General features: G+C 35.8%; 45 protein-coding genes, 2 tRNA genes and 2 pseudogenes. 26 read left to right on the top strand and 23 right to left on the bottom strand.

The annotated features are described in order from the left end of the window. The 8 genes and pseudogenes from ACFIQE_RS01940 to ACFIQE_RS01905 form a co-directional block, all read right to left on the bottom strand. Positions 1-95: pseudogene (locus ACFIQE_RS01940) on the bottom strand (MBL fold metallo-hydrolase); the annotation flags it as partial. Between the two features lie 10 nt (positions 96-105). Further along, positions 106-879, bottom strand: a complete 774-nt coding sequence (locus ACFIQE_RS01935) for a TatD family hydrolase (protein WP_375618142.1) — start codon at positions 877-879, stop codon at positions 106-108. Then, the gene (metG, locus tag ACFIQE_RS01930; RefSeq protein ID WP_375621257.1) at positions 869-2428 is read right to left on the bottom strand and encodes a methionine--tRNA ligase; all 1560 of its coding nucleotides are present in this window, start codon (positions 2426-2428) and stop codon (positions 869-871) included. The genes ACFIQE_RS01935 and metG overlap by 11 nt, the downstream gene beginning before the upstream one ends. A 76-nt stretch (positions 2429-2504) precedes the next feature. After that, a complete protein-coding gene (locus tag ACFIQE_RS01925; protein WP_375702847.1) occupies positions 2505-3548 on the bottom strand; it encodes a DNA polymerase III subunit delta' in 1044 nt (347 codons plus the stop codon). Further along, positions 3545-4189, bottom strand: coding sequence for a dTMP kinase (tmk, locus tag ACFIQE_RS01920; RefSeq protein WP_375621259.1), 645 nt, complete (start codon positions 4187-4189; stop codon positions 3545-3547). The genes ACFIQE_RS01925 and tmk overlap by 4 nt, the downstream gene beginning before the upstream one ends. Before the next feature lie 28 nt (positions 4190-4217). Continuing rightward, positions 4218-5381: a D-alanyl-D-alanine carboxypeptidase family protein gene (locus ACFIQE_RS01915; RefSeq protein WP_375640796.1), complete on the bottom strand. Its 1164-nt coding sequence runs from the start codon at positions 5379-5381 to the stop codon at positions 4218-4220. A 1089-nt stretch (positions 5382-6470) separates the two neighbouring features. Next, positions 6471-7370 (bottom strand): septal ring lytic transglycosylase RlpA family protein, encoded by a 900-nt coding sequence (locus tag ACFIQE_RS01910; protein WP_375621261.1) that lies wholly within the window; start codon positions 7368-7370, stop codon positions 6471-6473. Positions 7371-7909: 539 nt separating this feature from the next. Continuing rightward, a tRNA-Lys gene (locus tag ACFIQE_RS01905) sits at positions 7910-7985 on the bottom strand. Positions 7986-9195: 1210 nt separating this feature from the next. Between ACFIQE_RS01905 and lexA the strand changes: the two genes are divergently transcribed. Next, on the top strand, positions 9196-9900 hold the full coding sequence (gene lexA, locus ACFIQE_RS01900; RefSeq protein ID WP_375621262.1) for a transcriptional repressor LexA: 705 nt from the start codon (positions 9196-9198) through the stop codon (positions 9898-9900). A gap of 459 nt (positions 9901-10359) precedes the next feature. Then, positions 10360-11673: a 30S ribosomal protein S12 methylthiotransferase RimO gene (gene rimO, locus ACFIQE_RS01895; RefSeq protein WP_375621263.1), complete on the top strand. Its 1314-nt coding sequence runs from the start codon at positions 10360-10362 to the stop codon at positions 11671-11673. 532 nt (positions 11674-12205) lie between these two features. On the opposite strand, the gene ttcA is transcribed toward rimO, so the two are convergent. From ttcA to ACFIQE_RS01875, 4 genes and pseudogenes are all read right to left on the bottom strand, one after another. Next, complete coding sequence (gene ttcA / locus ACFIQE_RS01890) at positions 12206-13081, bottom strand: tRNA 2-thiocytidine(32) synthetase TtcA (RefSeq protein WP_375634106.1); 876 nt, start codon at positions 13079-13081, stop codon at positions 12206-12208. 267 nt (positions 13082-13348) lie between these two features. Next, on the bottom strand, positions 13349-13966 hold the full coding sequence (gene rpsD, locus ACFIQE_RS01885; RefSeq protein ID WP_273722651.1) for a 30S ribosomal protein S4: 618 nt from the start codon (positions 13964-13966) through the stop codon (positions 13349-13351). Between the two features lie 170 nt (positions 13967-14136). Beyond that, positions 14137-14964: a glutamate racemase gene (murI, locus tag ACFIQE_RS01880; protein WP_375707222.1), complete on the bottom strand. Its 828-nt coding sequence runs from the start codon at positions 14962-14964 to the stop codon at positions 14137-14139. Then, a pseudogene (locus ACFIQE_RS01875) lies at positions 14957-15794 on the bottom strand (RNA methyltransferase). The gene murI and the pseudogene ACFIQE_RS01875 overlap by 8 nt, the downstream one beginning before the upstream one ends. A gap of 302 nt (positions 15795-16096) precedes the next feature. Here ACFIQE_RS01875 and sfsA point away from each other — a divergent pair. Genes sfsA through radC form a run of 3 tightly spaced genes read left to right on the top strand, consistent with a single transcriptional unit; the run spans position 16097 to position 18448 of the window. Then, positions 16097-16813 carry a DNA/RNA nuclease SfsA gene (sfsA, locus tag ACFIQE_RS01870; RefSeq protein ID WP_375611922.1) on the top strand — a complete coding sequence of 239 codons (717 nt, stop codon included), beginning with the start codon at positions 16097-16099 and terminating at the stop codon, positions 16811-16813. After that, a complete protein-coding gene (gene map / locus ACFIQE_RS01865; RefSeq protein WP_375707221.1) occupies positions 16806-17636 on the top strand; it encodes a type I methionyl aminopeptidase in 831 nt (276 codons plus the stop codon). Before sfsA ends, map begins: the two co-directional genes overlap by 8 nt. A gap of 17 nt (positions 17637-17653) precedes the next feature. After that, positions 17654-18448: a DNA repair protein RadC gene (radC, locus tag ACFIQE_RS01860; RefSeq protein WP_375621267.1), complete on the top strand. Its 795-nt coding sequence runs from the start codon at positions 17654-17656 to the stop codon at positions 18446-18448. Positions 18449-18492: 44 nt separating this feature from the next. On the opposite strand, the gene ACFIQE_RS01855 is transcribed toward radC, so the two are convergent. The 4 genes from ACFIQE_RS01855 to ACFIQE_RS01840 form a co-directional block, all read right to left on the bottom strand. Continuing rightward, complete coding sequence (locus ACFIQE_RS01855) at positions 18493-18705, bottom strand: DUF3126 family protein (protein WP_375621268.1); 213 nt, start codon at positions 18703-18705, stop codon at positions 18493-18495. A gap of 618 nt (positions 18706-19323) precedes the next feature. After that, positions 19324-20097 carry an alpha/beta fold hydrolase gene (locus ACFIQE_RS01850; RefSeq protein ID WP_375611926.1) on the bottom strand — a complete coding sequence of 258 codons (774 nt, stop codon included), beginning with the start codon at positions 20095-20097 and terminating at the stop codon, positions 19324-19326. Next, on the bottom strand, positions 20094-20606 hold the full coding sequence (locus ACFIQE_RS01845; RefSeq protein WP_375621269.1) for a DUF192 domain-containing protein: 513 nt from the start codon (positions 20604-20606) through the stop codon (positions 20094-20096). The genes ACFIQE_RS01850 and ACFIQE_RS01845 overlap by 4 nt, the downstream gene beginning before the upstream one ends. A gap of 250 nt (positions 20607-20856) precedes the next feature. After that, positions 20857-21432, bottom strand: coding sequence for a cold-shock protein (locus ACFIQE_RS01840; RefSeq protein ID WP_273791031.1), 576 nt, complete (start codon positions 21430-21432; stop codon positions 20857-20859). 324 nt (positions 21433-21756) lie between these two features. Between ACFIQE_RS01840 and ACFIQE_RS01835 the strand changes: the two genes are divergently transcribed. From ACFIQE_RS01835 to ACFIQE_RS01815, 5 genes are all read left to right on the top strand, one after another. Continuing rightward, entirely contained in the window at positions 21757-22890 is a 1134-nt protein-coding gene (locus ACFIQE_RS01835; RefSeq protein ID WP_375621270.1) for an ABC transporter substrate-binding protein, read from the top strand. A gap of 114 nt (positions 22891-23004) precedes the next feature. Continuing rightward, a complete protein-coding gene (locus tag ACFIQE_RS01830; RefSeq protein ID WP_375621271.1) occupies positions 23005-24081 on the top strand; it encodes a branched-chain amino acid ABC transporter permease in 1077 nt (358 codons plus the stop codon). Next, positions 24081-25139, top strand: coding sequence for a branched-chain amino acid ABC transporter permease (locus tag ACFIQE_RS01825; protein ID WP_375621272.1), 1059 nt, complete (start codon positions 24081-24083; stop codon positions 25137-25139). Before ACFIQE_RS01830 ends, ACFIQE_RS01825 begins: the two co-directional genes overlap by 1 nt. Further along, positions 25136-25918, top strand: coding sequence for an ABC transporter ATP-binding protein (locus tag ACFIQE_RS01820; protein ID WP_375621273.1), 783 nt, complete (start codon positions 25136-25138; stop codon positions 25916-25918). Before ACFIQE_RS01825 ends, ACFIQE_RS01820 begins: the two co-directional genes overlap by 4 nt. Beyond that, the gene (locus tag ACFIQE_RS01815) at positions 25905-26615 is read left to right on the top strand and encodes an ABC transporter ATP-binding protein (RefSeq protein WP_273791026.1); all 711 of its coding nucleotides are present in this window, start codon (positions 25905-25907) and stop codon (positions 26613-26615) included. The genes ACFIQE_RS01820 and ACFIQE_RS01815 overlap by 14 nt, the downstream gene beginning before the upstream one ends. Before the next feature lie 94 nt (positions 26616-26709). On the opposite strand, the gene gatA is transcribed toward ACFIQE_RS01815, so the two are convergent. Together gatA and gatC are read right to left on the bottom strand one after the other, a co-directional pair. Next, on the bottom strand, positions 26710-28194 hold the full coding sequence (gatA, locus tag ACFIQE_RS01810) for an Asp-tRNA(Asn)/Glu-tRNA(Gln) amidotransferase subunit GatA (protein ID WP_375621274.1): 1485 nt from the start codon (positions 28192-28194) through the stop codon (positions 26710-26712). Between the two features lie 31 nt (positions 28195-28225). Continuing rightward, positions 28226-28513 (bottom strand): Asp-tRNA(Asn)/Glu-tRNA(Gln) amidotransferase subunit GatC, encoded by a 288-nt coding sequence (gene gatC, locus ACFIQE_RS01805; protein ID WP_375621275.1) that lies wholly within the window; start codon positions 28511-28513, stop codon positions 28226-28228. 148 nt (positions 28514-28661) lie between these two features. Between gatC and ruvX the strand changes: the two genes are divergently transcribed. After that, the gene (ruvX, locus tag ACFIQE_RS01800; protein ID WP_375673837.1) at positions 28662-29141 is read left to right on the top strand and encodes a Holliday junction resolvase RuvX; all 480 of its coding nucleotides are present in this window, start codon (positions 28662-28664) and stop codon (positions 29139-29141) included. Here the strand turns inward: ruvX and ACFIQE_RS01795 are convergent. Next, entirely contained in the window at positions 29126-30745 is a 1620-nt protein-coding gene (locus tag ACFIQE_RS01795) for an acyl-CoA dehydrogenase family protein (RefSeq protein ID WP_375621277.1), read from the bottom strand. The two genes, ruvX and ACFIQE_RS01795, sit on opposite strands and share 16 nt — an antisense overlap. 125 nt (positions 30746-30870) lie before the next feature. Between ACFIQE_RS01795 and ACFIQE_RS01790 the strand changes: the two genes are divergently transcribed. The 4 genes from ACFIQE_RS01790 to dprA are packed head-to-tail and all read left to right on the top strand — an operon-like array spanning position 30871 to position 34967. Next, positions 30871-31836 (top strand): aspartate carbamoyltransferase catalytic subunit, encoded by a 966-nt coding sequence (locus ACFIQE_RS01790; protein WP_375707220.1) that lies wholly within the window; start codon positions 30871-30873, stop codon positions 31834-31836. Next, entirely contained in the window at positions 31833-33134 is a 1302-nt protein-coding gene (locus ACFIQE_RS01785) for a dihydroorotase (RefSeq protein ID WP_375629874.1), read from the top strand. Before ACFIQE_RS01790 ends, ACFIQE_RS01785 begins: the two co-directional genes overlap by 4 nt. A gap of 11 nt (positions 33135-33145) precedes the next feature. Further along, positions 33146-33778, top strand: coding sequence for a glycerol-3-phosphate 1-O-acyltransferase PlsY (plsY, locus tag ACFIQE_RS01780; protein WP_375707219.1), 633 nt, complete (start codon positions 33146-33148; stop codon positions 33776-33778). Continuing rightward, positions 33735-34967 carry a DNA-processing protein DprA gene (dprA, locus tag ACFIQE_RS01775; RefSeq protein ID WP_375707218.1) on the top strand — a complete coding sequence of 411 codons (1233 nt, stop codon included), beginning with the start codon at positions 33735-33737 and terminating at the stop codon, positions 34965-34967. Before plsY ends, dprA begins: the two co-directional genes overlap by 44 nt. Here the strand turns inward: dprA and ACFIQE_RS01770 are convergent. Then, positions 34897-35103, bottom strand: coding sequence for a hypothetical protein (locus ACFIQE_RS01770; protein WP_005773510.1), 207 nt, complete (start codon positions 35101-35103; stop codon positions 34897-34899). The two genes, dprA and ACFIQE_RS01770, sit on opposite strands and share 71 nt — an antisense overlap. A gap of 264 nt (positions 35104-35367) precedes the next feature. On the opposite strand from ACFIQE_RS01770, the gene topA reads away from it, so the two are divergent. The 7 genes from topA to ACFIQE_RS01735 all read left to right on the top strand — a co-directional run bounded on the left by topA (position 35368) and on the right by ACFIQE_RS01735 (position 43984). Further along, positions 35368-37941 carry a type I DNA topoisomerase gene (topA, locus tag ACFIQE_RS01765; RefSeq protein ID WP_375707217.1) on the top strand — a complete coding sequence of 858 codons (2574 nt, stop codon included), beginning with the start codon at positions 35368-35370 and terminating at the stop codon, positions 37939-37941. 3 nt (positions 37942-37944) lie between these two features. Beyond that, on the top strand, positions 37945-40215 hold the full coding sequence (gene rnr, locus ACFIQE_RS01760; protein ID WP_375707216.1) for a ribonuclease R: 2271 nt from the start codon (positions 37945-37947) through the stop codon (positions 40213-40215). A gap of 312 nt (positions 40216-40527) precedes the next feature. Then, positions 40528-41664, top strand: coding sequence for an MFS transporter (locus tag ACFIQE_RS01755; RefSeq protein ID WP_375706755.1), 1137 nt, complete (start codon positions 40528-40530; stop codon positions 41662-41664). 102 nt (positions 41665-41766) lie between these two features. Further along, the gene (rpmG, locus tag ACFIQE_RS01750) at positions 41767-41934 is read left to right on the top strand and encodes a 50S ribosomal protein L33 (RefSeq protein ID WP_004864083.1); all 168 of its coding nucleotides are present in this window, start codon (positions 41767-41769) and stop codon (positions 41932-41934) included. A 315-nt stretch (positions 41935-42249) separates the two neighbouring features. Beyond that, positions 42250-42813 carry a thermonuclease family protein gene (locus ACFIQE_RS01745; RefSeq protein WP_375707215.1) on the top strand — a complete coding sequence of 188 codons (564 nt, stop codon included), beginning with the start codon at positions 42250-42252 and terminating at the stop codon, positions 42811-42813. Between the two features lie 28 nt (positions 42814-42841). Next, the gene (locus tag ACFIQE_RS01740) at positions 42842-43471 is read left to right on the top strand and encodes a uracil-DNA glycosylase family protein (protein WP_375640809.1); all 630 of its coding nucleotides are present in this window, start codon (positions 42842-42844) and stop codon (positions 43469-43471) included. A gap of 21 nt (positions 43472-43492) precedes the next feature. Then, complete coding sequence (locus tag ACFIQE_RS01735; RefSeq protein WP_375608344.1) at positions 43493-43984, top strand: Lrp/AsnC family transcriptional regulator; 492 nt, start codon at positions 43493-43495, stop codon at positions 43982-43984. A 27-nt stretch (positions 43985-44011) separates the two neighbouring features. On the opposite strand, the gene cobT is transcribed toward ACFIQE_RS01735, so the two are convergent. The 3 genes from cobT to glpD all read right to left on the bottom strand — a co-directional run bounded on the left by cobT (position 44012) and on the right by glpD (position 48624). Further along, positions 44012-45019 carry a nicotinate-nucleotide--dimethylbenzimidazole phosphoribosyltransferase gene (gene cobT, locus ACFIQE_RS01730; protein ID WP_375621284.1) on the bottom strand — a complete coding sequence of 336 codons (1008 nt, stop codon included), beginning with the start codon at positions 45017-45019 and terminating at the stop codon, positions 44012-44014. Positions 45020-45411: 392 nt separating this feature from the next. After that, complete coding sequence (dusA, locus tag ACFIQE_RS01725; protein ID WP_375629884.1) at positions 45412-46392, bottom strand: tRNA dihydrouridine(20/20a) synthase DusA; 981 nt, start codon at positions 46390-46392, stop codon at positions 45412-45414. Between the two features lie 702 nt (positions 46393-47094). Then, positions 47095-48624: a glycerol-3-phosphate dehydrogenase gene (gene glpD, locus ACFIQE_RS01720; protein ID WP_375707214.1), complete on the bottom strand. Its 1530-nt coding sequence runs from the start codon at positions 48622-48624 to the stop codon at positions 47095-47097. Positions 48625-48969: 345 nt separating this feature from the next. Here glpD and ACFIQE_RS01715 point away from each other — a divergent pair, with 345 nt between their 5' ends. The 4 genes from ACFIQE_RS01715 (at position 48970) to ACFIQE_RS01700 (ending at position 52225) form a co-directional block, all read left to right on the top strand. Further along, the gene (locus tag ACFIQE_RS01715) at positions 48970-49842 is read left to right on the top strand and encodes a DsbA family protein (RefSeq protein WP_375621287.1); all 873 of its coding nucleotides are present in this window, start codon (positions 48970-48972) and stop codon (positions 49840-49842) included. Between the two features lie 241 nt (positions 49843-50083). After that, entirely contained in the window at positions 50084-50581 is a 498-nt protein-coding gene (gene accB / locus ACFIQE_RS01710) for an acetyl-CoA carboxylase biotin carboxyl carrier protein (RefSeq protein WP_273787930.1), read from the top strand. A 14-nt stretch (positions 50582-50595) separates the two neighbouring features. Beyond that, on the top strand, positions 50596-51954 hold the full coding sequence (gene accC / locus ACFIQE_RS01705) for an acetyl-CoA carboxylase biotin carboxylase subunit (protein ID WP_375613402.1): 1359 nt from the start codon (positions 50596-50598) through the stop codon (positions 51952-51954). 195 nt (positions 51955-52149) lie between these two features. Beyond that, positions 52150-52225: transfer RNA gene (locus ACFIQE_RS01700), tRNA-Thr, on the top strand. Positions 52226-52295 lie beyond the last annotated feature (70 nt).

Raw genomic sequence — 52295 nt, 5'->3', positions numbered from 1 at the left:
TTATTCGGATCACATGTTCCCCAATCACCATTAGGTCTTGGCACTCCTGGAGAAGGACCACAACCTAATATTGTAAATCGGTATTGATCACACATATCTTTTGCCTTATTTCATTTTGCTAAATAAACGAAAAGCATTACGCGTTGTTATTTGAGCTATTTCTTCAATGCTTAAGCCAATTGTTTCAGCCAAAACAGCTGCTGTATAACATACAAAAGATGGTTCATTTGTTTTTCCCCGATGGGGACTAGGTGCTAAGAATGGAGCATCTGTTTCCACTAACAAATGCTCATGGGGCACAATTTTTGCTATTTCACGGATTTCAAGTGCGTTTTTAAAAGTAAGAATACCTGAAAAAGAAATATAACCACCAAGTTCAATTCCAGCACGAGCAAGTTGCATTCCAGACGAATAACAATGAAGGATAAAGGGAAAAGCTCCTTCTTTTATCTGTTCACGTAATATTTTCTCCATATCGATATCGGCATTGCGTGAATGTATAACAAGAGGAATCTGTGTTTCTCGAGAAGCAATGATATGTTCTTGAAAAACTTTCTTTTGCTCTTCTGGTGTAGAGTAATCATAATGATAATCAAGGCCCCCTTCCCCAAACGCAACAATTTTAGGGTGATTCGAGAGCTGTATAAGCTCTTCCGCTGTAATATTTTGTTCTTCATGCGCGTGATTGGGGTGTGTTCCAACGGAACAAAAGACTTGATCATAGCTTTGCGCAATGGCTAACAGTTTATCTAACTTATGAACATGGGTTGAAATTGTTATCATACGTTTAACGTCAGCATCTAAAGCCCGTTGGATAACATTATCCAAATCTTGTGAAAAGTCTTCAAAATCAAGATGACAATGTGTATCAATCAACATGATGAGTGTCTTCTTTCTTCAAGATATAACGAGGAAAAATTGGTTCTGGTGGTGGAAGATCAAGCCCTTCTTGAATTTTTGAATGACTTATATGATACAATAACCGATCATCTTCAGCAACTGCAAGGCTATCAAGAAGTTTCGTTGCTGATTGGGGTATGAAAGGCAAAAGCATAATTCCTATTCTCCGCAAGATTTCTACAGTTATATAAAGAACTGTAGAAAATCGTTCTCGATCGTTTTTACGTAAACTCCAAGGTTGTTCGTTGGCAAAATAGCGATTGGCATCTGCTACAATTGAAAAAATAGCTGAAAGTGCTAAATGCATACTATAAGAAGACATAGCTTGGTGTACAGTTTCAAGTACTTGAAGAGATTGTTCTAAAAGCTGTTTATCTTGAGCTAAAAATGAAGCTGGTTTCGGGACTTGTGCATTACAATTTTTGGCAATCATAGACAAACAGCGCTGTGCTAAATTACCAAGATCGTTAGCAAGATCAGCATTAATACGGTTCACAAGGCTTTCATGACTATAACTACCATCTTGTCCGAATGGCACTTCACGGAGAAGGAAATAACGGACCTGATCAAGACCATAATGATCAACCATTTCAAAAGGATCAACGACATTTCCAATAGATTTTGACATTTTTGCACCACGATTAAGTAAAAAACCATGTGCAAAAATATTTTTAGGCAATTCAATTCCAGCAGACATTAAAAATGCCGGCCAATAGACTGCATGAAAACGAATAATATCCTTACCAATAATATGCGTATTTGCAGGCCAAAAATCACGTTTTTTTGAATTTTCATTGAAAAAACCTATTGCTGATAGATAATTTGTAAGCGCATCAACCCAGACATACATCACGTGCTTTGGATTCTCAGGAACAGCAATTCCCCAGTTAAAACTTGCGCGTGAAATAGAGATATCTTTTAAACCTGATTTGATAAAACTTATAATTTCATTACGCCGCTCAAATGGAGCAATAAAATCAGGATGTTTTTCATAATATTCAAGAAGAGCCTTTTCATAATGAGAAAGTCTAAAAAAATAACTTTCTTCTTCATTCCATTCAACTGGAGAGCCTAATTCTTTCTCACGACGGATGTTGTCTGCTCCAATTTCCGTATCTTTTTCTTCATAATAGGCTTCTTGGCGAACCGAATACCACCCCGTATAACGACCGAGATAAATATCGCCATTTGCTTCCATCTTTTTCCAAATTTCTTGACAAGCTTGATAATGGCGTTCTTCTGTCGTACGGATAAAATCATCGTTAGAACAATTTAATACTGCAAGCATTTTTTGAAACACCGCACTATTACGATCTGCAAGTTGCTGAGGTGTCATGCCTAATGCAGCTGCGGTTTGTTGCATCTTGAGACCATGCTCATCTGTACCAGAAAGAAAAAATACATTTTTTCCGTTTAACCGTTGAAAGCGGGCTAAAACATCGCTTGCAATGGCACTATAAGCATGTCCAATATGTGGAGCACCATTAGGATAAAAAATGGGAGTTGTTATGTAATATGTGTCACGCATGTCATACTCGTTGTAAAACGCTATAAATAGAAGATATAATGACATAACGCTTGTTCATCGCATTGTCACGGAAAAACTAATTCTCATGAATGATCTTATGAACTTTAAAAAGTAAGTTAATAACAAACTGCTTTTTATCGAGATTAAACAGTTGTATTTCCTCTATTTCTTGATGAATCTCCTGCCATTTTTCCGCATATTTTTTTGAGAGAAATAAGTCTCCCTTTTCAACGAGCATGATAGCTTTTTTTTGAATTTTATTAAGAATTTCATCACAAAATTGTTGAAATTGGAATGTAGAAGAAGCAGATGAAAATGTTTGTGCAAGAGTATGTACAATTGTTGCGTTACAAACAGGTTTCTCTAGGAGAGCATCAATTGTTTTAATAATTTCAAGACCGCCATGGCAAATAAGTAAAGCGGCTTTTCGAGGGCTTCCTTTAGATTTTTTAATAATCATTTCAATTGTTTTTTCATCAGGTAAATCCTGATCGGCGAAAATATGTATAATAACTTTTTTCATTTCATCGTTATTCAACGGACGAAAAGAAATTTTTTGACACCGTGAATGGATTGTTGGAAGCAATTTTCCTGAAGAATGTGCGATAATAACAAATAACGTTTTTGTAGGTGGTTCTTCAAGTATTTTGAGAATTGCATTTGCTGCATTTCTATTCATATCATCTGCAGAATCAATAATAACAATACGCCATCCATTATCTTGCGATGTTCGACTTAAAAAATGCATAATATCACGGATATCATCAACGAGTATTCCTGTTTTAAACTTTTGCGTTTTCACATCAAATCGACGTGAAATATACAAAAGACTAGGGTGACTTCCTTGTGTAATTTGGCGCCATGGGGTAGAATAAGGATCGGGTTTGAAGAAAGAACTCTGTTGAAAACTTAAAATGTTCCAAGCAAGATGAAAGGCTAATGTAGCCTTTCCAATCCCGTATTCTCCTTCAAATAATAATGCATGATGCAAACGCTCTTCTTTAAGCATTTGTGTCAAAAAATGACGCACATCCTCATGACCAAAGATAACATTGTTCTGGGATGGTGATAAAATTGTATCAATATCATCATATTGGCGTAAGGTATTTAAATTACTCATGAAAGCTGATCCAACAATACCTGATGACAAATATTTTTTATTTGATGAGCAATAGCTTCCACTGAGCCAGTGGCATCAATGACTCGAAATCTATGGGGTTCTTGTTTGGCCAATTGAAGAAAAGCCTTACGTCTTTGTTCTTGAATTTCCAACTGATCTTTTTCAAAATAATCAATTTCTTCTGTTTTTTTTCTTCGTAAATTTGCACGCTTCATACCACACATTGCTGGCATATCTAATAAAAATGTTAAATGAGGCAAAATACCATTGAGCGCAATACACTCTAAAACAGAAAGAAGAGAAGAACTGACTCTATTATTGAGTCCTTGATAAACGCGTGTAGAATCAATAAAGCGGTCACATAAAACGATTTTACCTTTTTGCAAAGAAGGTGCAATAACTTCATGAAAATGGTCGACGCGTGCAGCTGTAAACAAAACAGCTTCAATCAACGGTCCATACTGTCGCGCCTGCCCCGACAACAAAATATGCCGGATTGCTTCTGCTCCTGGCGTTCCTCCTGGTTCTCGTGTTGTAACAACATCATAACCTTGGTGAGAGAGAGACTCAGCAAGTAAAGAAATCTGCACCGTTTTTCCTACCCCCTCCCCTCCTTCGAATGTAATAAAATAACCTGACACGTATGACCTTAACCTTATTAGCGCGTAACTACAAATATTTCCGTAACCATCCAATTGTTATTTCATAGAATGCATTTTTTACTTTTGCAAAGAAACTTCCTTCCTGAATATTCATTCCGGCAAAAACTGGTTTTTCCAGAAGAACCTTTTTATCTTCTAAAATTTGAATAACACCAACTGATTGCCCAGAAACGATGGGGGCTTTCAATGGACCATGATATTTAATTTTTGCTTTAACATTAACTTCTTTTTCATTGGAAAGCATAAAACTTATCGGTTTTTTGACAATAAGTGGGACAAAACTTTTCTTTCCACCATAAACAGAAGCAAGACCAACCGTTTCTTCTTTTGTGAAAATTGTTTTGAGATCAAATGCCGTCATCCCCCATTGAAGAATGCGTTCTATTTCTTTTGTATATTTTTTACCATCTTGCAAACCATTGATTGCTAAAAAAAGACGTCGATGATTTTTAGAAATGGTGGCAACCATTGAAAAACCTTCTTTTTCACTGTAGCCAAAACCAAATCCTTCTACACCAATTTCCTTAGAAATAAGAGGGTTTTTATTACGTTGAAAAATATTATTCCATGTAAAATGAGGCTCACAATAAAGTGCATAATAATCCGGATATTTCTGAACAATATGACGTGCTAATATAATCATATCACGCACAGTTACAAATTGTCCCTCTTCCGGTAGCCCTGTAGCATTAACAAAATGACTCTGAGATAATCCGATTATTTTTGCGCGCTGATTCATCAGTTTTACAAAATGATCTTCATGTCCTGATATTCCTTCAGCAAGAATAATAGCAGCATCATTTCCATTCACAATAATTAAACCACGTAAAAGATCAGAAACACTGATTTCTGTCTTTATCTTTGCAAACATAGTGGTTGTACCGGAAGGTGCTCCACCTTTGCGCCAAGCATTTTCACTGACCTTGAATTTCTGCGTACTTTTTAATAATCCTTTTTTTAATTGATGAAATACAACTTCTGCTGTCATCAATTTTACTAATGAAGCAGGAAAAAAAGGAATATCACTTTGTTTTTCATAAAGTATTGTCTCTGTATCATCATCGAGTAATAACAGTTGTGATGCGGGAGTTTGAAAATCTTGTGCTCTCCCCCACATATCAAATGCCAATACTCCCCATAATATCAATAAGATCCTTAATGCTGTATACATAGCTGCTCCTCCCATCCCAAAGATCAACATAAAGAATCTTATATAGGAAAAAACTTTTTGATTTCTGAAAATTGAGGAATTATTTACAACTCATAAAAAGATTTTATTTTCATTTAGCTTTAGAATATATAATATGACACGTTTTTTATCTTCCATGTAGGTTCAATTTAACATTTTAAATGTATGAGAGACAAAAGATTTTTTCCTATTTTTATTGATAGTATTTTGATTTGTTATGATAAATTATCATTTTAAAATTGAAGCTAACTCAAAATACTGTAAGATTCTCTCATCTCCTCTTCTCATATTGAATTCATTAAAAATCGCTTACTTACGGGTCATAAGTAGGGTTCGTATATGGATAAAAATTATTAAAAAAGAGAGTAAAAATACTTCTTATAAACCTCTCAAGTGTTAAGAATTATCGCACAAAACATTGGGGATTTGCAAAGTGTATGATGGTGTCGATTTATATCTTCATAAGAGTAAAGATGCTGATGTCTAAAGGCGTTAACAGTTATACCATTCACAGGCGCTGTCGCAAAATAGGCTTGTAGCGTGTTAAAGTATGTCTCTTTTAAATAAGTCCATGAATTGGCAATGTAAGTGTATTTTGTTTGAGACGCTCTGTTTTTCGTGAGGGAACTTACTCCATTAAAGAACATGATAAACAAAAGCATGAGATAATGCATAATCTTTTCATAAGATATTACCGTAGATACTTTAGAAAGATGCAAAGCCGAATCAAAATAAAATATTTTTTTACTTGTTAAGCTTTTTATTCCTCTCAAATCGATTGTACAAGTTGTTTTAGAGATTACACAAACAGACTGACACAATAATTTACCTTCGTCTAGCAAAAGCTATTACAGCAAGAAAAGTACGCGCTTTATTAAGCAAGCAATATCATAAAACGACGAATAGACCAGCAATGGAGTGAAAAGGCCGTACTGAATTTATAATAATAGAACCCAACCATGCTTTTTGAAAAGGACAAAGCGCTTTAAGATAAAAATCCTACACTAAATCCGTAATTTCTTACCTTTTTTACTAGAAAATTATATAGATAAAAAATCAATGCATTTTTTCTTAAAACAGTTGTAGCCAATTAACCTTTGTTTTTTTGTTTAGCTTATTTATAGAAGCAACTTGATCGAATGGTATCGGCTTATCAACCATGATAGGACCAATTTCTGGCAATTTAACTGCAACAGTTTTATTACGTTGTTCTTGTTCAACAGCAGCAGCTTTAGCTAAGTCTTTTTTGTTCCTTGTATTGCGCTGCTCTTTTAACAAAACAGTTTCTCTTTTTTTCGCAATATTTTCCGACGCTAATGAATATGGGGCAGCATTTCCAGGAGTATAAGAGGACATTAAATATGCACCATCATAATAGCCAACAGGTGCTTCAGCAATATATTCTACTTTAACATCTGCGACCCCCCTATCTACATACCCCAATATTGCCGCAGCTTGCTTTGATAAATCAATGATTCTGTCTTTCATAAAAGGTCCGCGATCATTCACTCTAACAACGATTGAAGATCCATTTTTCAAATTAGTAACACGAGCATAACTAGGTAAAGGCATTGTAGGATGAGCAGCAGTCAAAAGATTCATGTCATAAATTTCACCATTGGCAGTTAAACGTCCATGAAAATCTGAACCATACCATGATGCTTCGCCAACACGTTTATAAGTTGGATCACTTTGAGGATAATACCACTTTCCTTTTATTTGATAAGGTTTACCAACAATCGCTCGTCCACGCTTTTTTTCTTCCGATTGATTCTTCTTATTGGAGACTTGTTGAGGTAGTACAGAAGTGTTTACGTTAATTGGTTTATTATGATAGGAATCTTTTATTGAAAAATTCATAGTTTGGCTTGCGCAACAAGATACCAGTGACTGAGAAATGACGATCATAGAAAACAATTGAAGTGTTGGTTTAATCATAAAAGTAATTTTCTTTTTTCTATTTGAAGGCATCTATTCAGTCCACTTATTTCTGTTAAGTACTACTTGTAAAAACCACGTCACGCTTTTTGTACGCAACGGAAGAATTTACGTTTTTAAATGATTCCCCTCACGCATATACCACTCTTGAATTGGCCCCTTCTATCAAGAAATTAACGTATTGTTAACCTTTTTATGGTTTTCATACAAAATAAATGTACTATACTAGATGTTAAAAAGATTAAAATTTAAACAAATCAACATCTTATAGAAAATTCATTTCATAATATAAGTGTGAATAAGTGGTGATTTTAGCAACTGTTTTGCGAATCATGTAATGCAGTGGGTATTAAAAAACCACCTATGGATTGAGAAAATTAGAAACCGCATGTGCTGCCAACGCAGGTACAACCCTATCCGCAAGTTTGTTGAAAATGGAGACAGCATAGCACTGCTCTATTCTAAAACAGCTGATAGAAAATGACAGGCTATAGAATCAATAAAAACTTCAAAAAGAATCAAAACAAAAAAGATTCTTAAACTTTTTATAGCCTATTGATATTACTTAAATTTGGTGAGCGCGCAGGGATTCGAACCCTGGACCTACTGATTAAAAGTCAGTTGCTCTACCAGCTGAGCTACGCGCTCTCACACAAGCTATCTAGTTTGCACACTATCTAATTTGTAGAAAGTGAAGGGAACATACGGTTGACTTTCCATTAGGTCAACACCTTTTGAAAAAAAATATTATTATTTTCTTCAGTTATCAATAATTTTCCGTTTTCGCCCCTTTACTTCATCATTGTATAAGTACTCTTTAATCTTCTTTTTGAAGTTTCAATAAAGGAAAAATTTTACTGTAAAATATTGCATAGATTCGAAGCGTTAAAATTATGAGAAATACCCCTTTCCCCTCACATGGGTTGTTGAGCATAATGGGTAGAGAAGAAAAAATACCTTTTATTATAATATTATTTTTATATCTTTATATTTTAGTGTTCAATTCTCAAATATGAATACAGCTTTATAAGATAATATATTGATTTATAATAATTTATTATTTTTCACTTGAGTGAAAATTCTCAAATACTGTAAGTTTTTCTCATTTCAAATCTTTTTTATATTGAAACAATAAAAAGCATTTTCTTGATCGATATAAGCGAGAGAATAAAACTATAAAAAAGAAATGAAAATACCTTTTATGCCTCCTTTCAACAACCAAAAATTATCGCAACATTAGGGTTCATGAAAATAGTATATAGCGGTTGACACGTTAGACTTGAAAATGGAACAATGAGCAACAATGGCTTTGAGAGTATGATTTTTATTCATGTATAATGAATATATAACGAAAGCCAATTTATCCTATAGAATCAAGTAGATATGAAGCAAAAATTTAGTCTCATTGAAAATATCCCGAATGACTATAAATTATGCTCACTATTAGAGCTGTAGATAATTTTACTAAGAATAAAAAAGCAGAAATAATATGCAGTATGCAAAATTATTTTAAGTGTTTTGAATATATAGAATGCCTTCTAATTAACTTTTTTATATCAAAAATTACAAAATACGTAGATATATTTTTAGAAGAAAAGGATAATACTAGTCACAAAATTTAGTGTTGGATAATTCAGTCAGAACTATAAAGTATATTTATACATTATTTAATATTAATGTATATATGCAGTATATAAATAACAATTTAAATATATATATAAATAAACATATTTATTTATTAAACGATAAGATCAAAAACAAAGAAAATAATTTTGATTTGGCGATAAAAATTGTAAAAGTGCTATATATACATGTATTTTTACTTTACTAAGTTTTATTATTTTGATTGGAATATTGAATGTTAACATGTAAACAATATGAGCTACTCTTGTTTATTCATAACCATATAAAAGAAACTGGTGTTCCTCCTTCTTTTGAAGAAATGAAAAATGCATTAGAACTTTCTTCAAAGTCTGGTATTCATAAGCTCATTATAGCCTTAGAACAACGAGGTTTTATACGTCGCTTGCCCAATCGTGCTCGTGCTGTGGAGGTGATTCGACTTCCTGAGAAAATAACATTTAACCTTTCTTTAGCACGTAAAATTTCTCCCAGTATGATAGAAAGAAAGAAAAGGGAAATATCAAAAAGCTTGAGTCCCTTTGATGAAGAAGAAAAAAAAAATATCACCATTCCTATTATGGGACGTATTTCTGCGAGCGTACCCGCCTCTGCTATACTGCAACAAATAAACAGCCTTTCTCTTCCACTCGATATGGTTAATACAGGTGAGCACTACGCATTAGAAGTTAAAGATGATTCTATGATGGAGGCTGGTATCCTTGATAAAGATACGATCATTGTGAAACGTCAAAATACAGCAATAACAGGTGAAATTATTGTTGCGTTTATTGATAAAAAAGAAGCCACATTAAAACGTTATCGACGCAAAGGAGCTTCTATTGCATTAGAAGCCGCAAATCCTCATTATGAAGTACGGACATACGAATCCGAGCGTATAGAAATACAAGGAAAACTTACCGGACTTATTCGCAAATATTAAAAAATAAACCTTATAGTACGCGATAGATATCGCAGTAAGAAGCTGTTGAGTATTTTTTTATTGTGCCACACACAATTGACTTCTTCTCCACAGCCAAAGATGCCCCCAATTCGGTTTATAAACAATCCAGATCCTTATCGAGCGGGTTTAATTTTCCCTTCCCTCCATGTTCTTCACTTAATGCAAGGCTTGACAAGTAAGTTTTAAAATATTCACCACGTACTTTGAAAAGAACTTAAATGCTTTGAAGGAAGCTGCCTTATATCATCATCCTCAATAACGGAATTTTACGATATAATAAGACAAAATTGTATGCATGCATAAAAACATATAAAATTTTGTAGAAAAAAATCAAATAACTTTGTAACAGATTGTATTGCATAGGTATAAAAATAAAGAACATTATTTTTAAATTAATAAAAGCGCAACTCAATCATTCATAGTAATTGTAGGATCATCATGGTAGCACCTCGTATTAGTTTTGTCTCCCTCGGATGCCCAAAAGCACTCGTAGATTCTGAGCGAATTATTACACGCCTTCGCTCTGAAGGGTATGAGATTTCACGTCAACATCAAGGAGCTGATGTCGTTATTGTGAATACCTGTGGTTTTCTTGACTCGGCAAGGAGAGAATCATTAGCCAATATTGATGAAGCTCTTAAAAAAAATGGAAAAGTTATTGTAACGGGGTGTCTTGGTGCTGATCCTGATGCTATTCGCCAAACATATCCTAATGTATTGGCTATTACAAAACCGCAAGCTTATGAAAGCGTTATAGAAGCTGTTCATACAGCAATTCCTCCTGTTCATGATCCTTTTCTTGATTTAGTTCCTCCCCAAGGTATTCGTTTAACACCTCGCCATTACGCCTACTTAAAGATTTCTGAAGGATGCTCTAATCGGTGTAGTTTTTGTATCATCCCTACTTTGCGTGGTGATCTCACTTCACGTCCCATCAGCGATGTTCTTCGTGAAGCTGAAAAACTCGTGCAAGCGGGTGTAAAAGAACTTTTGGTTATTTCACAGGATACGAGTGCTTATGGTGTTGATCTTAAATATCTCGAAAATTCTTGGAAAGATCGTACAATCAAAACTAAATTCTTTGATCTTTGTCGCGAACTAGGCGATATGGGTATTTGGGTACGTATGCATTACGTTTATCCTTATCCCCATGTTGATGAAGTTATCGAACTTATGGCTGCAAAAAAAATTCTTCCTTATCTGGATATACCTTTTCAGCATGCATCACCAACTGTTTTGCGTCACATGAAGCGTCCCGCACTTATGGAAAAAACAAACCGTAGAATTGAAAAATGGCGGAAAATATGTCCAGATCTTACTTTGCGATCAACATTTATCGTTGGTTTTCCTGGTGAAACGAATGAAGATTTTAATATACTTCTAGAATGGCTAGAAGAAGCAAAAATTGAACGCGCGGGGTGCTTTAAATATGAAGAAGTAAAAGGAGCTGCCGCAAATGAATTGGGATTAGAAAATATTCCTGAAGAGGTGAAAGAAAACCGCTGGCATCGTTTTATGGCAAAACAACAACAAATTTCTACACATCTTTTAAAGAAAAAAATTGGAAAAAGACTCCGAGTGCTTATCGATGAAAGTCAAGGAAAAGTTGCCAAAGGACGTAGTCAGTACGATGCTCCAGAAATAGATGGTGTTGTCCATATATCATCACGACGCCCACTGCGTGTTGGTGAATTTGTCACCGTTAAAATCGAACAATCGGATGCCTATGACCTTTATGGTATAGCAGTTTAAAAATTTAACTCCTTCCCTGTCCTCAATGATGAAGATTTCTATCAGCATTGGTTTATAAAAAAGCGACTTTTCATAACAAGAACCGATCATGTGACTTACTTCATGAGAATTTACGAGCAATCCTTATTCTGAATGTTTGCTATACACTCCCAAAATACCAAGCAGTTATATATTCTCTTAATTTAATGCCTTAAATGAGCTTTAAATGGCGGTGACGGCGGCGCAAAAGAATAAAATCCACAAGGCTCACCATTTTTAATTAACAAAAGAGCAAATCGACAACCTTACTATTTTCCCATTTTTCATATTACGACAGTCATTGGTTAGTGAAAGGAAACTTTTTTCAAGAGTGTTTTATGCACACAAGAATTTCCTTTGTGATATGCAAACGGATGTTTTTTATGGAAGCAATATAAGAGAATTTGAAACAAAACAATCTGACGATATTTAAATGAAAAAAAATAAATTATCATTATAAATAAGTCTCTTATCTTAAACTCTTTAAACTTATTTTAAAAATATCTAATTTTTATTAACACGTTTTAAAATCAAAGAATTTCTTATCAAGCAAATGACTTGGGCGTACATTTGTTAAAGCGCGAATCATCGTATCTTTACGTCCTGGCATTTGTCTTTCTATATTTTTCAGCATTTCTTTCATTGCATTACGTTGTAATCCATCTTGACTACCGCAAAGATTACAAGGAATAATTGGAAATTGCATTTCTTGAGAAAATTTTTCCATATCTTCCTCAGCAGCATAAACAAGAGGACGTAATACAAAAAGATCTCCTTCATCATTTTTAAGTTTTCCAGGCATGGCAGCTAATCGGCCACCGTGAAACAAATTCATAAAAAATGTTTCTAAAACATCATCACGATGATGACCTAAAACTAATGCAGAACATCCTTCTTCACGTGCAATACGATAGAGATTACCACGTCGCAATCGAGAACAAAGTGAACAATATGTCTGCGACTCTGCCAATTTATCTGTAACAATGGAATAAGTATCCTGATATTCAATACGATATGGAATTTTATAAGAACTTAAAAAGTCTGGAAGAATATGCTTAGGAAATCCTGGTTGCCCTTGATCAAGATTACAGGCTAGAATTTCAACGGATAAAAGACCTCGCCACTTTAAGTCTAAAAGAAGCGCTAATAAACCATAAGAGTCTTTTCCACCCGATAAAGCAACAAGCCATTTTTTCCCTGTAGAGAGCATAGAAAAATCATCCAAAGCTTGTCGCATATGACGTAAAAGCCGTTTGCGCAATTTATTAAATTCTACGCTTGAAGGAGCAACACGAAACATTGGATGACAATTATCTGCTTCGCTTATTAAAGGATCATCTCTCCCTTTGTTTTCTTCTATTGCCTGATATTCAACTGAAACATCATTCATAATACCATATCCTGCACAATAAACGGTTCGTTTTGCAAAGATAAAAACAAATATTAAAGCAAGCTTATATTTATGTTTTTTGAATTTATAAATTAGATACACAAAAAAGAAATGGAACTATACAAATTTATGACTATAAAACATAGCAATAAACTTAATATAGAACCATTTACAAAAAGAACTTATTAACTTCAAATATTGTAAGAATAACACAATATTTTGAAGTTATCATAATAGAAGAGAGAAACAATTTCTCTTACAGAAAAATTATCGAGAATAAAATTCAACAACCAGATTAGGTTCCATTTGCACAGCATAAGGAACATCTGCAAAAGCAGGAATACGTGTAAAGGTTGCTTTCATCTGTTTATGATCTGCTTCAATATAATCAGGGACATCACGTTCTGCCAATTGCACTGATTCTAACACTAAAACAAGTTGTTTCGATTTTTCCCGAACCTCAATAACATCACCGGGTTTACAACGATAAGATTGAATGTTTGTGCGCCGCCCATTGACATTAACATGACCGTGATTGATAAATTGGCGAGAAGCAAAAATCGTAGGTACGAATTTTGCACGATAAACAACAGCATCCAAACGTGATTCTAACAGACCGATAAGATTTTCGCCAGTATCGCCCCGTCGACGAGCTGCCTCTTCATAGGTTTTATGAAATTGTTTTTCTGAAATATCTCCATAAAACCCTTTCAATTTCTGTTTAGCGCGCAACTGAACCCCATAGTCAGAAAGTTTTCCTTTACGACGCTGTCCATGCTGACCTGGACCATAATCACGACGATTGACAGGAGATTTTGGACGCCCCCAAATATTTTCTCCCATACGACGGTCAATTTTATACTTTGTTGTTTCGCGTTTACTCATCGCATTTCCTTATAAAATAAAACACGAGATCTTAAGACCCCAAGGAAACGCGCCCTCCTCTGCCTTTAAATACTAAAGACTGACAGAATACCTTAACATATCAATATGCAAAGTTATCCACGGGACACGTCAATTAATGCTATTTTCTTGAAAAAATAGCTAGATCATCATTATTGGTCTCGTAACCCAAAGTCAACTCCTTTCATGAGTTTTAAGCCAAATCCTTTAAACAAATTCTCCGTTAAAGAAGTGATATTTTTCGATGTCAATAACGCAAAATCTTGATATTTCTTTATATATTGATGGTGTATCTTTCCCGACAATGGTAATAAAGATCTGATATGTTTGGCGATCGCTTTCGCCGGATCAATCCACTCAACGGACCATAAAGCATGATCACGAAAGAAATTAATCAAAAAAGGATAATGTGTGCAGGCTAAAACAATAACATCCGTATATTGTCCATTTTTTTCCACAAAACATGGCAGGATTTCTTTTCTTAACTCTTCTGAATCGATAGATTTTCCCCGTAAATAATCTTCAGCAAGTCCAGCTAGCTTTTTACTTCCCACAAGCTGAACATGACACTGTCCAGCAAAAGAGTTAATTAATTCATTTGTATAAGCACGTTTAACTGTTCCAGGAGTCGCTAATACAGAAATAAAACCAGATTTTGTTTGTTCAGCAGCTGATTTAATTGCAGGAACCGTTCCTACAAAAGGGACATGAGGAAAATTCTGTCGTAAATCTGCTATCATCAGTGTAGAAACAGTGTTGCAAGCAATCACACATAAAGCTGGATTGTAACGTGTTAAAAGATTTTTAAAAATCTTCAAAATACGCTCTTTCAAAATATTTTCTTTCCAATTTCCATAAGGAAATCCTGCATCATCAGCAACATAGATAAATTGCATGTCAGGGATAAGAATACGCGCTTCCCTGAATACTGTTAAACCACCAATACCGCTATCAAAAAAAAGAACAGGTTGTTCATCCATTAGTTTTCACACTTATTTTTAATTTTTTTACGATCACGCTCTTCCGGTGCTCTACTCCCTCGTGGATATTGTGGCGAAAAATGATCCAAAGAAGATATAATGCCTCGCAATAAACGAACCTCAGGTTCACTAAAGTTAGCGCGCGTAAAAACAGAGCGCAAATTTGCAAGCATTACTTCTTTACGTTCTGGTGGTCTAAAATACCCACGGATATTCAAAGCCTCTTCTAACTGAGATAAAAAACCATGGAATATTGTTTTATTTGCAGGTTCCATCTCTGCTGCACGAAATGCCGTATCGCTGACATTCTCTAAACCAGTTTTCATCCATTCGTAAGACATTAAAAGAACCGCTTGCGCAATATTAAGTGACGCAAAAGCAGGATTAACTGGAAAAGTAATAATTTCATCAACAAGGCTGATTTCATCATTTTCTAGTCCCCATCTCTCTCTTCCAAAGACAATCCCAGTCTTATGTCCGATACTTTCACGCTGACGTAATACGCTTGCTGCTTCGACAGCACTTTTTACAGTTTTAAATCCACATCTTTCACGTGCTGTTGTGGCAAAAACATAGTGTAAATCTGCAATTGAATCACGCAATGTGTTAAAAATCACAGCATTGTTAATGACATGATCAGCTTTACTTGCAGCAGCTCTAGCTTTTTCATTTGGAAACATTTCTCGAGGATTGACTAATCGAAGCTTAGAAAGTCCAAAATTTGCCATTGCCCTTGCGACCATACCAATGTTTTCAGGAAGCTGCGGTTCAACTAAAATAATAATGGGACCATTTGTTAAATTTTCACGATTCCTATTCGTTCCTGCCATCAATTTTACCTAGTTTCACTTAAACTATCTCCCTCTCCACTATTTTTACGAAACCTTTTTCACAATACTCTAATGCTGTTTAATAATAAATTATAGATAATCTATCTTTTCATTCAAAGATAATAGTTTCTAAACCTAATAATAAATTTTAAAAGCCATTAAAGTGAACGATGGAATTTATAACAATTTATATAAGATATCGTAGCGTTTTTTACATCAATTTTATCTTTTTTAATAGGGAACAGCCCCTATAAATCATAATCTCAGTTGAATTATGAAATCATAAATCCTAAAAAAGGGATATGCACTTTATTCCCAAACTTTTTCCTGCAAAGCTTATCCGTCGTTATAAACGTTTCCTTGCGGATGTTCAACAAGATGATCAGCATGTCCTCACCGTGTCTGTACCTAATACAGGATCAATGCTTGGATTAACAGCTTTCAATACCAATATTTGGCTTTCTTATCATAACAACATCAAACGAAAATATGCCTATCAATTAGAAATTATTGAAGCCGATAATACTTTGGTTGGCATTAATACGTCTTTACCCAATAAACTTGCGTTAGAAGCAATTCAAAACGGATTACTACCAGAATTAAATGGATATAAAACAATTTTAAAAGAACAACGCTATGGGACACAATCACGAATTGACTTTCTTTTACGTGATGACATTCTTCCTGATTGTTACCTAGAAGTCAAAAATGTTCATTTTATTCGTCAGAAAGGATTAGCAGAATTTCCTGATAGCGAAACAAAACGTGGTGCACGTCACCTTGATGAGCTCATAGGAGTTGTACAACAAGGAAAACGAGCTGCTATGCTTTATATTATTCAACGAGAAGATTGCTCAGCTTTTACAATTTGTCATGATCTTGATCCACTCTATGGACGTAAGTTTGATTTAGCATTAAAATCAGGAGTAGAATGTTATGCTGTAAAGTGTCATGTAAGTGTAGAAGGCATTTTTCCGATTCAGAGAGTAAAAATAGAAAATAGAAGAAACAATGACTGAGTATATCGAATATAATAAAATCCCTTTAAAATTTAATGGAAAAATCCGCATTTTCGATGATTATGCTTTTGCTAAAATGCGTGAAGTTGGTCGTATTGCTGCAGAATGCCTTGATGCGCTTACAGATATTATTAAGCCGGGCGTTACTACGCAAGAAATAGATGATTTTGTATTTATTTTTGGAGCTAAGCGAGGAGCACTTCCTGCTGATCTAAATTATCATGGATACAGCCATTCATGCTGTACATCTATCAATCACGTTGTCTGCCATGGCATTCCCAATAAAAGACCTTTGCAAGAAGGTGATATTGTAAATGTTGATGTAACCTTTATCCTTGATGGTTGGCATGGGGATTCAAGCCGAATGTATCCTGTTGGAAAAATTAGGCGTGCAGCAGAACGCTTGCTAAAAATAACCTATGAAAGTCTTATGCAAGGAATCGCTGTCGTTAAGCCTGGAGCAACGACAGGTGATATTGGGGCAGCCATTCAACAGTATGCAGAATCTGAACGCTGTTCAATTGTGAGAGATTTTTGCGGACATGGTATCGGCCAACTTTTTCATGATGCTCCCAATATCCTCCATTATGGAAATCCTGGAAAAGGAATTGAATTAAAACAAGGTATGATGTTTACAATTGAGCCTATGATTAACCTTGGTAAACCACAAGTTAAGATTTTATCTGACGGTTGGACTGCTGTTACCCGTGACCGCTCTCTGACAGCACAATATGAACATACAATTGGTGTTACAAATGAAGGGTATGAAATATTTACACAATCTCCTAAAAATATTTTTTATATTCCAAATTCCCATACCTAACGCAATGTAGAGATGTTATGGCTAAAAAATTAAATCAAAAGGAAGGTACTCAAAGTAATCACTTTGCATTAACATCGAGTTTTCCACTCACCCCAGTATCAGAAAGAAAAAGTGAAGAGCCTCAGAAAAACGCACAGCTTCATAAACATTATCAAGGCCATCGTGAACGTCTTCGGAAGCGCTATTTAAAGTCAAAAGGAAATGCAATTGAAGATTATGAATATCTTGAATTATTGCTTTTTCGCACAATACCCCGTGCAAACACAAAACCCATAGCTAAAAATTTGATAGCACGTTTTGGTTCATTAGCTGATGTGTTAGGAGCGGATATTCACCGACTTCAAGAAATTCCAGGATGTGGTCCCGCCACTGCAGTTGATTTAAAAATTATTTCAGATGTTGCTGGACGTCTTGCTCGTGCGCAATTGTTTAAGCGCGATATTTTTTCATCATGGGATAAAGTGTTAGCTTATTGTAAAGCTGTTATGGCTCACGAAACACGTGAACAATTTCGTATTTTGTTTCTTGATAAGAAAAACGGCTTACTTGCTGATGAGGTACAACAAACTGGAACCATTGATCATACCCCTGTTTATCCTCGTGAAGTTATTTCTCGAGCTTTAGAGTTATCCGCATCAGGACTTATCTTAGTCCACAATCACCCTTCTGGCGATTCCACACCCTCTAATGCAGATATAACAATGACATATAGATTAAAAGATGCAGCAAATGCATTAGGCATTATTATCCATGACCATCTTATTATTGCACGAAATAACCATACGAGTTTTAAAGCGTTAAAACTTATATAAATCTTATGGGATAAAAAAGACTTCATTCAACTATGAATAACGAATCAATTTTCTAAATCAATATCTAATATAGCCATTGAGAAATTATAGGAGAGCTCATCTTCATCTTCATCTCGATAGATAATGCCTAAAAACTCATCTCCCATATAAACCTCACAAGAATCACTCTTTTTAGGCCGTGCTCTGACTTGCAATGCTGAGTTTTGGAATATATTTTTAAAATAATTATCAAGTTTTTTTATTTCATCAGCATTCACTATGCTCTCCTGTTTTTTTGAAACGATTAAAATAATTGCGTGTCGTGCAAATAAGACACTCTTATGATTCTGTAAAGTCAGTAAAAAAGCATAATCTGAATATTTACTTAATATTACATATATTCACAACGTTCTTTATACATTCATAAAGAACGTTTACAAAAGGAGTCTATCATTATTAAATATACCCGTATAGATTAAAAAATGGCAAAAAAACTGTATATTTTTAATAATTTTACTTTATCTCCAATTTTAGCCTCTGTATTTAAAATGCATATTCGTAAGAATAAATTGATCAATAATTTATAATTTTGTTTATTTTATAAAAAATATAAATAAAAATATTTTTTTATTTAAAACTACATTTTTTAGCAAAAAATATTTATTACATCATTCGAAAATAATTCTTTTTAATAACCTTTAAAGTATAATTATCTAATCTTACAAGAATTACGTCTCTGGAAAATATACAAAATAAGCTAATAAGAGTTTATTTTTCTTTTCATTTTTTATAAAAACTTACGTCACAACAAAAAGATTTTTTAATAAGCTTTTTTCAATTTATACGAAATAAAAATATTGGGTATTTCTGTAAATTCTAAAAGCTATGAAGAGTTCTTATTTTATAGGATAACGAGAAAGAAAATCGATAACGCCTTTTTTATAAACTTTATCGCCTACAGCAAGCATATGATCTCGATCAGGAATTGATAAAGCTTCACCACAAGGCAACAAGGCTGCCAATGGCTCTGCATCACCGCCAATTTCATCTAATGAACCAACGGCAACAAGTGCTGGTTGTTTGATTTTGTAAACTTCAGACGCCGTTAACTCCTGTTTTGATGTAATGATACAAGCAGCAAGAGCACGCCTATCGCTTTTCGTTTGATCTGCAAATTTACGGAACATTAAACCGCGCGTATTGGTAATAGTGGAAATATCTTCTGCTAAAAGGGCCTCAGCAACAGGCTCCCAATTTCCTGCTCCCGTCACCATACCAATACCTAAACCACCAAAAATAACACTGTGTACATATGTTGGATGCAAAAGAGCCATGAAAGCACTAATACGAGCCCCCATAGAATATCCCATAACATGGGCTTTAGATAACTCTAAATGCTGCAGTAACTTTACTGCGTCGCCAGCCATAGCTTGAGGTGTATAAAAGATAGGATCATAACTTTTAACTGAATCTCCGTGACCGCGATTATCAAGAGCAATAACACGATATCCTGCTTCAGTAAGAATACGAAACCAACCCGTTGCATACCAATTCACCCGTGCAGAAGATCCAAAACCATGGATCAACAAAATAGGCGCGCCCTGCCCTTCTTCTCGATAAGCAAATCGCAAACCATTATATTCAAAAAAACGAATATCTTCAGCGGTCATTTTTTATTGCACTTTCCACAAAGTACAGGATGAATAACACGTTGTCCTTTTTGTATCTTTTTTTTAGAAACTTCACCAGCGTTAATTTCAAGTGCAAAAGCTGCAGGAACTTCTGATGAAATGGTATTTGTTGAAAGTGGAGAAGTATTTTCAATAATCGATACAATAATTCCCTCAGAGTTTAAGAAAATCATATCTAAAGGTAAAGGCGTATTTGCCATCCACATAAAAATTTTCTGCTCATCTCCCGATCGAGAACTTTTTAGCTGCTTAAAGAGCATTGCACGATCGCGTGGAAAATCAGTTCGATACATTAAACCAGCTGCTGCTTGAGATGGCGTAAAAGCAATCTCTACCTTATAAAAAACCGGACCTTGCTTTGTATGTATTTCTAAAGGAACCGGATGCACAGGAATCTCTATGGGCTCCTTTGCTACAACAACACGCATATCTAACATAAAAAGCATCACCAATAAAACAATATGCCCCTTTTTAAAAGGCTTTAACATTCTTGTCTCCACCACAGAAAAATTTTAAATTTTGTTTCTAAAATAAAAAGTACCAGAGTTTAAAAGTCAAAAAACAAGAGGATTGCTTCCTTGTTATTTTCTAGTTTTTTCAACGTAATATGCGAAATTTTCTTCATTTGGTTTATGGATTAACGAGAGCCATATTTTCTTTAAAAATCTACCTCTATAGCAATTTACGGAATAACCATCTTTAAAAATATAGAAAACACACTGATTTCACTCGTGAAATTCAATGCGTAGCTAAAGGAATGCCTATGTCCGGATAAATCTCTGCTGTCATTAAACCTTTTTCTCCTTTACCAAAACGTACAAGAACAACTTGGCCGGAACGAAGCTCTGCTAAACCAAAACGGCGCAATGTTTCCATATGAATAAAAATATCTTCTGTTCCTTGCCCTCGGCTAAGAAAACCGTATCCTTTGTCACGATTAAACCATTTAACAATTGCTCGTTCTAGTCCACTTTCTGGAGTAACAACAACATGGGTACGGGCAGGAACTTCTGATGGATGAATTGCTGAAGAACAATCTATGGATTTCACCTGAACGCACTTTAACCCTCGTTCAGTTTTTTCCACAGCACAAATGACTTTAGCTCCCTCTAAAGCTGTTTGAAAACCATCCCTTCGCATTACCGTAACATGCAATAATATATCTGGAAAATGAGGTAAATCAGGTACAATAAATCCATACCCCTTACTACCATCAAACCACTTAATGACACCACTGATTTCGATAATCTCCCCACAAGCACCTATACTATCCTCAGATGGGGAACAATCCTTTAATGCATCCTTACTCGTCATAATAACGTGATCCTGTAGCTTATAAATTGTACGATATTGATTCTCTAGGTTTAAGTAAACATTGCTCTTGTATCAACACGCAAGCCCCAAGATAAGATTTCCCCACATTGTCGTATCTTCTATGTTAATGTCAGAGAATATCAACATGAATATTTATAAAACTATTTGATTGTACACTTTACATACCTTACAAGGAGTGCCCTACAAAAGAGGTCATATACAAAGTTTTTTTACATAATGATATTTTGATTAATGTGTAACTTGCATGATGAAGAAGTTCAATATAAGGTGAAAAAACGACAATTCAATTAAGGAAAATGCGCAATGCAATTGAAGAAAATCCTTACGATAATCACAGCATTTATGGCATTTACAGCAAATGTTTATGCGAGTGAACCTATTAAGATTGGTGTTTATCTTCCATTAAGTGGTCAAAATGCATTTGGAGGGCAGCTTGAAATTAGAGGTATAGAATTAGCCCATAAAAAAGTTCCAGAAATTTTAGGACGTAAAGTGGAACTTGTTATTATTGATAATAAATCTGATAAAGTAGAAGCGGCTAATGCTGTTATGCGTTTAACAGCAAGTGAAAAAGTGAGTGGAATCATTGGTAGCTATGGTTCTTCACTTTCGTTAGCAGGTGGTGAAATATCTGAAAAGGCAAAGACTCCAACCATTGCAACGTCCTCAACAAGTCCCCTTGTTACACAGGGTAAAAAATATTACTTTCGTGCTTGCTTTATTGATTCCTATCAAGGAGTAGGAATCGCAACTTATGTAAGCCAAACTTTACACGCAAAAAAGGCTGCTATCCTTAAAGATATTTCAAGCGATTATGCCATTGGTCTTGCAAGTTATTTTACGCGTGCTTTCAAAAAATTAGGTGGTGAAGTTATCTCAAATTTAAATTATAATTCTGGAGATCAGGACTTTTCAGCTGTTCTCACGCAAATTATCGCCCAGAAACCTGATATCTTATTCATTCCATCTTACTTTTCTGAAGGTGCTATCATCATGAAACAAGCACGAGAATTAGGGGCGAAGTTTCAAATTATGGGTGGAGATGCTATGGATAATCCAGAAACCATTACGATTGCAGGAAAAGCTGCAGAAGGTTTCTTACATACGACACTTCCCTATAGTGAGGATATGCCAAATATGTCAGTAGCTGCGCAAGAATTCACAAAAGAATGGAAAAAAGCTTACCCAGACAAAGAGCCAAATATCAATTCTGTTTTGGGATACACGAGTTATATGATGTTCATGAAGGCTATTGAAAATGCTGGTAGCACTGATCGTGAAAAAATTACTATCGCACTTAGCCAATTAAAAGATTTTCCTACCCCCTTTGGGGATATGTCAATGGATGAAAATCATAATCCTAAAATTCCTATTGGTATCATTAAAATACAGGATGGAAAACGTGTTTATTTAGAAGAAGTTAAACCTGCTTTTTAATTAAAAAGTTTTACTTACTAAAATGCAAGAATTGGTTGAGGATTTTTTTCTCAACCAAAAACTTAGAAATTTCTTATTGTCCTATGTAAATTAACAAATGTGGAAGGATGAGAGATGAGCACTGAAATGTTCATCCAGTACTTTTTTAATGCACTGGCATTGGGATCTCTTTATGGGCTTATTGCTATTGGCTACACCATGGTCTACGGTATACTGAGACTCATTAATTTTGCTCACGGTGATATCTTTATGCTGGGAGCATACTTTGTTTTCTTTTCCACAATTGGCTTTATGCCTGCGTGGGCAGCTTTTCTTCTTTTGTTCCTTGCTGCTCTTGTTTATTATTCGGTCTTTATAGGCTTTAAAAGGCGTCCTCCAATTTATTGGATTGCTGCTTTTTTAATTCTTGCGCTAGGATTTGTTTATTATTTTAAAATTTCCCCGCAAGACTTTACACCGATTTGGGTTTTAGCTCTTTGTTTTTCCATTTTTATTACAAGTGCTGTGGGTGTTGCTGTTGATCAATTTGCTTATAAACCTCTACGCCATGCTCCGCGTATTTCGGCACTTATCGGTGCAATTGGTGTTTCTTTTTTTATTGAAAATCTTGCTACTGTACTCTTTAGTGGTGTTCCGAAAGGTGTACAACAGCCAGACTTTCTTGTAACACCATTTTTATGGCATCTAGGATCAGGAGCAGATGGTATCATCAGAATTGCTCCCATGTCTCTGATCGTTCCCTTTGTGTCATTAATTCTTATTTTATTACTGTTATGGATTATCCATAAAACAAAACCGGGTCTTGCTATGCGCGCAATCTCCCATGATATTGAAACAACACGTTTGATGGGTGTGTCTGTCAATAAAGTTATTGCGCTTACATTTGGAATAGGCTCAGCTCTTGCCGCCATAGCTGGCATTATGTGGTCTTTACGTTATCCTCAAATTCAGCCTTATATGGGTGTTCTTCCTGGTCTTAAAGCATTTATCGCTGCTGTTATCGGAGGTATTGGTTCGATACCAGGTGCAATGTTGGGAGGATTATTATTAGGGTTTATTGAAATTATGATTATCGCATTTTTCCCCGCGCTATCTGGGTATCGAGATGCCTTCGCTTTCATTTTATTGATTCTGATTCTATTGATATTACCCACAGGATTAATGGGTAAAAGAAATCAGGAGAAAATCTAATGGCAAAGTCAGCGACAACTGTTTTATCGTGTATAAGTGTTTTAGTTCTCATAGGTTTTTTATTTTATGCTGATAGCCATTTTAATGACTATACGCTTCGTATCATCAATCTGATTGCTATTAATGCGATATTGGCAATTTCGCTTAATTTGATTTATGGTTTCACAGGTATGTTTTCTCTTGGACATGCTGGATTTATGGCTATTGGTGCTTATGTTTGCGCAATTTTACTTCTTTCCCCTGAACAAAAAGAAATGATGTGGATTCTTGAGCCTATTGCTGAACCATTATATCATTTACAGTTACCTTTTTTTATCGCTGTTGTTATAAGTGGTTTGTGTGCTGCTGTTGTAGGTTTATTAATTGCTTTACCAATATTGCGTCTTGGTGGCGATTATCTTGGAATTGCAACATTAGGTTTTGCGGAAATTATTCGCATTGTCATTACGAACGCAACATCGCTCACAAATGGCTCTTTGGGAATCAAAGGAATACCTCAAAATGCAACATTATGGTGGAACTATGGTTGGCTAGCATTTACAGTTCTCTTTATTGTCCTCTTACTGCAAAGTAATACTGGTAACGTATTACGTGCTATTCGTGATGATGAAATAGCTGCGAAAACTATGGGAATAAATGCTTTTTTCTACCGTAGTTTTTCCTTTACTGTTGGAGCATTTTTTGCAGGTATAGGTGGCGCATTAATGGCGGCTCTTATTTCAACCATTGATCCCAAAATGTTTAATTTTCTTCTGACTTTTAATATTTTAATGATTGTTGTTGCTGGTGGTCTCGGTTCAATTACAGGGAGTATTATTGGCAGCATTATTATTACAGTCATGCTTGAATGGCTTCGTATTATTGAAAGTCCATTTGACTTAGGTTTTATACATATTCCAGAAACCCCAGGGCTTCGTATGGTTGTTTTTTCTCTTTTATTGCTGGTAATTATCTTGTTTTGGAGAAAAGGGTTAATGGGACAACGAGAATTTTCATGGAATGGAATTTATAGCTTTTTGACACGCAAAAAGCTTTCTAATACTGAGAGAAAGCTATGAACGACAATATCCTTTCACTCAATAATATTGTAATGCGTTTTGGCGGATTAGTTGCTGTAAATAATGTTAATATGGCAATTAAACGAGGAAGTATTACTGGATTAATTGGTCCCAATGGTGCTGGAAAAACAACAGTTTTCAATATGATTTCTGGATTTTATGCTCCTACAAGCGGCACCATTCTTTTTGATGAGAAAAAAATTTCTGGAGCGTCTCCTTATATTATCTGTAGAAGCCATATTGCCAGAACATTTCAAAATATTCGTCTTTTCTCAGGGTTAACGGTTTTGCAGAATGTTATGGTAGGAGCGCATGTTCGACAAAAATATCCTTGGTTTTCGTCAGCTCTCTTTTTTTCAAAAGCAATAAAAGAAAAGAAGGAAGTTTATAAAAATTCCTTGGAGCTCCTTGAACAGCTACAACTTGATCATCTTGCCAATCAATCGGCAACAGCTTTACCTTATGGTGTGCAACGACGTCTAGAAATTGCGCGTGCGTTAGCCACAAAGCCCAAATTGCTTCTTCTTGATGAACCTGTTGCTGGCATGAATCCACAAGAAAGTGAAGATCTTAGAAAATTCATAGCAAAAGTGCAAAAAGACTTTGATCTTACAATTCTTCTTATTGAGCACGATATGAAAGTGGTTATGGGGCTTTGCCAACATATTTTGGTTATGGAATATGGCTGTTGCATTGCCAGTGGTACACCAGATGAAATTCGTAATAACCCTAAAGTTATTGAAGCTTATCTTGGCGGAGATGTTTATGGATATTCTTAAAATAAAAAATCTTTATGTTCATTATGGCGCCATTAAAGCTGTCCAAAATCTTTCTATGTCCATAAAGCGGGGCAGTATTGTCACTTTAATTGGAGCCAATGGTGCAGGAAAAAGCAGTATTGTACGTTCTATTACAGGGCTTAATCGCTCTGTTTATGGAGAAATTACCTATAATGGCAAATCTATTATAAAAAAATCACCAGAAGAGATTTTGCGATTAGGGATTGCTCTAAGCCCTGAAGGACGACGTATCATGCCCCATCTCACTGTTTTAGAGAATCTTCATCTAGGCGCTTATATTCGTCACGATAAGCAGGGAATTTCCCGTGATATTGAATGGATATTTGACCTTTTTCCGCGCCTACGTGAAAGAGCAAAACAGTTGGGAGGAACAATGTCAGGTGGTGAACAACAGATGGTTGCTGTGGGCCGTGCACTCATGAGCAATCCTGATATGGTCATATTAGATGAACCCTCGTTGGGGTTAGCACCACTTCTCGTTCGAGAAATTTTTTCGATTATTCGAAAAATTAATGATATGGGAAAAACTGTTCTTCTTATTGAACAAAATGCATTTGCTGCACTTTCCATAGCTGACTATGCTTATATTTTAGAGGTAGGACATATTTTATTTCACGGTGAAGGAAAAACTATGCTCTCTGATTCGCGTGTTAAAGAAGCCTATCTTGGTGGGTAAGACTACGAATTAAGGAAATAGAGCTCATCCCTCCACCTTTTAAAAAAGCATTTCTTATTAAGGATGAGAAATGCTTTTTTGTGAATTTTGACTATTACATCCACCATTTTTCTGCACTGAATATTCCTGCTTCTTGTTCAATAATGTGCGCTATCTGAAAAATGACTTCTTCAGAAAAAGGTTTACCAATCAATTGCAATCCTAGAGGTAAACCATTTGATGACAGACCAGCAGGAACAGAAATTCCTGGTAAACCAGCCATATTAACTGGTACCGTAAAAATATCATTAAGATACATTGCTACAGCATCATTTTTTATTTTTTCATCAGCAATACCAAAAGCAGGTGTTGGTGTTGCTGGTGTCAAAATAGCATCAATGCCTGAAGCAAAACATTGATCAAAATCACGTTTTACGAGTGTTCTTACTTTTTGAGCTCTTAAATAACAGGCATCATAATAACCTGATGAAAGAACATAAGTCCCAACCAGAATGCGCCGTTTGACTTCATCACCAAAACCAACAGAACGCGTATTTTCATACATCTCAATGATGTCTTTTCCAGGCATGCGCAAACCAAAACGCACACCATCATAACGCGCTAAATTAGAAGAGGCTTCTGCAGGAGCTATAATGTAATAAGAAGGTAGAGCATATTTTGTATGGGGCAAAGAAATATCTTTAATCTCAGCACCTGCTTCTTTTAACCAATTTATTCCTTTTTGCCAAAGCTCAATAATTTCTGGAGACATTCCATCCACATGATATTCTTTTGGAATACCGATTTTCATTCCTTTGATTGATTGACCAAGATAACTTTCATAATCAGGAACTGGTAAATTGACGGAAGTAGAATCTTTTTCATCAAAAGAGGCCATTGATCTGAGTAAGATAGCACAATCACGAACATCTCTAGCAACAGGTCCAGCTTGATCAAGAGATGAAGCAAACGCGACAACGCCCCATCGCGAACAACGTCCATAAGTTGGCTTTATTCCTACAGTCCCAGTAAAAGCTGCTGGTTGACGTATTGAGCCACCTGTATCGGTTGCAGTTGCACCAGCACAAATTTGTGCAGCAACAGCGGCTGCGGATCCCCCCGAAGAACCACCGGGTACGAGTTTTTCATTTGAGCCTTTTTTTCTCCATGGACTAATAACAGGACCATAATATGATGTTTCGTTGGATGAGCCCATAGCAAACTCATCCATATTAAGTTTTCCTAACATCACAGCACCATCTTGCCATAAATTAGCCGTGACAGTTGATTCATAGTGTGGTTTAAAACCATCAAGGATATTTGAACAGGCTTGAGTATGAACACCATAGGTTGCAAAAAGATCTTTAATCCCCAAGGGAATTCCTTCCAAAAGCCCTCCCTGCCCTCTCGCTAAGCGACTATCTGATTCAGCAGCCATTTTCATTGCCTGTTCTGCTGTTATTGTTACATAAGCATTCAAAACTGGATTAGCTGATTCTATTGCTTGTAAATAAGCTTCCGTTAATTCTGTTGCTTTGAGATTTTTCTTTATTAAAGCATCACGAGCTTGCGCAATTGTGAGAGTTGTTAAATCAGTCATATTGGTTCTCAAATTTCAAAAATATAAAAAGTTACTCAACAATTTTTGAGACAAGAAAAAAATTCTCTTCTGTAACAGGGGCATTGGCTACAATATCTTCTGCTTTATCGCCATCTGTAACAGTATCTTCACGCATTCGTAGAGTCATCGGCATCACAGATGTTAATGGCTCAACTCCACTGACATCAACTTCATTCAATTGCTCTACAAAACCTAAAATAGCATTGAATTTTTTTGTCACAGGTTCTATCTCATCATCGTGGAGGGCAATCCTTGCTAAATGTGCTATCCGCTTGACTGTCTCTTGATCAACAGACATACTCTTTACGCCTTTCTGCTTTTTTGTTTATTTATTTGATCTTTATTCTGGCTATACAAGGCTGCACTTGTAAGTGCAAGAATATTAGATAACATGAATAAAGAATATAACTATAGATCTGAAACATTAAAAAACGTATTATACCTTTATGACTGTTATTAATATAGATGAAGTTATAAAACATCTTTTGCCTAGACAAACAATAGCAGGCTTAGATTTAGGGACAAAAACTATCGGAATTGCGATTTCTGATAGGGGGCTGACTGTCTCAAATCCGCGTCCTGTACTACAGCGAAAAAAATTTACAGAAGATGCTTACAGACTTATTAAAATTTTTGACCGTGAAAATGTAGGCGTTATTATCATTGGCTTACCTCTTAACATGAATGGAAGCAGTGGCTCTCGTGTTCAAGCAACCAGAGCTTTTGTGAGTAATATGAAAGCTTATACAAAAATTCCATTTGTTTTTTGGGACGAACGTTTATCAACAATTGCTGCGGAACGGTCTCTTTTAGAAATGAATGTATCGCGCGCTAAAAGAGCAGGCCGTATTGATTCAGCAGCCGCCGCTTTTATATTGCAAGGTGCTCTCAATAGAATTCAAAACTTTCATCATATGGAAGGATAGAGAACATTGAGCAAATGCCCTGCATTATATCGTGCAATGAGCATCCCGTAAGAAGATCTCCATTGTCCCCCAAGGCGGCTTTCCATATAGGCATTCGCAACATGTTCTATGTCTGTAGAACGTAATGCTGCTGCTGCTGCTGCATAAGCTACTTGTTCAACAAAAAATCTTCCTGCACCTTCATTTGCTGATGCCATATCACCTGCTGACTTAATAATTTCAATTGCTCGGGGTCCTGCTGGTCCAATATCAAGAGCAATTTTTTCCAACAATTTCTGAAACAATCCCGGTGCTTTTTCAGCAATAAGAATGGCATCCTTTACCAATTGATTAGCAGAACTATTTCTCACAATTCGCGCAGGCCCATTATGCAACATTTGTGATAATGGATTATTCTCTATAAAACTTTCAATACCAAGTTGTGCGATAATTTCACCAATAATAGGCACAACCAATTGACTTACATGATAAGCAATAATAGGTGTCATAATGCGGGCAAAAGCTGCTTCAGAACGGTCATTTGCTGCATTGTCAAATGCTCTCGCTAAACGTAAAACCAATGCTTGTGAGGCAGCTATATCTAATGCAATATCTGCAAAAATACGTTCTGTCAGTGGAGGTAAAGGCTGATTGGGCATTTTTTTCCGGAAAAAATCCATACCAAATTGAAGAGCCGCTCGTAAAACACCTGCCGATATGACAGATTGATCGAAACGCATCATCGTCTCGATATCTTTAATAACTTTAAGCCCTTCTCCAGCATTTCCCAAAAGCCAGCCATAACTGCCTTGGAAGTCGACAACCCCCTCTGGTGTTAAAAGTTCTCCAGAACGCTGAATTAAATGACGAATCGATATAGATCCATTTAATGCGCCATTTTCTTGTATGCGTGGAATAAAAAAACAACTTAAATGACCATCTAAATCTGCACTAACAAGATATCCGTCAGCGGTAGGATTAATAACGTTGGTTTTTACAACATTTAAACGATATAGATCACGTTCCATACTTTCATCGAAAGAAATTTTCTTAACACTTGGAAAATTGAAAGCGTATTTTTCAATATCGTCAAATGCACAAGTTAGAGAAGCAGCCTTTTTATGATGAATAGGTTTTGATGAGGAATCATATTGGCGTGATAAAAGTACATTTTGCCATTTTTTGAAGAGCTCGATATCACTAATTAAAACAGCAATAGCTGCACTCGTTATGATAACTTCATTCAAATGTCCTGTTTCTAAACCAGCAGATAAAGCTAAACGAATCGCACGCGCTTGATAGCGTACTCCATTTTCTGAGCTCGTATTTTCCCAAAGCGAGGTAACCAAACCTGCTTGTCTAGAATATTGTTGAAGAGCTTGATAGGAAGAATGGATCTCTAATCTTTCTGTTGGTTGCCCCCATTCATCATTATAGCATAGTAAAGGCTTATAATGATTCGCTAAGCAAGAAAGTTTCCATGCTTCTCGACTCGCGGCAAAATCCCCTATTTCTTCAAAACTTGCTAACAAAAACTTAGGCAAAGTAGAAGCAATACGAAACATAAGCGTATCGCTAAGAAATGTATTTTTTCGACGAGTATTTTGCGCAGATACAGCACTCATAGGTATATTCCTACATTCAAATCATTCATATCATAGACTATTTGTCTTTTTAGAGTTAAGAAACATTTATCATATTCAAACAAATGCTTGTTTAACCTGTTTAGAGAGAGATAAAGAAGAATGCTATGATGCAAGATAATTTTTTCCCACTTTTCCCTCATCAACATCTTTTAGCTATTAAAGATCTGAGTGTACAAGATCTTAATACATTGCTTGATCGTGCAGAAGCAAATATTATCCTTTCTAACAAAATTGATAAAATAAAATCTACTTTGCATGGACGGACTCAAATTAATCTCTTTTTTGAAGCCTCTACGCGAACACAATCTTCTTTTGAATTAGCGGGTAAAAGGCTAGGTGCACACGTGATGAGTCTTGCGATCGGCAACTCATCTGTAAAAAAGGGAGAAACATTACTTGATACTGCTACAACTCTCAATGCGATGAAGCCCGATATACTGGTTTTTCGCCATAACAGTGCAGGAGCGGCAGCTTTATTAGCGCAAAAAGTTGATTGTTGTGTTATTAATGCGGGTGATGGTGCCCACGAACATCCAACCCAAGCTTTATTAGATGCTCTAACCATTAAAAGGGCAAAAGGTCGTATTGAAGGATTAACTGTTGCGATTTGCGGAGATATCTTACACTCGCGTGTTGCCCGTTCCAATATCCTGTGTCTCAATGCTTTGGGTGCTCGTGTTCGTGCTGTTGCTCCCTCAACACTCTTACCCGCAGAAATTGCTCATATGAGTGTTGAGGTTTTTAACACGATGAAAGAAGGTCTTAAAAATGCTGACGTTATCATGATGTTGCGCTTACAGCATGAACGGATGACAGGCTCTTTTATTCCTTCTACGCGTGAATATTTCCATTATTTTGGCTTACATAAAGAAAATTTAGCCTATGCCAAAAATGATTCTATTATTCTGCACCCTGGACCAATAAACCGTGGTGTAGAGATTGCATCCGATATAGCAGATGGACCACAAAGTATGATTTATACACAAGTAGAAATGGGAATTGCAGTGCGTATGGCTGTCATGGAGGCTTTATTAGATTCACGCACAAAGATCAGTGGAGAAAAAAAATGATAAAACCAATTGTTTTTCAGAATGCTCGTATTATTGATCCTTCGCGCGCAATCGATGAAATTGGTACAGTTATTGTTAAAAATGGACGAATTATAGCCGCTGGAAAAGAAGCTCTGAATCAGGGATTCCCTGAAGAAGCAGAAGTTATTAACGCACAAAACAAAGCAATTCTCCCTGGACTTGTTGATGCGCGCGTTTTTGTTGAAGAATTAGGAAATGAACATTGTGAAACAATTACATCAGCAAGTTACGCGGCCGCAACAGGTGGTATTACTTCCTTTCTTATGATGCCAAACACGCATCCAGTTATTGATAATGTAGCACTCGTTAAATTTATTACGCATACAGCACAGGAAATGTCATTGGTCAATATTTATCCCGTTGCTTCAATCACACAAGGTTTCAACGGACAAGAAATAACCGAATTTGGTTTGCTCAAAGATGCAGGAGCCGTTGCTTTTAGTGAAGGAAAAAAAACACTTCAAAATTCATCTGTTATACGGCGTGCAATGACTTATGCACGTGATTTTGATGTTCCATTGATACATGAAACGCAAGATAAAGATCTTACAGGGCAAGGTGTGATGAATGAAGGACTGCTTGCCAGTTGGCTTGGTCTTTCTGGCATCCCTCGCGAAGCAGAAGTTATTCCACTTGAAAGAGATCTGCGATTAGCAGTATTAACGCAAACACGTTATCACGCCGCTCAAATATCAACAGCACTCTCTGTTGATGCACTCCGTTTAGGTAAAAAACGCAGTGAGAAGATTTCAGCGGGTGTATCTATTAATCATTTATCTTTCAATGAAAATGACATTGGACAATATCGCACCTCTTTTCGCTTAATGCCCCCATTGCGTACAGAAGAAGACCGTATAGCAATGATTGAAGCAATAAAGGATGGGACTATAGATGTTATTGTCTCTTCTCATGATCCTCAGAGTATCGACAAAAAACATTTACCATTTAATGACGCGGCAGTTGGCGCTATTGGTATGGAGACCTTATTGAGTGCAGCTTTACGCCTTTATCATGATGAGAGCCTATCTCTTCTACGGATAACGGAACTTTTGTCAACGGCGCCTGCAAAGCTCTTTGGACTCAATGCAGGAACACTCAAAAAAGGGGCTCATGCAGACCTTATTGTGGTTGATCTTGAAGAACCATGGATTGTTTCGAAAGAGAAGCTCTATTCACGTTCAAAAAATACCCCTTTTGAGAATGCACGTTTTCAAGGACGCGTGATCCAGACTTTTGTGAAAGGGAAAAACGTTTTTAAACTTGATCAACAAACTTAATGAGATTCTTAATGAATGAAGCAGAAATATTTTTTCAATCCACTCCATGGTTTATTTTCCTCGTATCTTATCTCATTGGCTCGATTCCATTTGGGCTTCTTTTTACGAAATTGTTCAAAATTGGTGATATAAGAACAATCGGTTCCGGCAATATTGGAGCAACAAATGTTTTACGAACAGGAAATAAAAAGCTTGCTGCTCTAACACTTCTTTGTGATATGTTGAAAGGAACTATCGTTGTTTTCGTTATAAAGTTTTTTAGTGATCCGCTAGACAATAGTATCCTTGTTTCTCTAGCAAGCTTTTTTGTTTTCTTAGGACATCTTTTCCCCGTATGGCTTAAATTTAAAGGTGGCAAAGGTGTTGCTACCTATCTAGGGGTCTGCTTAGGGACCTACTGGCCCGCAGCAATTATTTTTATTATTGTATGGAGTGCGATTTTTCTCCTCACACGCTATTCTTCATTATCCGCACTCGTTGCTGTTACGATCACGCCGATATTTGTTTTTTATTTTTCCGATTCTTATTTCTGTTGTATGCTGATTGCGATGAGCATATTTGTGTTCATAAAACATTATACAAATATCGGTAGATTATTAATTGGGGAAGAAAGTAAGATTGGTACGCAAAGCGGAGATAAATAAAGGAATCCTACTTACTGATCATCAACGTCTAAGCTGGTTACGGTTATTGCGCAGTGAAAATATTGGAGCTGTTAGTTTTCGCAATCTCATTGATCATTATAAAACAGCAGAAAATGCTCTGGCAGTGCTGCCAGAGCTTAGTAGAAAAGGTGGTGGTTCTGTATCTATTAAAATAGCAAGCTTAGAAGATGCAGAAAAAGAAATGCAAGAAGCTGAAAGATTAGGTGTTCGGTTTATCGGTATGGGAGAACCAGATTATCCAGCTTTTCTTAAGGTTACAGAAGCCCCTCCGCCGCTTATTGCTATCAAAGGTAATGTTTCAATTTTTCAAAAAACTTCTATTGGAATTATAGGTTCTCGAAATGCTTCAGCTGCGGGAAAAAAGCTTACGGCTCAATTTGCACGTTTTCTCGGAGAAGCAGACTTTGTAACAATTTCTGGACTCGCTCGTGGAATTGATAGCGTTGCGCATCAAGCAAGTTTAAAAACAGGAACTGTTGCAGTCATGGCGGGAGGAATTGATCATATCTATCCTCCTGAAAATAAAAAGTTGCATGAAGATATTATTGCTAACGGTGGAGCCATCATCAGCGAAATGCCCATTTCTTGGAAGCCGCGTGCTATCGATTTTCCAAGAAGAAACCGTATTATTGCAGCTCTATCACTTGGTCTCTTGGTTGTAGAGGCAGCCCTGCGCTCAGGGTCCTTAATTACCGCACGTCAAGCAGCTGAAATGGGACGGCTAATTTTTGCCATTCCCGGTTCTCCACTTGATCCAAGATCTGTTGGTACAAACAATCTTATCAAAGACGGTGCTCTACTCACCACACATCCTTCTGACATTATAGAAACACTTACGCCATTAATTTCACCGCTTCCAAATTCGCAACTCAATTTTTTTGAGGAACCATCCTCTTTACAACTTGAAAAGGAGAATTTTAATTTAGCAGATGAAAAAAACAGCGATCTCTCTTTAGCAGATGATGATGCAGCACGTGCAGCAGTTCTCTCCGCTCTTTCAACAACGCCAATCGATTTAGACACACTCAGTATCCACTCAGGTGTTTCACTCCCAGCTCTCTACCTCTTGTTGGTAGAACTCGACCTTGCTGGAAAGCTTATTCGACACTCTGGTGGTTGTGTGTCATTGTCGAATCTTGATCTTCCCCAAGAGCCTCAGCACTATTAATAATGCTTTGCCCTTCTTTGGCAACCATATCCAAAAGCAATGCTAAAAGCGGACTGTGCGCCTGACGTGCCATCTGATTCATTTGCTTTGACATGTCTGTAATATATTGGATAACTTTTAAATGATTTATAAACATAATCCTCTATCCTTGAGCATTTCCCCTCCTACCTCTCAATAGACGTTATCTTAGTATTTCGCCGTATGTTTTTGTAATAACAGTGGAAAATAAATCGTGTAATTCTATATAGGGTGTACTCTAATAATGACAATCATAAGTTGTACAATATTCATGTTTTTTATATGGCTAATATTTTTTTATGTGCTCTTAAGCAATTGGCATTAGCTATTCGCGTAAAAGGCGTTTATAAAAAAATTTTTATTTCAATATTTGGGTAAAATTATGAATATCGTTATCGTTGAATCTCCAGCAAAAGCAAAAACAATTAATAAATATCTTGGGTCTCAATACAAAGTTGTCGCATCATTTGGACATGTTCGTGATTTGCCTGCAAAAGATGGTTCTGTTTTACCGGATCAAGATTTTTCTATGAAATGGAATATAGATTCTGCTGCCGCTAAACGTTTAAATGAAATAGCAAAAGCCGTTAAAGAAGCCGATAGCCTTATATTAGCAACAGACCCTGATCGTGAAGGGGAAGCTATTTCATGGCATATTCTGGATGTTCTCCGTCAAAAAAAAGTTTTAAAAGATAAACCTATTAAAAGAGTTGTCTTCAATGCCATCACCAAAAAGTCTGTGCTTGATGCTATGAACAATCCACGTGATATTGATACATCACTTGTAGATGCTTATCTTGCACGTCGCGCTCTTGATTATCTCGTTGGTTTTACACTTTCACCTGTTTTATGGCGTAAACTCCCTGGTGCGCGTTCAGCAGGACGGGTTCAATCGGTTGCTTTGCGTATTATTTGTGATCGTGAATCAGAAATAGAACATTTTATCAAAGAAGATTATTGGTCCATTACAACACAGTTAAAAACCATCCGAAATGATAGTTTCCAAGCAAGATTGACAATGTTTAATCAAAGAAAAATAGGCAAGCTTGATATTCAATCTCAAGAACAAGCAGACCAAATTCGCTTTATGCTGGAGAAAGCTCAATATCATACACTCAGTGTTGAAGCAAAACCTACAAAGAGAAATCCTTTTCCTCCATTTACAACCTCTACACTACAACAAGCAGCTTCTTCAAAACTAGGTTTTTCAGCTTCTCGCACTATGCAAATTGCCCAAAAGCTTTATGAAGGCATTGAAATTAATGGTGAAACGGCAGGGCTTATTACTTATATGCGTACCGATGGTGTGCAGATAGCACCAGAGGCTATTGATTCAGCAAGAAAAGTTATTCATGAAACTTTCGGAAAAGACTATATTCCTGAAAAGCCACGTTTTTATTCAACAAAGGCAAAAAATGCACAGGAAGCACATGAAGCGATCCGCCCAACAGATTTTCAACGCAATCCTAGTCAAGTCCGTAATTTTCTCGATAGCGATCAAGCAAAGCTCTATGATCTGATATGGAAGCGTGCCATTGCCAGCCAAATGCGCTCTGCTGAAATTGAACGTACAACTGTTGAAATTGAAGCACAGACAGGAGAAAACTGTGCAAATCTACGGGCAACAGGATCTGTTATTCGCTTTGATGGCTTTATTTCCGTCTACACGGATCAACGAGACGAAGAAAATAATGAAGAAAATGAAACAACACGTTTACCACAAATAAACACTGGTGAAGCACTTACAAAAGAAAAAGTTGAATCTGTACAACATACCACAGAGCCCCCTCCCCGTTATTCTGAAGCCTCCTTAATTAAAAAGCTTGAAGAATTAGGAATTGGTCGTCCTTCAACTTATGCCTCCACATTGGCGACATTGTGTGATCGTGGATATATTATCATTGATAAGCGAAAACTTATTCCTGATGCTAAGGGGCGTATTGTTACAGCCTTTCTTGAAAATTTCTTTAATCGCTATGTAGAATATAGTTTTACAGCAGATCTTGAAGAAAAACTGGATCTTATCTCTGATGGCAAACTTTCTTGGAAAGATGTATTACGCGATTTTTGGGATGGATTTAATGCCTCTATTAGCAATATCCAAGAACTCCGTATCACCAATGTCCTTGATGTTTTAAATGTAACATTAGCACCTCTTGCTTTTCCTGAACGCGAAGATGGAAGTGATGTGCGTTCCTGCCCTCTTTGTAAAAATGGTCAATTATCATTAAAACTCGGCCGTTATGGCGCTTTTGTTGGCTGTTCCAATTATCCTGAATGCAAATACACACGCCAACTTGGTACAGATACAAAAGAAGATAATGAAGTTGCGCACAATGACGAACCTGTTATACTTGGGATTGATCCTGAAACAGGAAAAGATATCTCTCTTCGCAATGGCCGTTTTGGTCCCTATATTCAACGAGGTGAAAGCAAAGAAGTTAAGCGCGCAGGACTACCAAAAGAATGGCAGGCAGAAAACATAACCCTCGAAAAGGCCTTGGCTTTACTATCCCTTCCCCGTGAAATTGGCCTTCATCCTGAAACTGGCAAAATGATTACCGCGACAATTGGACGATATGGTCCCTACCTTAGTCATAATGGAAAATCTGCACGCCTTCTTCATGCAGATGAAGTTTTTGATATTGGTATTAATCGCGCTGTTACAGTATTGGCAGAACAACAAGAAAATAAAACCAAGCAAAGCAGAGCAACATCTGCAGCATTGGCAACATTAGGAGAGCATCCAGAAGGCGGAACAGTCACCGTACGCAATGGACGTTACGGTCCTTATGTCAATTGGGGTAAAATTAATGCAACATTGCCAAAAGAGAAAGATCCCATTAGTGTAACACTTCCAGAGGCATTAGAACTTATATTGGCCAAAGAATCGAGCAAAAAGACAACTTCAAAAAGAGCTTCTTCCAAGACAAAAGCAAAGACAAAAGAGACATAAATTTTGGCTAAAGATGAAAAAAACGTAAAATATCTCTCCTCATTCAAGGGAGAAAAATTGCCCAATAAGGAAGAAATTATTTCCTTTATTAATGAGAATCCTGATCGATCAAATAAACGAGAAATAGCCAAAGCTTTTAACTTAAAAGGTAATTCTCGTATCTGGCTTAAAGATATATTACGTGCGTTAAAGGATCAAAATCTTATATCTAAACAGCGCAAAAGAAAAATAAACAAAGGAAAATTGCCTCCTGTTGCTTTAGTAAAAATTAGTGAACGTGATAAAGATGGCGGTTTTATTGCACAACCTCTTGAATGGGAAGATACGCCAAAGCCCAATATTGAAATACACTCTTTTCATCACATAAAGGGAGGGAGTGTTGGCGTTGGAGATCATGTTCTTGTAAAAGTTTTTCGAAATAAAAATTCTCAAAATCCCCCATATAGGGGGCGAATTATTCGTAAAATTGAACTATCCCCAAAGAGCACATTTGGTATTGTACGAAAGTTGGAAAATAATCAATGGCGCCTTGATCCTATAGATCGCAAAACCAATGAGCTCATAGTTGAAATGTCTCCAGACATGAAGATTGAAACGGGTGATCTTGTTGAAGTTGAAATAAAAAAAAATACTGGTTATGGACTAAAAAGTGCACAAGTAAAAAATGTCTTAGGACATATTAAGAGTGAAAAAACACTCTCCATGATTGCTCTTCTCTCAAAAGGAATTCCTTATATTTTTCCTGAAAGCGTTCTTGAGCAAGTTAAACATATCAAAGCTGCCAAGATGGATAACCGCGAAGATTGGCGACAATTACCATTTATTACGATCGATCCACCAGATGCCAAAGACCATGATGATGCAGTTTATGCAACCAAGGATAAGGATCCAGCAAATAATGATGGTTGGATTATTATTGTAGCCATTGCAGATGTTTCTTATTATATCAAAACAGGAAGCGCTTTAGATAAAGAAGCATTGAAACGTGGAAATTCTGTTTATTTTCCCGATACCGTTGTGCCAATGTTACCTGAACGCCTTTCTCATGATTTATGTTCTCTGCATGAAGGAAAAGAAAGACCAGCTTTAGCCGTTCGTATGATTTTTGATGCAAACGGTAATAAACGAAAACATAGTTTTCATCGTACTATGATTCGTGTAAGAGCCAAACTTTCTTATCAAGAAGTACAATTGGCAATTGAAGGTAATATAAATGAAAAAATAGCCCCTCTTTTTGAGAGCATTTTGCACCCCTTATGGGAAGCCTATGCATGCCTTAAAGCTGCGCGAAATTGTCGCCAACCACTAGAATTAGAAATTGCAGAAAAAAAGATTATTCTTGATCAAAATGGATCTATCCAAGATGTTGTGAGTGAAGAACATCTAGAAGCCCATCGTTTGATTGAAGAGTTTATGATACAAGCCAATATTGCAGCTTCTGAAACATTAAAACAACATCACCAGCCGCTCATTTATCGTATTCATGAAAAACCTTCTCTTGCTAAGCAAGAAATACTTCGGAGCTTTCTTCAAAGTTTAGGGATATCACTCTCTAAAAGTGCAGAACTAACATCAGCACGTCTTAATAGAATTTTAGAAAAGGTCGCTCATACTGAACAACAAGAACTGATCAATCAAGTTATTTTGCGTTCACAATCACAAGCAGAGTACAACCCTAAAAATAGTGGCCATTTTGGTTTAAATTTGCAGAACTATACACATTTTACATCACCAATCCGTCGTTATGCTGATCTCATTATTCATCGAGCACTCATTAAAGCTCTCAAATTAGGAAATGATCAATTAACAGATACACAAGAACAAAATCTTGCAGAAATTGCTACGCAAGTTTCTTTATACGAACGCCGTGCAATGATGGCTGAAAGAGAAACGATTGATCGGCTTGTTGCTCACTATTTAACGAATAAAATCGGTCGTATTTTTACAGGTCGCATTTCCGGAGTTACAAAAGCAGGTCTTTTTATCTCACTTGATAAACTCAATACAGATGGTTTTGTCCATATTTCTACACTTAAAAATGATTATTATCATTTTGATGAAGCACAACATGTTCTTGTAGGACAGCGTAGCCATAAAGGCTATCAGCTCAGTGATGTTGTAGAAGTAAAACTTATAACGGTACAACCTTTTGCTGGCGCTTTATGCTTTGAACTGTTAACAAAACCTCGTCCAATAAAATTTTCACCGACATCCTACCATAAAAACAAATTAAAAAAACAAAAGTATACTTTTTATGGGAAAAGAAAAAATTAAGCTTCTTGCCCTCCATTAAATATAATTTGAATAATAAATTCAATTTAAGAAATGGCTTATATTATATAATATTTATATTATTTTATATGTACAATCTTCTTTCTTTAGTATACAAGAGGATAAATTTTATTGTTAAGTCTATAATAACCATATAAAAATCTTGCAGTTTTTTATACTTAGGAAATGAGAGAAACTGCAAAGGATAGTTTTGGCTCCCTTTCATTTCAGCTCATCTTTTCATTGTTTAAATAAACAAGAGTACCCTTAAGCCATTCTCATGAAAAAAAAACTTTTGACTCTCAAAATAATTCTTTGCGTGCAATTATTGCCGCTATTGCAACCATTGGCACTGTTGGAACAGCATTGGCAATGGGAACACAACTTGTCTCTCTTCTTATGGCAGAGAAAGGACTTTCCAACAGTACAATCGGCTATAGTGGAACAGTTGGTGGAATCGCCACAATTATTGCAGCTATTTTTACGTCTCGAATTGCCTTATGCTTAGGAATCGCTCAAACAATATTGCTTATGATGGCGATAGGATCTTTAAGTTTTTTAGGATTCTATTTTTTTGATCCCATATGGGTTTGGTTTATTTTAAAGTTTATATTACATTTCAGCATGACAGTTATGTTTATCCTGTCAGAGTTTTGGATCAACAGTTATGCTCCCCCCAAAAAACGCGGTTTTATCCTTTCTATTTATGCTATTGTCTTAGGATTAGGGTTTATAATAGGTCTAACGCTGCTAGCAAAAGTGGGAACACAAGGATTTATTCCTTTTGCTGTTGGATATAGCCTTATTATACTTGCTACTATACCAATTCTTACCGCTTGGAAATTAAGTCCAGAATTTCAAAAAAATCAATATATGCCATTTTTTCGTTATCTTTTTCACGTTCCAAGTGCAATGATGGCGGTCCTTGTTTACGGGGCCATTCAAATGGGCGTATTAACTCTTATAATACCCTTTAGTTTATCCATTGGTTATAATGAGAATGAAGCAGCACATTTTATGGCAACCCTTGCACTTGGGAATATTTTCCTCTTAATTCCTATCAGCATTATAAGCGACTACGCCAAAGATCGACGCTACCCGCTGATGAGTTGCGCTATTTTAGGTTTTATAGGAACTTTTATAGTACCATGGATTCTTCAATATCCATGGATTCTGATGCTTGATTTGTTTTTTCTGGGTGGTGTATCAGCGAGCCTTTATACAATTAGTCTTGCACATTTAGGAGCCCGTCTCAAGGGGCAAGAGCTTGCTGCTGCTAATTCTGCTTTTATTTTTTGTTATGGAATTGGTATGCTCATCGGACCGACCTTTATCGGAAAATCCATGGATATCTTTAAACCCTTTGGTTTTTCAATAGCCATGGCTGTTTTTTTCGGTTTATATGTCATTTTCGTGTTTGTCCAACTTATGAGAAAATTAATCAGCTCTTGACTTTTTTGAGAACATCCGTAGTGTTGCCGGAAAATCTGATGATGTCGGAAATAAGTTTTGACAGCAATAATATTTTTTCAGTATAAATAGGGTACTTACATTATGGCTAAAGCAGCAACCATTAAGATCAAGCTTTTATCAACTGCGGATACTGGTTTTTTCTATGTAACAAAGAAAAACAGCCGTACAATGACAGATAAAATGAGCAAGCGTAAATATGATCCAGTTGTAAAAAAACACGTTGAATTTAAAGAAACAAAAATTAAATAAATAAAATTATCATTGAATTGATAGATTTTATATTCCAAAAGAAATGTGGGAGTATTGCTCTTCAAATTTATTTTTTGAGGGGTGTTTTTTATTTCCTTAAGTTTAAAAAGTTTACTTTAAACTTTGTATGTTTTGTACGGATTTGGATAAGTTGATTTATTATTTAAGTTGCTTACATATATTCTGTATGAGTATTTGATTATTGTGATATCTAATGAAAATTTTGTCATTAAAACGAAACATTGTTTCGTCATATGAATAAAGTTTCTCGATACTAAAATAGAGTTATAATAATGTTAGCAGTTTCTTTATTTCATGAAAAAATCTTTTTCTCATTTTAATCTAAGAAGCTTTAATCTAAAAGTTATCGGTTTCAGTATTTTTGTCGCTGCTAGCATTCTTATCATTATGTCAACTTATTTTAAGAAAACTCAGCGGTTGCCTCAAAAAGAAAAATTTTCTTCTCAAAACACTGTTGAAGGAAATGCATTAATCATTGATGGCGATACCATTATGATTTCTTCAATTAAGATTCGGCTAGCTGGAATTGATGCTCCTGAACTCCACCAATTTTGTGGAAAAAAAGAAGCTCGCTACCCTTGTGGGCTTGAGGCAAAGAAATATTTAGAACAATTATTAAAAAATCAAACTGTTACATGTCACTGGCAAAAAACAGATAAATATCGCCGTATTCTTGCAACATGTAAAACAAAACAAGTTAGCAATATCAACGCAACACTTGTACATAATGGTTGGGCTGTAAATTATTATGAATACCCCAAAGAAGAGCAAGAAGCTAGAAAGAAAAAGAAAGGAATATGGGCATCAAGTTTTCAACGACCAAAAGAATGGCGCAAAGCAAATCCTCGCACAGAATAAAAAAAATATTTTTTAATTTTATTTACTAATGAAACAATGTAGCCCAATTATCAAACTTGAAAAAGAGATCTATTCCTGTCGTGTTTGCGTCCAACAACCCCATTATTTTCCTCCTCTTCCTCATGAACCAAACCCTGTCGTTTATTTATCCGATACTGCTTCGATTGCAATTGCAGGCCAAGCACCAGGGTTGCGTGTCCATGAAACGTCTATCCCTTTTAATGATCGCTCTGGTGAAAAATTGCGTAATTGGCTGGGTGTCACGAAAGAAGAATTTTATAATAAATCTCTCTTTGCTATTGTTCCTATGGGATTTTGTTTTCCAGGTTATGACAAAAATAAAGCTGATTTACCACCAAGACGTGAATGTCGAGAAATATGGCATGAAAAGATATTTCAGGCAATGCCTCAAATAAAGCTTGTTCTTGCTATTGGCAGTTATGCGCAAAAGTGGCACATTACAGAATTAAAACATAAAACCGTTTCTGCAACTGTTGGTGATTGGAGAAATATTCTTTCCATTCCTCAACCTCGAGGCTATAATGTTATGCCTTTGCCTCATCCGTCATGGCGAAATACTTTTTGGTTACAGAAAAACCCATGGTTTAACGATGAGCTTATTGTATATCTGCGTCGTTTAGTGCGTAAATTTTTATAAATTAAAATATTGAGAAAAAATATGGATCGTCTTGACCGAAAAATTTTACATCTTTTGCAAGAAAATGCGACACTTTCTGTTGCTGATATTGCTAAAAAAGTGGGACTTTCGACCACTCCTTGCTGGCGTAGAATTCAAAAACTTGAAGAAGATGGCGTCATTCAGCGTCGTGTTGCTGTTCTTTCTCCAGAAAAAGTAAACGCACACGTCACTGTTTTTGTGTCTATTCGCACAAATACACATAGTCATGAATGGTTTAAGCGTTTTTCAAAAATTGTGCAAGAATTCCGTGAAGTCATTGAATTTTATCGAATGAGTGGAGATATTGACTATTTATTGCGTGTTGTTGTGCCCAACATTGAAGCTTATGATCTTTTTTATAAAAAATTAATTTCTAAAATTGATATCCGTGATGTCTCATCTTCTTTCGCAATGGAACAGATTAAATATACAACGGAACTTCCGCTGAATTATATTAAATTACACGACAAGACGCATGAACAAAGCTCTTAAGATTTTTTATATCCGTCTTATGATCTTTTAGGCATTCAAACTTTCTTGTTCCAAAACTGCCATTTGTGCATGTGTTAAAACAGCGGCTTTGACGATACCAGCTGCCATAGCTGCTCCTGTCCCTTCACCAAGACGCATCCCCAAATCTAGAAGTGGTTCTTTGCCAATTTTTTTTAAAAGTTTACGATGAGCTGTCTCAGAAGAAACATGTCCAACAAGGGTATGATCAAGAGCTTTTGGATGCATTTTATAAAGAACCGCTGCAGCTACTGTTGCCACAAAACCATCTAAAATAACGGGTATTTTTTCTATTCTTGCTGCTAAAATAGCACCAACCATAGCAGCAATCTCACGTCCTCCTAAGCGACGCATTATCTCAAAAGGATCATTAAAATAATCCTTATGCAAAGAAATGGCTGTCTTAACCGCTGCAATTTTACGCTGATAAAAATCACCTTCTGATTCCATACCATTTCCTGTCCATTCTTCCACTTCCCCTCCAAACAATGCTAAGCATAAAGCTGAAGCTATTGTTGTGTTTCCAATTCCCATTTCTCCAATACATAAAAGATCTGTTCCACCCGCAATGGATTCCATTCCAAATGCCATTGTAGCAGCCGCACTCCGCTCATCCATTGCGGCATCCTTCGTAATATTCATTGTTGGATATTCCAATGCTAAATCAAAAATTTTTAATCCAAGATCATAAGCAATACAAATTTGATTGATAGCAGCTCCACCAGATGCAAAATTTTCTACCATTTTTTGTGTCATAGATTGTGGAAATGGTGTAATATTCTCCTCTACAATACCATGGTTTCCAGAAAAAATAGCAACCAAAGGTCGCGTTACGATAGGTTTTTCTGTACCCCTCCACCCCGCATACCAAACAGCAATATCTCCTAGTTTTCCCAATGTTCCTTGCTCTTTTGTTAAGTTTTTTTGCCGTTTTTTTGCCAAAATTATAGAAAACTCATCAGCAACAGGTAAATTTGTAAGCAAAGCACGAAAATCATCAAATGGACTAGCGATCATAAGGATACCTTTTAAAATCTACAATGTTTATGAAAATCACGTCATATATACAGGATATAAATAATTTATTGTTTTTTTAACAGTGCTTTAAAAAAGTTAAATACTATGAAGGCAATAATTTCTATATTCTATTTTCTACCCCAATAACAAATGTGCAAGATTCAAAATGTTATTAATATCTTATGACTACCTTTACAGTGATACCCTTAAGTTATTTTTTATTTAATAGGTATAATCAGCATGCCGTTTAATATATAAATTCTAACATTCTTATTCATAATAAAAGTTATAAACTTTCAAAAACTTATAAAATTAAAAGGATCAAAATTATCGCAAAGAAATCAAAACGCAAAGGATCTCAACTTTAATATATGTTAATTGTCTGACTGTTATTAAATGAGAGCATAAAAAGCTTCTTTTAAAGTACATATATCTGCGTTTGGTTTTGTCGCATCATTTGATAGTATTTGCCGCCATCGACGTGCCCCACCCCGCCCATGAAATAAACCAATCATGTGACGCGTCACATGAGAAAGCCGCCCCCCCGATGCAATATGTCGAGCCGCATAATCACACATAACCTCAATAAGATCACTCTCACTTAGACTATTCTGCGACTCACCATAGAGTTCAAAATCAATATGTTTTAACAAAGTTGGATCATGATAAACTTGGCGACCAACCATGACAGCATCACAGAAAGTTAAGTGTTCTTTGATCTCATCAATCGATTTAATTCCACCATTTATCCCAATGAATTTATGAGGATATTGACGTTTTAATTTGTAAACCCTTTCATAATTAAGGGGCGGAATATTGCGATTTTCTTTCGGACTCAATCCTTGTAGCCATGCCTTGCGTGCATGTATCCAAAGCGCATCACATCCAGCATTCCAAACCTGATTAGCCAAAAGATCTAACGCTAACTCTTCATCTTGTTCGTCCACTCCAATCCGACATTTGACAGTTACAGGTATAGTAACCTCTCGTTTCATTGCTTCTACGGCATTTGCCACAATGTCTGGATGTAGCATCAAACAAGCTCCAAAGACACCTGCTTGAACACGATTTGATGGGCAACCAACATTGAGATTTATTTCGTTGTAGCCAAAATCCTCAGCAATTCGTGCAGCTTCTGCTAACTTTTTCGGATCTGCGCCCCCTAATTGTAATGCAACTGGACATTCTTTGTCGCTAAAAGCCAACAATTGTTCGCGAACACCATGAATGACAGCATCTGCTACCATCATTTCCGTATAAAGGAGAGCTTTTTTCGTTAAAAGACGATAAAAAAATCTACAATGTCGGTCTGTCCAGTCCAACATTGGTGCTACTGCAAATTTTATAGGCGATGGAAGGTTGTAAAATATCATGAGGGTATTACTCTCATGTCCCTATAGCTCTCTCTTTATACATAAAAAAATACTTACTTTTAGTTTACGGAAAATTTTATTCTCTTATACTATCATGAGTATAATAACAGCTCATTATTTTCAATTGATATCAAGGTTTACTACAATCAATCATGCCACAACACAATATCGCATTTCTCATAGATTAGTGTTCAGGTATATAAACATGAAAAAAGAAGATTTTTACTATAATATAAAAAACTCATTTATAAGTTCTTCTTATTACGCTCTTCAAGCCTCTTCCCTTACATGATTTAGTACAGCGTTTAAGATAATAAATGCTAAACTAACACATTATAGAATTTTTCATGATTGATTTAATTTTCTTTAGATTTTTTTAACTCATTGTGCAAATAAACGATACAGAAAGTAGCTTTTATCTTCTCTTAAAGAAGAAAAAAACCTTATTTCACACGAATCTAATTATAAATTATTTTTTATCAATGAGTTCTTTTTGGTAATATTCTTAGATTTCACTTTATAAGATAGACAAATTTCATCTTAAATATTCTATCTAATTTTGCCATTTTGTGATTCTTGCAAAAAAAAACTAAAATCAGGGTATAGACAACCATTGCCTTTTTAATATCTATAACTAATATCAGTATCTCTCGAAGGAAAATATTTTACAATATTGCAGATACAATCTGTAAAATGAAATGATCATAAACGTTGTTCAATCTCTTGTTGGCTTTGCATATAGGAAGAAAGAGTATCAACCTCTTGTTCATTAAATAGGAGCCCCAGTTTTGAACGACGCCATAACACATCTTCACATACTTTAGCCCATTCTTTTTCCATCAACCATTTTACTTCTACTTCATAAAGCCCATGTCCAAAATTTTTTCCTTTATTTGCCTTACCATGTGCAAAGATCACCAATGCTTCCGTACCGTAGGAGCGTGCAAGCCTGCGATGTGTAAAAGCATCTAAATCTGGCATTAAAAGAGCAATCCTATTTTCGATTGTATCTAATTTGTTATAGGGAAAATCACCCCCTGGAAGTACTGCCTTAGCCGTCCATGATGCTCCCTTTTTACCAAGCTCTTTTTCAACAAATTTCATCGCATCTTCAGCCAACTTACGATAAGTTGTAATCTTTCCACCATAAAGATTAAGTATCTTTGGTGTCGTTCCTGTTCCCATTTCTTTTAAAACATAATCGCGCGTAATTTCTTGTGCTTTTGAAGCTCCATCATCATAGAGTGGACGAACTCCAGAGTAAGACCAGACAATCGTTTCAGGCAACACTGGTTGTATGAAATATTCACTGGCTGCTGCACAAATATAATCAATTTCTGTATCAGTAATATGAACGTCAGCCGGATCTCCTTGATAATTACAATCTGTTGTTCCAAGTAAGGTAAACTCTTCTTGATACGGAATAGCAAATATAATACGCCCATCACCATTTTGAAAAATATAAGCACGATCATGAGTATAAAGCTTGGGAACCAAAATATGAGAACCTCTAACAAGCCGTACTGGTGGATGTTCTTTACAATCTAATATGCTTGCTAAAACATGATCAATCCAAGGACCTGTCATATTCGCGACATAAGAAGCTGTGACACTATATTCTTTGCTACTTAACTTGTCTTGAAGAAAGATACGCCATTTATTGTCTTCTTTTTTTAAAGAGAGAACTTCTGTTCGTACTTTTATATCAGCTCCCCACTTTTCTGCATCACGAGCATTGCCAATAACTAAACGCGCATCATCTACTCTTGCATCAGAATATTCAAAACCTCTCTGATATTCTTTCTTCAGTGTAGAGCAAAATTTTTGTGAAAAATTAATCGTTTTACTGCGCCACAATTTCTGATTCCAATTCCCTAAATAATCATAAATAAAAAGTCCAAAACGCAACATCCAAGCAGAGCGCAATTCTTTATGATAAGGAAGGAGAAAACGCAAAGGACGCACAATATGTGGAGCCATACGTAAAATAATCTCGCGTTCTTTCAATGCTTCACGAACAAGTTTGAACTCATAGTGTTCAAGATAACGAAGCCCACCATGAATAAGCTTTGTTGACGCACTTGAGGTCCCAGATGCAAGATCGTTCATTTCAGCCAATCCCACTTTAAATCCGCGTCCTGCTGCATCTCTTGCCAATCCACAGCCGTTTATCCCTCCTCCAATGATAAACAGATCATAATGTGTTGTGGTTTTCATAATTTCACTTTTCATTATTTAATTTTGTTTCTCAGTACTCAATAAAGCAACAGGAAAAAATAATACAAATGTTCTTCATTATATTATCAACGTACTTTTTCCTAAAATAAACACGCACAAAAAGCTTTTGATACCCTTATACATCAAAACAACATTTGACAAATTAAAGAGAATTTTTTTATCTTTTACAAAACATAATCCTTACCAAGCCAAGGTTTATCATATGAAATCTTTTTAGAGAAAAATTGATGTTTTTTCTCATTCTTAAAGATACACTATAACTAAATGCTTCATTGCACATAGATAGCGCTTTTCATATAGTTCACTCAATGACACCCTAAAAAATGTGAAGGTATACAAATGAATTATCACTCTCAAAACTCGAAAATAACACTTTTTTCAAAAATTTTAGTCATAGTTATGTCGAGTATTTTAATCTTTTTACCTTCTTTATCAAACGCAACATCACACTCAAAAACAGCAAATGATTTAAGCTTAGAAAAGCTTAAATCACAACTTTTGGAAGATTCTAGCTTTTTATCTAAGCTTAAAGAAAAAATGATACCACATACTGATTCTCATCATATTCAACAAATCGTCAGAGAGTATCTTCTTACTCATCCAGAAATTATGATTGAAATGCAGCTTATTCTTCAAGATAAGCTGGAAAAACAGAATGAATACGAAAACCAAAAACAAACTTCTGTCATTCATTCATTAGAAAAAGAGATTTTTCATTCTCCTCATGACGCTGTTTTGGGAAACCCAAATGGTAAAAGAGTGCTTGTCAATTTTTTTGATTACAACTGTGGTTATTGTAAAATTTCCTATTCAAATATAGAAGACTTAATAAAAGAATATCCAGATTTAAAGGTTATTATCAAGGACTTACCAATTTTAAGCTCTGATTCTATGGCAGCCCATACTGTTGCCTACGCATTTCGAAAACAATTTCCAGAGAAATATCCTCAGTTTCACAAAACGCTTTTAATGTATCAGGGTCGTGCAAATGAAGCTAAAGCTATTAAAGTAGCTGTTTCATTAGGAGCAGATGAAAAAAAACTACATAATGCAATAAAAGATCCCACTCTGCAAAACGCTTTTAAAGAAAACATTCAAATTGCCTCTGCACTTCATATTACGGGAACACCTTCTTACATCATTGGTGATAAAATATTCATCGGCGCAGCCAGACAAGATATTCTAAAACAAGCGATAGATAATACACAGTGAATACCTGATCCGTTTTAGGAAGAATACTGTAAATGAGGTAATTTTATGCTTTCTCTTTTTTGATAACAGGCTTATAAGTGCAATTTTACGTAAAGCAGATACGAGTTTAAATTGCAAACTATAATGATTTAAAGGAAATAAAAATCTTTAAAGCCTCAAAAGATCTCATCCCTAATCTAGAGATATTCGGTCATAAAATGAGATAATGACGATCTTCATTGATCAAGGAGTTAGAAATAAAATGGCAACAAAAAAAATGGATTCGGCAAAAACCGCAATTGATACGAAAATTATTCGTGATCTTGCTGAAATTTTGAATGATACCAATTTAACGAACATTGAAGTTGAACAAGGGGAGCTTCGTATTTGTGTCTCACGCCAAAATACCTTAACTTCTTCTGAGCAAGCAATCTATGCTCCTGTTTCTACTCCTACTTTTTCTGTAACATCTTCTCCGGTCCCAACAACTGAATCTCCCATACAATCTATCCAAGAAGATAAATCCAAAAACACAATAACCTCTCCAATGGTTGGAACAGCTTATCTTGCACCTTCACCAGGTGCACAACCTTTTGTAGAAGTAGGACAAAATGTTTCTGAAGGAGAGACATTACTTATTATTGAAGCCATGAAAACAATGAATCAAATTTCATCACCACGCTCAGGCACGGTAACCACTGTTCTTGTCAAAGATGGCCAACCTGTTGAATTTGGTGAACCACTTATTATTGTTGAATAAAGCGAGGGGCAACCATGATTCGAAAAATCCTCATTGCTAATCGAGGAGAAATTGCTCTTCGCGTTTTACGTGCATGTAAAGAACTTGGCATAAAAACCGTGGCTGTTCACTCTACCGCTGATGCAGATGCAATGCATGTTCGTCTTGCTGACGAAAGTGTTTGTATTGGCCCTCCTCCCGCTCGTGATTCTTATTTGAGTATTCAGCAAATTATTGCTGCTTGTGAAATTACAGGAGCGGATGCTGTTCATCCAGGTTATGGCTTTCTTTCTGAAAATGCAAAATTTGCAGATGTTCTAGAAGCCCATGATATTACATTCATCGGTCCAACAGCTACTCATATCCGCATCATGGGCGATAAAATCGAAGCAAAGAAAACCGCCAAAAAACTTGGTATTCCTGTAGTTCCAGGTTCAGATGGAGCAGTCACTGAAGAATCAGATGCTTTACGCACTGCTCGTGAAATTGGTTATCCAGTTATTATAAAAGCTTCTGCCGGTGGTGGCGGACGTGGTATGAAAGTCGTTCATTCTGAACAAGAATTTTCTATAGCTCTCAAAACAACGCGTTCAGAAGCGAAAGCTGCTTTTGGTGATGACGCTGTTTACATAGAAAAATATTTAGAAAAACCTCGTCATATTGAAATTCAAGTCATAGGTGATGGTGCGGGAAATGCTATTCATTTAGGAGAACGCGATTGTTCACTTCAACGACGGCATCAAAAAGTATGGGAAGAAGCTACGTCACCTGCACTTAATGAAACTGAACGGAAAAAAATTGGAAATATTGTTGCAAATGCCTGTGCTCAACTTGGATATCGTGGAGCTGGTACTATTGAATTTCTTTATGAAAATGGCGAATTTTATTTTATTGAAATGAATACACGTTTACAAGTTGAGCATCCTGTAACTGAAGCAATTACAGGTATAGATTTAGTCCACGAACAAATCCATATTGCATCAGGCTGTAAACTTTCAGTAACACAAGATGAAGTCTGTTTTTCTGGTCATGCCATTGAATGCCGTATTAATGCAGAAGATCCCATTAACTTTACGCCATCACCTGGAACCATTACACATTTTCATACACCTGGAGGTTTAGGGATTCGTGTTGATTCAGGCGCTTATTCAGGTTATCGTATCCCTCCTTACTATGATAGCATGATTGGAAAGCTAATTGTTCATGGACGTACCCGTTTAGAATGTATGATGCGTTTACGGCGTGCTTTAGATGAATTTGTCGTCGATGGGATAAAAACTACACTACCTCTTTTTCGCGATCTTATTAATAATCAAGATGTTGCTGATGGTAATTATAATATTCACTGGCTAGAAAATTACCTTGCTCATCAATCAAAGTCTTCAGATTCGTAATTCGATAGCAAAACGGTGCATTCTTATAAAAGACTCTATAAGATATCAATATAAGGATAGTTCCAACCTTGCTGTAAAAAGTGGAAAAAGGAAATAAATTGGTTATTTTTTATATAGTTTTCTTTTAATATGCATAAAATTTAATAATTTTCTGTTTTCCTTTTTGTTAGTTTGTGCTAACTCCTACATGGTTACGCCCTTATAGCTCAGTTGGTAGAGCACCTGATTTGTAATCAGGGGGTCGGGAGTTCGAGTCTCTCTGGGGGCACCATTTTATTTCTTAAACATATTGAAATATATAGATTTTTTCTTTAAATAGCCATTTTCAGACCACCTTTTAG

Source organism: Bartonella sp. AA1HLJMS (assembly GCF_042197445.1).
Classification (GTDB): domain Bacteria; phylum Pseudomonadota; class Alphaproteobacteria; order Rhizobiales; family Rhizobiaceae; genus Bartonella.
This window is presented reverse-complemented; position numbering and strand designations above follow the sequence as displayed.

What these genes read in the sequence shown, in the direction of transcription:
- ACFIQE_RS01935 (WP_375618142.1), bottom strand. Translation starts at nt 879, where the DNA reads ATGTTGATTGATACACATTGTCATCTTGATTTTGAAGACTTTTCACAA.
- metG (WP_375621257.1), bottom strand. Translation starts at nt 2,428, where the DNA reads ATGCGTGACACATATTACATAACAACTCCCATTTTTTATCCTAATGGT.
- ACFIQE_RS01925 (WP_375702847.1), bottom strand. Translation starts at nt 3,548, where the DNA reads ATGAGTAATTTAAATACCTTACGCCAATATGATGATATTGATACAATT.
- ACFIQE_RS01915 (WP_375640796.1), bottom strand. Translation starts at nt 5,381, where the DNA reads ATGTATACAGCATTAAGGATCTTATTGATATTATGGGGAGTATTGGCA.
- ACFIQE_RS01910 (WP_375621261.1), bottom strand. Translation starts at nt 7,370, where the DNA reads ATGCCTTCAAATAGAAAAAAGAAAATTACTTTTATGATTAAACCAACA.
- lexA (WP_375621262.1), top strand. Translation starts at nt 9,196, where the DNA reads ATGTTAACATGTAAACAATATGAGCTACTCTTGTTTATTCATAACCAT.
- rimO (WP_375621263.1), top strand. Translation starts at nt 10,360, where the DNA reads ATGGTAGCACCTCGTATTAGTTTTGTCTCCCTCGGATGCCCAAAAGCA.
- ttcA (WP_375634106.1), bottom strand. Translation starts at nt 13,081, where the DNA reads ATGAATGATGTTTCAGTTGAATATCAGGCAATAGAAGAAAACAAAGGG.
- rpsD (WP_273722651.1), bottom strand. Translation starts at nt 13,966, where the DNA reads ATGAGTAAACGCGAAACAACAAAGTATAAAATTGACCGTCGTATGGGA.
- murI (WP_375707222.1), bottom strand. Translation starts at nt 14,964, where the DNA reads ATGGATGAACAACCTGTTCTTTTTTTTGATAGCGGTATTGGTGGTTTA.
- sfsA (WP_375611922.1), top strand. Translation starts at nt 16,097, where the DNA reads ATGCACTTTATTCCCAAACTTTTTCCTGCAAAGCTTATCCGTCGTTAT.
- map (WP_375707221.1), top strand. Translation starts at nt 16,806, where the DNA reads ATGACTGAGTATATCGAATATAATAAAATCCCTTTAAAATTTAATGGA.
- radC (WP_375621267.1), top strand. Translation starts at nt 17,654, where the DNA reads ATGGCTAAAAAATTAAATCAAAAGGAAGGTACTCAAAGTAATCACTTT.
- ACFIQE_RS01850 (WP_375611926.1), bottom strand. Translation starts at nt 20,097, where the DNA reads ATGACCGCTGAAGATATTCGTTTTTTTGAATATAATGGTTTGCGATTT.
- ACFIQE_RS01845 (WP_375621269.1), bottom strand. Translation starts at nt 20,606, where the DNA reads ATGTTAAAGCCTTTTAAAAAGGGGCATATTGTTTTATTGGTGATGCTT.
- ACFIQE_RS01840 (WP_273791031.1), bottom strand. Translation starts at nt 21,432, where the DNA reads ATGACGAGTAAGGATGCATTAAAGGATTGTTCCCCATCTGAGGATAGT.
- ACFIQE_RS01835 (WP_375621270.1), top strand. Translation starts at nt 21,757, where the DNA reads ATGCAATTGAAGAAAATCCTTACGATAATCACAGCATTTATGGCATTT.
- ACFIQE_RS01830 (WP_375621271.1), top strand. Translation starts at nt 23,005, where the DNA reads ATGAGCACTGAAATGTTCATCCAGTACTTTTTTAATGCACTGGCATTG.
- ACFIQE_RS01825 (WP_375621272.1), top strand. Translation starts at nt 24,081, where the DNA reads ATGGCAAAGTCAGCGACAACTGTTTTATCGTGTATAAGTGTTTTAGTT.
- ACFIQE_RS01820 (WP_375621273.1), top strand. Translation starts at nt 25,136, where the DNA reads ATGAACGACAATATCCTTTCACTCAATAATATTGTAATGCGTTTTGGC.
- ACFIQE_RS01815 (WP_273791026.1), top strand. Translation starts at nt 25,905, where the DNA reads ATGGATATTCTTAAAATAAAAAATCTTTATGTTCATTATGGCGCCATT.
- gatA (WP_375621274.1), bottom strand. Translation starts at nt 28,194, where the DNA reads ATGACTGATTTAACAACTCTCACAATTGCGCAAGCTCGTGATGCTTTA.
- gatC (WP_375621275.1), bottom strand. Translation starts at nt 28,513, where the DNA reads ATGTCTGTTGATCAAGAGACAGTCAAGCGGATAGCACATTTAGCAAGG.
- ruvX (WP_375673837.1), top strand. Translation starts at nt 28,662, where the DNA reads ATGACTGTTATTAATATAGATGAAGTTATAAAACATCTTTTGCCTAGA.
- ACFIQE_RS01795 (WP_375621277.1), bottom strand. Translation starts at nt 30,745, where the DNA reads ATGAGTGCTGTATCTGCGCAAAATACTCGTCGAAAAAATACATTTCTT.
- ACFIQE_RS01790 (WP_375707220.1), top strand. Translation starts at nt 30,871, where the DNA reads ATGATGCAAGATAATTTTTTCCCACTTTTCCCTCATCAACATCTTTTA.
- ACFIQE_RS01785 (WP_375629874.1), top strand. Translation starts at nt 31,833, where the DNA reads ATGATAAAACCAATTGTTTTTCAGAATGCTCGTATTATTGATCCTTCG.
- plsY (WP_375707219.1), top strand. Translation starts at nt 33,146, where the DNA reads ATGAATGAAGCAGAAATATTTTTTCAATCCACTCCATGGTTTATTTTC.
- ACFIQE_RS01770 (WP_005773510.1), bottom strand. Translation starts at nt 35,103, where the DNA reads ATGTTTATAAATCATTTAAAAGTTATCCAATATATTACAGACATGTCA.
- topA (WP_375707217.1), top strand. Translation starts at nt 35,368, where the DNA reads ATGAATATCGTTATCGTTGAATCTCCAGCAAAAGCAAAAACAATTAAT.
- rpmG (WP_004864083.1), top strand. Translation starts at nt 41,767, where the DNA reads ATGGCTAAAGCAGCAACCATTAAGATCAAGCTTTTATCAACTGCGGAT.
- ACFIQE_RS01745 (WP_375707215.1), top strand. Translation starts at nt 42,250, where the DNA reads ATGAAAAAATCTTTTTCTCATTTTAATCTAAGAAGCTTTAATCTAAAA.
- ACFIQE_RS01740 (WP_375640809.1), top strand. Translation starts at nt 42,842, where the DNA reads ATGAAACAATGTAGCCCAATTATCAAACTTGAAAAAGAGATCTATTCC.
- ACFIQE_RS01735 (WP_375608344.1), top strand. Translation starts at nt 43,493, where the DNA reads ATGGATCGTCTTGACCGAAAAATTTTACATCTTTTGCAAGAAAATGCG.
- cobT (WP_375621284.1), bottom strand. Translation starts at nt 45,019, where the DNA reads ATGATCGCTAGTCCATTTGATGATTTTCGTGCTTTGCTTACAAATTTA.
- dusA (WP_375629884.1), bottom strand. Translation starts at nt 46,392, where the DNA reads ATGATATTTTACAACCTTCCATCGCCTATAAAATTTGCAGTAGCACCA.
- glpD (WP_375707214.1), bottom strand. Translation starts at nt 48,624, where the DNA reads ATGAAAAGTGAAATTATGAAAACCACAACACATTATGATCTGTTTATC.
- ACFIQE_RS01715 (WP_375621287.1), top strand. Translation starts at nt 48,970, where the DNA reads ATGAATTATCACTCTCAAAACTCGAAAATAACACTTTTTTCAAAAATT.
- accB (WP_273787930.1), top strand. Translation starts at nt 50,084, where the DNA reads ATGGCAACAAAAAAAATGGATTCGGCAAAAACCGCAATTGATACGAAA.
- accC (WP_375613402.1), top strand. Translation starts at nt 50,596, where the DNA reads ATGATTCGAAAAATCCTCATTGCTAATCGAGGAGAAATTGCTCTTCGC.